At 38.6% G+C, this 57671-nt stretch carries 55 protein-coding genes, 1 tRNA gene and 1 pseudogene (2 of these 57 running past the window's edge); 41 read left to right on the top strand and 16 right to left on the bottom strand.

What is annotated here, in order from left to right; genetic code table 11:
* The 6 genes from BMX26_RS03085 to BMX26_RS03060 all read left to right on the top strand — a co-directional run.
* Positions 1 to 2007, top strand: the 3' portion of a protein-coding gene (locus BMX26_RS03085; protein WP_143454850.1) for a glycoside hydrolase family 2 TIM barrel-domain containing protein. 1002 nt of this gene lie to the left of the window's left edge; 2007 of the gene's 3009 nt are visible here — the last part of the coding sequence; its start codon lies beyond the left edge, outside the window; it ends in the stop codon at positions 2005 to 2007.
* 165 nt (positions 2008 to 2172) lie between these two features.
* Entirely contained in the window at positions 2173 to 2607 is a 435-nt protein-coding gene (locus tag BMX26_RS03080) for a PTS sugar transporter subunit IIA (protein WP_075529988.1), read from the top strand.
* Positions 2608 to 2624: 17 nt separating this feature from the next.
* The gene (locus BMX26_RS03075; RefSeq protein ID WP_075529987.1) at positions 2625 to 3122 is read left to right on the top strand and encodes a PTS system mannose/fructose/N-acetylgalactosamine-transporter subunit IIB; all 498 of its coding nucleotides are present in this window, start codon (positions 2625 to 2627) and stop codon (positions 3120 to 3122) included.
* A 25-nt stretch (positions 3123 to 3147) separates the two neighbouring features.
* Positions 3148 to 3999, top strand: a complete 852-nt coding sequence (locus BMX26_RS03070; RefSeq protein ID WP_075529986.1) for a PTS mannose/fructose/sorbose/N-acetylgalactosamine transporter subunit IIC — start codon at positions 3148 to 3150, stop codon at positions 3997 to 3999.
* The gene (locus BMX26_RS03065) at positions 3999 to 4844 is read left to right on the top strand and encodes a PTS system mannose/fructose/sorbose family transporter subunit IID (protein WP_075529985.1); all 846 of its coding nucleotides are present in this window, start codon (positions 3999 to 4001) and stop codon (positions 4842 to 4844) included. The genes BMX26_RS03070 and BMX26_RS03065 overlap by 1 nt, the downstream gene beginning before the upstream one ends.
* Complete coding sequence (locus BMX26_RS03060; protein WP_075529984.1) at positions 4844 to 5137, top strand: PTS fructose transporter subunit IA; 294 nt, start codon at positions 4844 to 4846, stop codon at positions 5135 to 5137. The genes BMX26_RS03065 and BMX26_RS03060 overlap by 1 nt, the downstream gene beginning before the upstream one ends.
* 77 nt (positions 5138 to 5214) lie before the next feature.
* Here the strand turns inward: BMX26_RS03060 and BMX26_RS03055 are convergent, their stop codons facing one another.
* The 4 genes from BMX26_RS03055 to BMX26_RS03040 are packed head-to-tail and all read right to left on the bottom strand — an operon-like array spanning position 5215 to position 9483.
* The gene (locus tag BMX26_RS03055; RefSeq protein ID WP_075530003.1) at positions 5215 to 6516 is read right to left on the bottom strand and encodes an extracellular solute-binding protein; all 1302 of its coding nucleotides are present in this window, start codon (positions 6514 to 6516) and stop codon (positions 5215 to 5217) included.
* The gene (locus BMX26_RS03050) at positions 6509 to 7189 is read right to left on the bottom strand and encodes a response regulator transcription factor (RefSeq protein WP_075529983.1); all 681 of its coding nucleotides are present in this window, start codon (positions 7187 to 7189) and stop codon (positions 6509 to 6511) included. Before BMX26_RS03050 ends, BMX26_RS03055 begins: the two co-directional genes overlap by 8 nt.
* A gap of 9 nt (positions 7190 to 7198) precedes the next feature.
* Positions 7199 to 8506, bottom strand: coding sequence for a sensor histidine kinase (locus tag BMX26_RS03045; RefSeq protein WP_075529982.1), 1308 nt, complete (start codon positions 8504 to 8506; stop codon positions 7199 to 7201).
* On the bottom strand, positions 8506 to 9483 hold the full coding sequence (locus tag BMX26_RS03040; RefSeq protein ID WP_075529981.1) for a substrate-binding domain-containing protein: 978 nt from the start codon (positions 9481 to 9483) through the stop codon (positions 8506 to 8508). Before BMX26_RS03040 ends, BMX26_RS03045 begins: the two co-directional genes overlap by 1 nt.
* Positions 9484 to 9716: 233 nt before the next feature.
* Here BMX26_RS03040 and BMX26_RS03035 point away from each other — a divergent pair, with 233 nt between their 5' ends.
* The 10 genes from BMX26_RS03035 (at position 9717) to efp (ending at position 18911) form a co-directional block, all read left to right on the top strand.
* The gene (locus BMX26_RS03035) at positions 9717 to 10166 is read left to right on the top strand and encodes a LytTR family DNA-binding domain-containing protein (protein WP_075529980.1); all 450 of its coding nucleotides are present in this window, start codon (positions 9717 to 9719) and stop codon (positions 10164 to 10166) included.
* Positions 10167 to 10889 carry a LiaF transmembrane domain-containing protein gene (locus BMX26_RS03030; protein WP_075529979.1) on the top strand — a complete coding sequence of 241 codons (723 nt, stop codon included), beginning with the start codon at positions 10167 to 10169 and terminating at the stop codon, positions 10887 to 10889.
* 71 nt (positions 10890 to 10960) lie between these two features.
* Positions 10961 to 13117: a Tex family protein gene (locus tag BMX26_RS03025; RefSeq protein ID WP_075529978.1), complete on the top strand. Its 2157-nt coding sequence runs from the start codon at positions 10961 to 10963 to the stop codon at positions 13115 to 13117.
* A gap of 755 nt (positions 13118 to 13872) precedes the next feature.
* Entirely contained in the window at positions 13873 to 14190 is a 318-nt protein-coding gene (locus BMX26_RS03020; RefSeq protein WP_082272457.1) for a hypothetical protein, read from the top strand.
* Positions 14187 to 14636 carry a hypothetical protein gene (locus tag BMX26_RS03015; RefSeq protein WP_075529976.1) on the top strand — a complete coding sequence of 150 codons (450 nt, stop codon included), beginning with the start codon at positions 14187 to 14189 and terminating at the stop codon, positions 14634 to 14636. The genes BMX26_RS03020 and BMX26_RS03015 overlap by 4 nt, the downstream gene beginning before the upstream one ends.
* Positions 14623 to 15840, top strand: a complete 1218-nt coding sequence (locus BMX26_RS03010) for an ABC transporter permease (protein WP_075529975.1) — start codon at positions 14623 to 14625, stop codon at positions 15838 to 15840. Before BMX26_RS03015 ends, BMX26_RS03010 begins: the two co-directional genes overlap by 14 nt.
* Entirely contained in the window at positions 15837 to 16493 is a 657-nt protein-coding gene (locus BMX26_RS03005) for an ABC transporter ATP-binding protein (RefSeq protein WP_075529974.1), read from the top strand. Before BMX26_RS03010 ends, BMX26_RS03005 begins: the two co-directional genes overlap by 4 nt.
* A gap of 4 nt (positions 16494 to 16497) precedes the next feature.
* Positions 16498 to 16644, top strand: a complete 147-nt coding sequence (locus BMX26_RS09590; RefSeq protein WP_173647577.1) for a hypothetical protein — start codon at positions 16498 to 16500, stop codon at positions 16642 to 16644.
* A gap of 111 nt (positions 16645 to 16755) precedes the next feature.
* A complete protein-coding gene (locus tag BMX26_RS03000) occupies positions 16756 to 18135 on the top strand; it encodes a class II fumarate hydratase (RefSeq protein WP_075529973.1) in 1380 nt (459 codons plus the stop codon).
* Positions 18136 to 18353: 218 nt separating this feature from the next.
* Positions 18354 to 18911, top strand: a complete 558-nt coding sequence (efp, locus tag BMX26_RS02995) for an elongation factor P (RefSeq protein WP_075529972.1) — start codon at positions 18354 to 18356, stop codon at positions 18909 to 18911.
* 36 nt (positions 18912 to 18947) lie between these two features.
* Here efp and BMX26_RS02990 read toward each other — a convergent pair whose 3' ends face one another.
* Positions 18948 to 19802 carry an SPFH domain-containing protein gene (locus BMX26_RS02990; protein WP_075529971.1) on the bottom strand — a complete coding sequence of 285 codons (855 nt, stop codon included), beginning with the start codon at positions 19800 to 19802 and terminating at the stop codon, positions 18948 to 18950.
* A 155-nt stretch (positions 19803 to 19957) separates the two neighbouring features.
* Between BMX26_RS02990 and BMX26_RS02985 the strand changes: the two are divergent.
* Positions 19958 to 20590, top strand: a pseudogene (locus tag BMX26_RS02985) (HAD hydrolase family protein).
* A 52-nt stretch (positions 20591 to 20642) separates the two neighbouring features.
* Here BMX26_RS02985 and BMX26_RS02980 read toward each other — a convergent pair.
* Positions 20643 to 20729: transfer RNA gene (locus BMX26_RS02980), tRNA-Ser, on the bottom strand.
* A 100-nt stretch (positions 20730 to 20829) separates the two neighbouring features.
* On the opposite strand from BMX26_RS02980, the gene BMX26_RS02975 reads away from it, so the two are divergent.
* The 3 genes from BMX26_RS02975 (at position 20830) to aspS (ending at position 25013) form a co-directional block, all read left to right on the top strand.
* The gene (locus BMX26_RS02975) at positions 20830 to 21657 is read left to right on the top strand and encodes an exodeoxyribonuclease III (RefSeq protein WP_075529970.1); all 828 of its coding nucleotides are present in this window, start codon (positions 20830 to 20832) and stop codon (positions 21655 to 21657) included.
* 291 nt (positions 21658 to 21948) lie between these two features.
* Positions 21949 to 23226 (top strand): histidine--tRNA ligase, encoded by a 1278-nt coding sequence (gene hisS / locus BMX26_RS02970; protein WP_075529969.1) that lies wholly within the window; start codon positions 21949 to 21951, stop codon positions 23224 to 23226.
* A 17-nt stretch (positions 23227 to 23243) separates the two neighbouring features.
* Positions 23244 to 25013, top strand: a complete 1770-nt coding sequence (gene aspS, locus BMX26_RS02965) for an aspartate--tRNA ligase (protein ID WP_075529968.1) — start codon at positions 23244 to 23246, stop codon at positions 25011 to 25013.
* A 26-nt stretch (positions 25014 to 25039) separates the two neighbouring features.
* On the opposite strand, the gene BMX26_RS02960 is transcribed toward aspS, so the two are convergent.
* Positions 25040 to 25777 carry a creatininase family protein gene (locus BMX26_RS02960; RefSeq protein ID WP_412771395.1) on the bottom strand — a complete coding sequence of 246 codons (738 nt, stop codon included), beginning with the start codon at positions 25775 to 25777 and terminating at the stop codon, positions 25040 to 25042.
* A 71-nt stretch (positions 25778 to 25848) separates the two neighbouring features.
* Complete coding sequence (locus BMX26_RS02955; RefSeq protein WP_075530002.1) at positions 25849 to 26658, bottom strand: N-acetylmuramoyl-L-alanine amidase; 810 nt, start codon at positions 26656 to 26658, stop codon at positions 25849 to 25851.
* Positions 26659 to 26968: 310 nt separating this feature from the next.
* On the opposite strand from BMX26_RS02955, the gene pyrH reads away from it, so the two are divergent.
* From pyrH to BMX26_RS02895, 12 genes are all read left to right on the top strand, one after another.
* Positions 26969 to 27688: a UMP kinase gene (pyrH, locus tag BMX26_RS02950; RefSeq protein WP_075529966.1), complete on the top strand. Its 720-nt coding sequence runs from the start codon at positions 26969 to 26971 to the stop codon at positions 27686 to 27688.
* Between the two features lie 158 nt (positions 27689 to 27846).
* On the top strand, positions 27847 to 28407 hold the full coding sequence (gene frr / locus BMX26_RS02945) for a ribosome recycling factor (RefSeq protein WP_075529965.1): 561 nt from the start codon (positions 27847 to 27849) through the stop codon (positions 28405 to 28407).
* Positions 28408 to 28480: 73 nt separating this feature from the next.
* Positions 28481 to 29266, top strand: a complete 786-nt coding sequence (locus tag BMX26_RS02940; protein ID WP_075529964.1) for an isoprenyl transferase — start codon at positions 28481 to 28483, stop codon at positions 29264 to 29266.
* Entirely contained in the window at positions 29266 to 30057 is a 792-nt protein-coding gene (locus tag BMX26_RS02935) for a phosphatidate cytidylyltransferase (protein ID WP_075529963.1), read from the top strand. Before BMX26_RS02940 ends, BMX26_RS02935 begins: the two co-directional genes overlap by 1 nt.
* Before the next feature lie 21 nt (positions 30058 to 30078).
* On the top strand, positions 30079 to 31350 hold the full coding sequence (rseP, locus tag BMX26_RS02930) for an RIP metalloprotease RseP (protein ID WP_173647587.1): 1272 nt from the start codon (positions 30079 to 30081) through the stop codon (positions 31348 to 31350).
* Between the two features lie 47 nt (positions 31351 to 31397).
* Positions 31398 to 33116, top strand: coding sequence for a proline--tRNA ligase (locus BMX26_RS02925; protein ID WP_075529961.1), 1719 nt, complete (start codon positions 31398 to 31400; stop codon positions 33114 to 33116).
* A gap of 54 nt (positions 33117 to 33170) precedes the next feature.
* Entirely contained in the window at positions 33171 to 33764 is a 594-nt protein-coding gene (locus tag BMX26_RS02920; RefSeq protein WP_075529960.1) for a GNAT family N-acetyltransferase, read from the top strand.
* A gap of 306 nt (positions 33765 to 34070) precedes the next feature.
* Positions 34071 to 35102, top strand: coding sequence for a heat-inducible transcriptional repressor HrcA (gene hrcA, locus BMX26_RS02915; RefSeq protein ID WP_075529959.1), 1032 nt, complete (start codon positions 34071 to 34073; stop codon positions 35100 to 35102).
* Positions 35103 to 35140: 38 nt separating this feature from the next.
* On the top strand, positions 35141 to 35707 hold the full coding sequence (gene grpE / locus BMX26_RS02910; RefSeq protein ID WP_075529958.1) for a nucleotide exchange factor GrpE: 567 nt from the start codon (positions 35141 to 35143) through the stop codon (positions 35705 to 35707).
* 28 nt (positions 35708 to 35735) lie between these two features.
* Positions 35736 to 37589, top strand: coding sequence for a molecular chaperone DnaK (gene dnaK / locus BMX26_RS02905; protein WP_075529957.1), 1854 nt, complete (start codon positions 35736 to 35738; stop codon positions 37587 to 37589).
* Between the two features lie 124 nt (positions 37590 to 37713).
* The gene (dnaJ, locus tag BMX26_RS02900) at positions 37714 to 38844 is read left to right on the top strand and encodes a molecular chaperone DnaJ (RefSeq protein ID WP_075529956.1); all 1131 of its coding nucleotides are present in this window, start codon (positions 37714 to 37716) and stop codon (positions 38842 to 38844) included.
* A 60-nt stretch (positions 38845 to 38904) separates the two neighbouring features.
* Positions 38905 to 40161, top strand: coding sequence for a tetratricopeptide repeat protein (locus tag BMX26_RS02895; RefSeq protein WP_075529955.1), 1257 nt, complete (start codon positions 38905 to 38907; stop codon positions 40159 to 40161).
* Between the two features lie 96 nt (positions 40162 to 40257).
* On the opposite strand, the gene BMX26_RS02890 is transcribed toward BMX26_RS02895, so the two are convergent.
* The 3 genes from BMX26_RS02890 to BMX26_RS02880 form a co-directional block, all read right to left on the bottom strand.
* On the bottom strand, positions 40258 to 41088 hold the full coding sequence (locus BMX26_RS02890) for a site-specific integrase (protein WP_075529954.1): 831 nt from the start codon (positions 41086 to 41088) through the stop codon (positions 40258 to 40260).
* A 108-nt stretch (positions 41089 to 41196) separates the two neighbouring features.
* Positions 41197 to 41994 (bottom strand): hypothetical protein, encoded by a 798-nt coding sequence (locus tag BMX26_RS02885; RefSeq protein WP_075529953.1) that lies wholly within the window; start codon positions 41992 to 41994, stop codon positions 41197 to 41199.
* A gap of 8 nt (positions 41995 to 42002) precedes the next feature.
* Positions 42003 to 43436, bottom strand: coding sequence for a C69 family dipeptidase (locus BMX26_RS02880; RefSeq protein WP_143454847.1), 1434 nt, complete (start codon positions 43434 to 43436; stop codon positions 42003 to 42005).
* A gap of 117 nt (positions 43437 to 43553) precedes the next feature.
* On the opposite strand from BMX26_RS02880, the gene BMX26_RS02875 reads away from it, so the two are divergent.
* Entirely contained in the window at positions 43554 to 43742 is a 189-nt protein-coding gene (locus BMX26_RS02875; protein ID WP_075529951.1) for a 2-hydroxymuconate tautomerase, read from the top strand.
* Between the two features lie 33 nt (positions 43743 to 43775).
* Here the strand turns inward: BMX26_RS02875 and BMX26_RS02870 are convergent, their stop codons facing one another.
* Positions 43776 to 44582, bottom strand: a complete 807-nt coding sequence (locus tag BMX26_RS02870; RefSeq protein ID WP_075529950.1) for a Cof-type HAD-IIB family hydrolase — start codon at positions 44580 to 44582, stop codon at positions 43776 to 43778.
* Positions 44583 to 44732: 150 nt separating this feature from the next.
* Here BMX26_RS02870 and BMX26_RS02865 point away from each other — a divergent pair, with 150 nt between their 5' ends.
* The 4 genes from BMX26_RS02865 to BMX26_RS02850 all read left to right on the top strand — a co-directional run bounded on the left by BMX26_RS02865 (position 44733) and on the right by BMX26_RS02850 (position 48271).
* Positions 44733 to 45497 (top strand): alpha/beta fold hydrolase, encoded by a 765-nt coding sequence (locus BMX26_RS02865; RefSeq protein ID WP_075529949.1) that lies wholly within the window; start codon positions 44733 to 44735, stop codon positions 45495 to 45497.
* 66 nt (positions 45498 to 45563) lie between these two features.
* Positions 45564 to 45884, top strand: coding sequence for a metal-sulfur cluster assembly factor (locus tag BMX26_RS02860; RefSeq protein WP_075529948.1), 321 nt, complete (start codon positions 45564 to 45566; stop codon positions 45882 to 45884).
* Positions 45885 to 45897: 13 nt separating this feature from the next.
* Positions 45898 to 46866 carry a hypothetical protein gene (locus BMX26_RS02855; protein ID WP_075529947.1) on the top strand — a complete coding sequence of 323 codons (969 nt, stop codon included), beginning with the start codon at positions 45898 to 45900 and terminating at the stop codon, positions 46864 to 46866.
* A 10-nt stretch (positions 46867 to 46876) separates the two neighbouring features.
* On the top strand, positions 46877 to 48271 hold the full coding sequence (locus tag BMX26_RS02850; RefSeq protein ID WP_075530001.1) for an RsmF rRNA methyltransferase first C-terminal domain-containing protein: 1395 nt from the start codon (positions 46877 to 46879) through the stop codon (positions 48269 to 48271).
* A 32-nt stretch (positions 48272 to 48303) separates the two neighbouring features.
* Here the strand turns inward: BMX26_RS02850 and fni are convergent, their stop codons facing one another.
* Genes fni through mvk form a run of 4 tightly spaced genes read right to left on the bottom strand, consistent with a single transcriptional unit; the run spans position 48304 to position 52342 of the window.
* Positions 48304 to 49332, bottom strand: coding sequence for a type 2 isopentenyl-diphosphate Delta-isomerase (fni, locus tag BMX26_RS02845; RefSeq protein ID WP_075529946.1), 1029 nt, complete (start codon positions 49330 to 49332; stop codon positions 48304 to 48306).
* A gap of 14 nt (positions 49333 to 49346) precedes the next feature.
* A complete protein-coding gene (locus BMX26_RS02840; protein ID WP_075529945.1) occupies positions 49347 to 50414 on the bottom strand; it encodes a phosphomevalonate kinase in 1068 nt (355 codons plus the stop codon).
* Positions 50411 to 51391 (bottom strand): diphosphomevalonate decarboxylase, encoded by a 981-nt coding sequence (mvaD, locus tag BMX26_RS02835; protein ID WP_075529944.1) that lies wholly within the window; start codon positions 51389 to 51391, stop codon positions 50411 to 50413. The genes BMX26_RS02840 and mvaD overlap by 4 nt, the downstream gene beginning before the upstream one ends.
* A 12-nt stretch (positions 51392 to 51403) precedes the next feature.
* Positions 51404 to 52342 carry a mevalonate kinase gene (gene mvk, locus BMX26_RS02830; RefSeq protein WP_075529943.1) on the bottom strand — a complete coding sequence of 313 codons (939 nt, stop codon included), beginning with the start codon at positions 52340 to 52342 and terminating at the stop codon, positions 51404 to 51406.
* Between the two features lie 108 nt (positions 52343 to 52450).
* Here mvk and BMX26_RS02825 point away from each other — a divergent pair, with 108 nt between their 5' ends.
* The 4 genes in view from BMX26_RS02825 to asnS are tightly spaced (at most 59 nt apart) and all read left to right on the top strand, a layout consistent with a single transcriptional unit that may run on beyond the window.
* Positions 52451 to 55285, top strand: coding sequence for a helicase C-terminal domain-containing protein (locus BMX26_RS02825; RefSeq protein WP_082272455.1), 2835 nt, complete (start codon positions 52451 to 52453; stop codon positions 55283 to 55285).
* Positions 55286 to 55344: 59 nt separating this feature from the next.
* Positions 55345 to 55839, top strand: coding sequence for a DUF5590 domain-containing protein (locus tag BMX26_RS02820; RefSeq protein ID WP_075529942.1), 495 nt, complete (start codon positions 55345 to 55347; stop codon positions 55837 to 55839).
* 13 nt (positions 55840 to 55852) lie between these two features.
* The gene (locus tag BMX26_RS02815) at positions 55853 to 57031 is read left to right on the top strand and encodes a pyridoxal phosphate-dependent aminotransferase (RefSeq protein WP_075529941.1); all 1179 of its coding nucleotides are present in this window, start codon (positions 55853 to 55855) and stop codon (positions 57029 to 57031) included.
* A gap of 11 nt (positions 57032 to 57042) precedes the next feature.
* On the top strand, positions 57043 to 57671 hold the 5' end (the start) of the coding sequence (asnS, locus tag BMX26_RS02810; protein ID WP_075529940.1) for an asparagine--tRNA ligase. The gene runs 673 nt beyond the window's last position; only the first 629 of its 1302 coding nucleotides appear in the window; its start codon is at positions 57043 to 57045; its stop codon lies off the right edge, out of view.

The raw sequence follows: 57671 nt of genomic DNA, 5'->3' as shown, positions 1-57671 counted from the left end.
ATCATTTTCAAAGGGGTTAACCGCCACGAATTCGATGCTAGAAGAGGGCATGCCGTTACCGAAGAAGACATGCTGTGGGATATCAAATTTATGAAGCAGCATAATATCAATGCGGTCCGGACTTCCCACTACCCTAATCAGACGCGCTGGTACGAATTATGCGATGAATACGGTTTGTACATGATTGATGAAACCAACCTGGAAAGTCACGGCTCCTGGCAAAAGTTGGGGCAACTCGAACCTTCCTGGAATGTTCCCGGAAGTCTTTTAGAATGGCAGGAAAACGTCTTGGACCGGGCCAACAGCATGTATCAAAGAGACAAGAATCACCCGGCTGTTTTAATCTGGTCATGCGGTAACGAATCTTATGCCGGCGAAGATATCCTGGCCATGGCCGACTTCTTCAGAGCAACCGATCCAAGCCGGATTGTTCACTACGAAGGGGTCTTTTGGAATAGAGACTTCGAACAAATCAGCGATATGGAAAGCCGGATGTACGCTAAGCCCGCTGAAATCGAAGAATACCTCAAGTCCAATCCCAAGAAGCCTTATATTTCCTGTGAATACATGCACGCCATGGGCAACTCTGTGGGCGGCATGCACCTGTACACGGAACTGGAAGACAAGTACGACCAATACCAGGGCGGCTTTATCTGGGACTTTGTCGACCAGGCTATCTATAAAAAGGATAATTACGGCAATGATGTCTTAGGTTATGGCGGCGATTTTGACGACCGGCAAAGCGACTACGAATTTTCCGGCGACGGGATTGTTTTTGCCAACCGCAAGGCATCGCCTAAGGCCCAAGAAGTCAAATTTTTGTACAGTAATATTAAGCTTTTAATCAAGGATGGCACGGTTACTGTCAGAAATCAAAACCTTTTTGTTTCAACTAAAAATACTTACTTTGTGGCTCATGTCAAACTTGACGGCAAAGAAATCTGGTCAAAGCGCTTCGACTGGGACGTTCCTGCCGGAAAAGAAGAAAGCTTTAAAGAAGTCTTTCCTGCGTTTACCAAAGCAGGCGAATATACCTATGAAGTGACCCAGCACTTGGGACAAAAGACTCTATGGGCAGATGCCGGCTATGAACTAACTTTCGGCCAAGAAGTCAAGCAAATCGAAGCAGAAGAAGTCCGCTTGGGCGGCAGTCTGACTGTAGTTCACGGTGATGTAAACATCGGGGTGAAGGGCGACAACTTCCAAATCCTCTTCTCGATTGCAGAAGGCGGGCTTTCATCATACAAGTATGAAGGTATCGAATACATCACCCGGACGCCTAAGACCAGCTTCTGGCGGGCAATGACCGATAATGACCGCGGGTCAAAGCACGGCTTTGAAAGAGGAATGTGGCTTTCGGCCGGTCTTTATCAGCAGCATGTTGATATGAAGTTGGAAGAAAACGAAGACTCTGTTACTGTAGCCTTCATCCACCAGCTGCCTTTGCCGGGCGATATCAAGCATACGGTATCTTACACCGTCTACCCTGACGGTACAGTAGAGGTACATTTAAGCTACCCAGGTTATGAAGGGTTGCCTTCACTTCCAGCCTACAGCTATGATATGAAGTTAAAGAAGCAATACAACAAGGTTAAATTCTACGGCATGGGACCGGAAGAAAACTACTGGGACAGAAAGCATGGCGCAAAGCTTGGCATTTACGAAACCACAGCACAAGACAACCTGACTCCATACTTGGTTCCGCAAGAAGCCGGCAACCGGACCGGAGTAAGGTGGATGGAAGTAACTGACCAAAGCGGTCATGGCTTAAAAGTTTCCGCTGTCAGCCGGGCTTTTGAAGCAAGTGTCCTGCCTTATAGCCAGTACCAATTGGAAGATGCCAAACACCAAGAAGAATTATCCAACCCGCAATATACTTGGCTTAGAGTCTTTGCCGGCCAAATGGGTGTCGGCGGCGATGACTCTTGGGGAGCGCCGGTTCATGAAGAATTCTGGTTAAAAGCAGACCAGCCTTTGGATCTGACCTTTGCAATTAAAGCCATTTAATAAATTAAAACCTGATTTCCTAAGTGAAATCAGTTTTTTTTGTTATATGTGATAGTTAACTGCTAAATCCTTACATTTGTCTAAATTAAGATGTGATAAATGTCACTTTTTGTCAAAACAGAAAACGATTACAATAAAGACGTAATTATGAAAGGAGGTGAGCAGATGAAATATTTGATTTTAGTTAGTCACGGCGGCTTTGCGGCTGGTCTTAAAACATCATTAGCTATGTTTGCCGGCGATAAGATAGAGCAAGTTATTGCTGTAGGCCTTAAAAATGATGAGACAGTCGCCCGCTTCAGTGACGATGTTCGTGAAGCTTTAAAATTTTTAAAGCCGGAAGATTCCGTTGTTGTTTTAGCGGATATTGTCGGTGGCAGTCCGCTGACAACTTTGTGCAGTGTACTTGATGAAATGGGCAAGCTCGATGATGCAATTATTCTTGGGGGGATGAATCTTCCAATGGCAATTACAACAGCCGTGATGAAAGATTCACTCGAAAAAGATGCACTAGTTCAAGCTGTTTTGCCTGAAGCTAAAGCTGCTGTACAACAATTTTCAGCTGCAGAAACTGAAGATGAAGACGATGATGAAATTTAAGTGAAGGGGTTTTTAACATGACAGTATCATTAGTAAGAATTGATGACCGCATGATTCATGGTTTAATTACAACACGTTGGGGCAAGGAACGCCCTTGTGACGGTATTATCGCTGTTAACGATAAAGCTGCTAAAAACAAGGTATTAAAGGAAGCTTATAAGGCAGCTGCTGAAGGTAAAAAGACTTTTGTTTGGACTATGGATCATTTTAAAGATGTTCAAGATAAAGTTTTAAAGTCTGACACACGGTATTTCTTGATTACAAAAAATCCATTGGATATGAAGACTATCTTAGTTGACTGGGGATTTAAGCCAAGCGATGTGAAAACAGTGATTGTCGGACCTGGTAATGATCGTGAGGGTGCGATTAAACTCGGCGATAACCAATCATTTACTAAAGAGGAAGCAGCTGCTTTTGAAGCCATGGATAAAGCAGGTTATACCGTTGATTTTGCTTTACTGCCAGATCAACGTATTGGTGAATGGTCAAAATTCAAAGCTAAGTTTGGTTATTAAATTATAAGGAAAAGGAGCGGAAATTATGACAATTAACCTTTTTCAAGCTGCTATTTTAGGCCTTTTTGCATGCTTATGCTCTAATTCATGTATGGCCGGTCAAGCAGTTGGTAATTATACAATTGGTCGTCCCTTAGTTGGGGGACTTGTTTGTGGACTTGTTTTAGGTGACCTTAAGTTAGGTATCGCTTGCGGGGTTGCGATGCAATTGGTTTACATTGCTTTAGTTACACCTGGTGGGACGGTTTCTGCTGATGTGCGGGCTATTTCTTATATTGGGATTCCTTTAGCTATGGTTGCAATTACCTCACAAGGCTTAGCGCCATTAGGAACATCAGCTGCTAACTTGGCAAAATCGGTTGGTACTTTGGTTGGTACCGTTGGGACAGTTATGTATTATGCTGTAGCAACATTAAATTTGGTCTGGCAATCATTTGGTTGGAAAGACGTGGAAAACGGTAAACTCGATAAATTATATGGAGTAAACTTCGGTTGGCCATGGATTTCACATATTTTATTTTCATTTTTGCCAACAATGTTGTTCACATACTTTGGTTCTACAGCCGTAACAGCTTTGCGTAATGCTTTGCCAATGAATGGTATTCCAATGAAGACCTTGTTTACTGTTGGTGGGATGCTTCCATGTGTCGGAATTGCGATTTTGCTGCGCCAGATTGTCAACAAGACAGCTGATTTTATCCCATTCTTAGTTGGTTTTACTTTATGCGCATCCTTAAGTTTGAACCTTGTGTCGGTTACAGTTGTTTCACTTTTGTTTGCAATTGTGATGTATGAAATCGAAATGTCTAAAGGGACAAAGACCGTTGCAGCTAGCGGAGAAGATGACTTTGATGATGATGAAGAGGAGGATATCTAATGGATAATACACAAACACCAAAAAAATTAGATAAGAAGACGTTGAGTAAGTCTTTTCATTTATGGTTCTGGGGCGCTTTAACCTGCTTTTCACAAGAACACATGCAGACTTTCGGTTACCTTTGTTCCATGCTGCCTGTTTTGAAAAAATTATATCCTGAGCACAAAGATCAAGAAAACGCTATTAAAGCTTATACAGCTTTTTTCAACACTAATCCAATGCTTGGTTCTGTGATTATCGGGATTACAACAAGTATGGAAGAAGCACGTGCTAATGGCAAGGGGATTGATGGTGAAACCATCAATGATATGCGTGCCGGGTTGATGGGGCCTGTTGCTGGTATTGGGGACTCTTTGATTGATGGGACTTTGATTCCTATTTTGTTAGGTATTTCCCTTGGTATGTCACAAAACGGTTCACCTGTAGGGGCAATTTTTTACATTATCGTTTGGACATTACTGGCATACTTTGGACAAAAATTCTTGTTCTTCCGGGGCTACGAATTAGGTGATAAAGCTGTTAGCTTCTTAGTCGGTAAGCAAGGTGCTGCTGTTCGCCGTGCCGTAGGTATTGTTGGCGGAATGGTTGTTGGTGGTGTGTTAGCTTCATGGGTTAATGTACAGACTTCTTTAAAATTATACAATTCTAATGGCAAAGCATTCTTAGACTTGCAAAAGCAATTAGACAGCATCTTCCCTGGGTTGTTGACTGTGGTTGTAACCTTGTTTTGCTGGTGGTTAATGTCAAAGAAGCACGTTTCTGCTATTTGGACAATGATTATTTTGGTAGTTATTTCCTTTATCGGTGTCCTTTGCGGCTTCTTTAACCCAGGTCTTTCCTACTAATGACAAAAGAAGAAATGGTTGCAGGCTATCAGCATGAAGTTGAATATCAAAAGCATATGCTGGCTAATTTGAAGCATTGGTACAATCTTTTTATGATTTTAACCGGCATCGGTATTGTCTTGATTTATTTTTTTCACAGGTCAAATACTATTATTTTTGGCTTAGGCATTTTTTTGACCATGCTTGGTTTTTTGGGCGTGCTTTTGTTCAGTTATGGTATCTACCGGGGACGCATCAATGTACAACGTGTGATTGATGATTTAGATAGCAAATTGAAAGCTTTGCAAAAATAGCATTTAAAACACATCTCAATTGGGATGTGTTTTTTATATTTGATGAATAAAAGCTCCTGTAAAGGAGCTTTTATCTGTTAGTTATTTAAGTCATTTTGAATTTGTATTTGTATATTGGATAGTTCCGTACCAATGGTATTTTTTTCAATGGCTTCTTCAATTAAGTAATCGGCTTTATGAATAACATTATTGTAGTTTTTAAATTCAGGAATATTTTTAGCGCGATACATAATGTTATTAAATTTATTTTCAGTTAAAGCATCATCACCCACGTTTTCTGCTTTGAGAATTTTTTGAACCTGATTGCTTTGCATGACGCTTTTCATAACTGAAGCCCCTTGGGAAGTTTCAAAGAGTTTTTGTTGAACTTTTTGATTCGCACACAGCATCTTGAGCAATTTCCAAGCTAAGATAGGATGTTTAGTATGGGCAGCCATTCCAAAGAGTGTCGTTTCAACACTGGTTGAAGCAATATTTTTATTGATTGCGGGCATACGGATACAAGTCCACAAAAAAGAGGAATAGCGGGCGATATGATAAGGGTAGGATTCATAGGTGCGATATTGGGCTAATGTCATCGGCAAAAAGGCGACTTTTCCCTTATCAAAATCATCGGAAGTAACATTATAGCTATTTTGTAGGTTATAAAGTTTTGACATCATAAAAAGTGCATTGCGTACTTTAGAGGTGTTGAAATAGCTTTCAGTTCCGCTAGGATTAAAAAGGTCTGTGCCATATGCCATAATGGCATCTTGCCAGTCATAATCGGCAAAACCAAATTGATCGATTGTTCCATCGTGATTGGTGTCTTGGTTCATTTTACGGCAAAGCTCATAAAAATGCGTGATGGTCCAATTGGAATTAGGGACTTTAAGACCATTTCTTTTCAATAAATCCGTATTAACACACATCAAAGTCGGATTACTTTCAAAAGGCAGGGCATATTGGGCACCTTTATATTTGCCAGCACTGTAATTGGCTGGATAGTATAGTTTGGAAAATGGTGTGTGGTCTAATTTGGTAAAGTAAGTCAGGTTGGCTAAAGCGCCGGTTGACGATAGTAAGCTGAAACGGTTAGCTGGTACGATAAAAACATCAGGTGTTTTATTTTTAAGAATTTTTTCGGCCAGCCAATCCATATAATCATCTTTACTAATACCTGTTTCATATCTGACTTTGACATGAGGGTTTTGTTTTTCAAATTTTCGGGTAACATAATCGATAAATTTATATTCATTGCTATTGGGAACTCCCCAACTGCTATCAGTATAAATACCAATGGTTAAAGTTTTGTCTTGCTGATTATAATAATTCCAGCCTAAAAGCATTAGACTAAGAATAAATAAGACAACTAGTAAATATTTTCCTATTTTAAGCATTGTTTTCACCAAAATCTTTCAAAGTAGCGCCGGTTTGTACGGCCCAAATAGCAAGTTGGGTGCGATCACGCAAGTTAAGTTTGGCTAAAATATGGGATAAGTGATTTCTGACAGTTCCTTCGGATAAGTATAATTTATTAGCGATTTCTTTGTTGGATAAACCATTCCCCACTTGTTGGATGACACGCCACTCAGCGTTAGTAATTTCATTGGAGCCTTTTTCATCAACATGGATAGCAAAATTTCCTTGGGCCATTTTAGAAAATAAGCTAACAACTTTGGTGGCAATATTGGGATTGATCATCGAGCCGCCTTGATTGACGGTTTTTATGGCTTTTTGTAATTCTTTGGTTGAAACTCCCTTCAAGATATAGCCGGAAGCACCATACTTCAAAGCACTAAAAATAAAATCATCGTCGTCGAATGTGGTTAGGATAATAACTTTAATATTGGGGTATTTGGCTTTGACTTCTTTTGTACAAAGTGTTCCATCCATTTTAGGCATTCTGATATCCATCAAAATAACATCGGGTTGGTTTTTGGCAATAGATTTTAAGACTTCAAAACCATCGGCGCAAATATCAGTAACTTTAATGTCGTCAGTAGCGTTTAAAACAATTTTAAGTGATTCACGGATAAGTTGTTGATCATCGGCAATCAGAACTTTTATCATACAATAACCTCATTTCTTAATAAATTTAACCTTAGTTAAAAAACCATCTTGACCCTCATACGTGACACACCCGCCGATAATAGCGAGTCTTTCTTGCATTTGGGTTAGTCCATAGCCGGCCTTGATTGAATTGCAGCCTTGACCATCATCTTGAATATCAATGTAGTAGAAGTTGTCATCTTGGTTAAATATAATATCAATTTGATTAGCATGACCATGACGGACGGAGTTGGTCACTGATTCTTCAACAAGACGGAAAATAACATTTTCAGTGGTTTTTTCTAAATCAGCATCTTGCCAGTTATAAGTAAAATTAACTTGAAGATGCGATACACTGGTGTAACGTTCTAGCATTTGCTTTAATGAATCTTTTAAAGAATTATGGTCCAAAGTACCGGGACGCATCTTGTTAAGTGAATTTCTAACATCAACAATGCCTTCTCTGACAACAACGGAGAGATTTTGAAGCTGCTTTTTGGCGCTGTCTTTATCAATGTCAATTAAGACATTAACCGCGTCAAGTCCAGCGGAAATACCAGTTAAAGCATGACCAAGTGTATCGTGAATTTCGCGGGAGATGCGAATGCGTTCTTTTTTTTCGGCATTGGCTTGTGCAATTTCAATATAACTATTCAAATTATCATTGGTTTTGGCCGCCATGCGCAGTTCTTCTTCGATATTACGTTGTTCATTAGTGACGTAGACTACATAAGTAAACAAGGATAAAATGAATAGTACAACGTTTAGTGCATAGATAAAGTAACGCCAAAAAAGTACGATAGCTCTAATTTTAAGCGGTAAAAAAGCAATATAAGTATCAATGGATGGAAGGTTAATTAGCAGAGTTAAAAAATCATAATTTGAACACATAAAGCAGATAAAAGCTACAGTTAAAAAGAAAAACCAATAACGTTTGCTTTTAATAGCATAAAAATTTTGGGTTGAAAAGAAAATATCAGCAAAGACTAAGAAGATAATGCCGCTGTAAGATGCTTTAAGGACCAGAAAAATAGCTATAATAACCAAAAGTTCACCCATCAAAATGATATCAGCCTTTTTTTGATCATGGATTTGCTGGCGATAGTAAATGATAAAAATCAAGAAGATAAATAAAAAAATCGCACTCCAAAAAGTTAAGACTGGGTTACAAGGAATATGACTGATAGCTTGCAAAAAAGCCAGACTATTTTGGGTTTGCAGGATATATTTGCTGATAAATAAAAAAAGAGCAGCGTGAAATAAGACAGCCACAAACGTCAACGTTATTAAGGCTAAAAAAGCATTTTGCGCCTGAATTTTACGATTCTTATTTTGCATTATTGCCACCCCGAGACATCATAATTTTGAATATTTTTTTGCGTTAGTAGATAAACAGGTACGATGATATTGCGCTTAACAGGTTTATTGAATGCCAATTGATAACAAGCATTAGCTGTTTTTTTACCTAAATTGATTGGTGATTGCGCTACAGTAGCTTGGGCATTAGGATTGGTTTCTAAAAGTCTTTTCATAGTAGCTGATCCGTCAATGCCATAAACATTAATGGGACGGTTTAGCTGAAGCGCATCTAAAGCAGCTAAAGCACCTACTGCACTTTGATCGTCTAAGGCTACAATGGTATTAGCTGTAGTTGCTAAGGCAAAATAGTGTTTAACTTTTGGCAAAGTTACTTCGGTTTGACCTAGGGTTTCAATTTTGGTTAAAATATGATAATTATTTTGGTAATTATTTTGGGATTTTAGAGTATCACTAAACCCTTGATAGCGTTCTTTGACTGAAAGCGCATTTCCGTGTTCCAGCAAGACAATATTTGCCCTAGGAGCTTTTTTTATCAGATTAGAAGCGATGAGTTTTCCAGCTTGATAGTTGTCTGAGACGATACTACAGTCAGCGATTTGCTTATTTTTTAATTGACTATCGACTTCAATAATTTTGATGCCGGCTTTTTTAGCTTTAAAAAGTGTTTTTGCCAGTTTATGATTTTCACCGTCTACAGGATTAATCACGATAACATCCACTTTTTTAGCGATAAAATCATCTATTTCTTGGCATTGCTTGGTGACATTTAAACCAGGATTGCGGGTATAGAGAATATCGCCTCTGATATTCACCTTTTTTTTGAGTTCTTCATTGATGACGCCATAAAAACTGTTATTTAAAGTCATATAAGTAGCACCAATTTTTATTTTTCTTGGTGTTAAAGGTAACCATAAATAACTAAGATAAACAAAAATGGTTAAGATAAAGGCAAAGATAATAAGTGATTTGAGGTTAAATTTCCATTTATTTTGCATAAAACTCCCCCTAAAATGCTTACATGTGCATTATATCATTTTTTGAACGTTTCAAAATATGATATTTGTCATGTTTCGGAGCCTAAAAGGACGAAAAAAATTTACATGATTGTATATTTATTCTTGATAAACAAAACTTTTACCACTTACGTTAAAAAAAACACCACTTAAGGAAAACTACTTGTCAAGTTAAGCAAAATTTGGTGTAATATCTCTCAAAGAGGGGATGAAATTTGAAGGTTATTGTTGATATCAATCCAAAATTAAGTGAGGCCGAAGTTCATCTTTATGTTCCCAAAGAAAATCAATCCACTAAAGAAATTATCCGGCAGCTCCACAGCCTTTTTGATACCTGGCAATTAGCTGCCTTTAAAAAAGATGAGCTGGTGTATTTAGCTTTAGATGAAATTTTATTTTTTGAGACTGAAGGCCGCAATGTATTGGTCCATACACGTAACGAAACTTTGCTGGTTAAACACAAATTATATGAATTAGAAAAGCTTAACTCTAATTTTATGCGGATCTCAAAGGCAAGTGTGCTGAATATTAGCCAAGTTGAAGGATTAAAGCGGAGTTTTTCAGGGTGTATGGCCAGCTTTTTTGAAAGCTACAAAAGTGTGTATGTTTCGCGTAAGTATTATCCAAATTTGCGCGATAAATTAGAGGAAATGAGGTTGAAGTAGATGGAAAAGAGAGTTAAACAAATATTAATCGGGCTTTTTTTATTAGTGGCGGCAGGCAGCCTGATTGCTAGTCAAATGCATTTATTGCCTTTTACTTTTTCAGTTGGTAAATGGATCTTAATTATTTTATTGGTCATAGCCTTAATCTATAGTTTTTTTCAAAAGAGTATCAGCGGAACCGTTTTTTCAATTGCTTTTTTACTAATGGTTTTTGCTAAAGAATTAAAGATAACCCAACTGGTACCTTGGACACTGTTAATTGCAGCCGTTTTGGTGACCATTGCCCTGAAGCTTATTTTAGGCAAGCATGAAAAGGTATTAACGGTTGAATTCAGCAGCAAAGATGATAATGATTTTTTAGATGAGGATGAATATCTTAGCGAAGAAGACAGTGATCAGGTCATTAATATCCAGGCTAATATGGCAGCTGCAACAAAATACGTCAGGTCGCACGATTTGCGTAATGTCAATATTTCCGCTACGATGGCCGGAGTAAAACTTTATTTAACCGAAGCTAGACTCAACGCTGGTTATGCGGTTATCGAAATTAATGCTAATATCAGTGACCTTGATATTTACCTGCCTAAGACTTGGCAAGTAATATTTAATCCTAATAATATTTTAAGTGAGATAACGACTAAGGGTTCTAGTCAAGGTAATGAGGTGCGGGTGGAGATTACCGGTACACTTAAATTGTGTGATTTGACAATTCATTATATCTAATCATGTTAAGACCTGTTTTTTATGCGCAGTATGGTAAAATTAAGAAGATCAAAAAAGAAGGGAATCTTAGCATGGAAGAATCACTGATTGCAAAAACAGCGCAAAGGGAAAAGTTAACTCCTAAACAGGTTAAAGTTGTTGTCGAATTTTTACAGGAAGGGGCAACCGTTCCTTTTATCGCCCGTTACCGCAAAGAAGCCACTGGCCGCTTAGATGAAGTGCAAATTAGGCAAATTCAAGATACCTACCAAAAAGAAGCACAGCTGGCGAAGAGAAAAGAAGCTGTCATTAATCTGATTGACGATGAAGGCAAGCTTACGGGAAAATTAAAGGAAGCTCTGTTAAAAGCTGCTAGTTTGCAAGAAGTCGAAGATTTGTATTTGCCTTATAAGAAAAAACGACAAACAAAGGCCCAAAAAGCAAAAGCAGCCGGGTTAAGTCCTTTAGCTACGGCAATTATGCAGCAGGCAGAGGATATTGAGTTTGGCCGAGTGCAAAGTGATTTAGCACAGAAAACGGGTTTAAAGCCAGCAGATATTTTGGATGGCGCTAAAGAGATCGTGGCCGAACAGGTTTCAGATAGTGCAGCTTTGCGGTCTTGGCTGCGCAAACATATTTGGCGGGTAGGCGTTTTATCAAGTAAAGTTAAAAAGGATGCACAAGATGAATTAGCTGTTTACCAAGGATATTATGATTTTAGTCAAAAAATTTCTCGTTTAGCTGGACACCAGATTTTAGCTTTAAACCGGGGCGAAAAGCAGGGAATTTTGCGGATATCTATTGATAATAATGATGATTTTGTGCTGCAATATTTGGGACATATTTTAAAAGTTCAAAATACTGGCAAATTAAGTAGCCAAGCTTTGGTTGAAGCTTATACGAAAGCTTATAAAAAAAGTGTTTTGCCTGCTGTGCAAAGAGAAGTGCGCGCTGAATTAACGCAACAAGCCAGCACAGAAGCTATTAATGTCTTTGGCGAAAATCTTTATCATTTGCTGATGCAAACCCCGCTCAAAGGAAAAGTGGTTTTGGGTTTTGATCCCGGACTTAGAACAGGCTGTAAACTGGCTGTAGTGGACAAAACCGGAAAATTCCTGGGAAAAGCCATTATTAATCCGCATGCTAAGGGAGATAAAGCACGTGCTGAAGCTAAAAAAGTGTTGGCATCCTTAGTTAAAGAATATAACGTTGATATTATCGCAATTGGCAACGGGACTGCCAGCCGTGAGTCCGAACAATTTGTTGCCGATTTAATTAAAGAAGCTAACCTTGCTTGCAGTTATGTGATTGTTAGTGAAGCAGGGGCTTCGGTTTATTCTGCCAGCGAAGAAGCCCGAAAAGAATTTGGCAATTTGCAGGTCGAAGAACGCTCAGCTATCAGCATTGCCCGCCGCTTGCAAGATCCTTTGGCTGAATTGATTAAGATTGATCCCCAATCAATCGGAGTGGGGCAATATCAGCATGATTTGCCGCAAAAACAGCTCACAGAAAAATTAGATGCGGTCATCGAAACGGGGGTTAACCAAGTTGGCGTTAATTTGAATACAGCTAGCACCGCTTTATTGACGCATATTTCAGGCTTAAATGCGACGATTGCGCAAAATATTGTGGCTTATCGAGATGAACATGGGTCATACCAAAAGCGCAGTCAGCTTAAAAAAGTACCTCGTCTAGGACCTAAAGCTTATGAACAAGCAGCTGGTTTTTTACGGATTGTCGATGGGGACGATATTTTTGATAATACCGATATTCACCCCGAAAGTTATGCTTTGGCCAAAAAAATCCTAGATTTTGTGGGACTTTCCAAAAAAGATTTGGGGACCATTAAGGTAAAAAAGACTTTTGATCAGTATTCAACTGCTGCGTTAGCGCAAAAATTTGCCAGCGGAGAGGAAACGGTGGCCGACATTATCAAATCTTTTGAAAAACCTGGGCGTGATTTACGGGATAACTTCCAAGCCCCGCTTCTTCGGACAGATGTTTTGAAAATGGAAGATTTAAAAGCAGGCATGAAACTGCAAGGAACGGTGCGCAACGTGGTGGCTTTTGGTGCTTTCGTTGATATTGGTGTTAAACATGATGGCTTGGTTCATCTTTCCAAAATGGCCCATAAATTTGTCAATAATCCCAGCGAGATCGTAGCTGTTGGTGATATTGTTGACGTTTGGGTTGAAAGTGTTGATCTTAAGCGGCAAAGAATTCAATTAACGATGCTCGATCCGAAATAAAGAAAAAGACTGCAACTTTTGCAGGCTTTTTATGTGAAAAACGTTATTTATAATTCTGGCAGGCTATTTGAATACTGCCGGCATCAGCCGGGATATTAAGGGAAATATTGCTAATGGGAATGTAAAAATTATTAGGAATGTGATTGAAAAAGTTGGAGACGAGCTTTTTTGAAATATTGGAAGTAAATATGGATGAAAAATGGAATGAACCTAATCATTCCATTTTTTTATTAGTAATTGTGCCATTGCCGGAAATTTTTTCTAAGAGTCAACCTACCTCGGGATAAATTCGGGCTTGTAAAAAGGCAAACCCACGACTTTTCCAACCACAATTTACATAGATACATTACTGCATAGTTACAAAGTAGGCATGACTTACATGGTAATTATCAATGCCTTTTAAATTCGCAAATTGTCGAACAGCTTGACTAGCTGGATGCTTATTTTTTCAAATACGGCCCTTCGATTTTGAAGGTTATTAAGCAAAAAGTATCATTAAAAAATAATTAGAAGAAAGACGCTGTTATAAGTTTGCTTGAGTTTGGAAAATAGGGGTATCTAAAATGAATTAGACCACTAAAAGTTAAAGGCAAGATATTTGAATTCAAAGATATACTCTTTATAGATTGATGTATAGACTTTTTTTGTGATGAACAAAATTAAATTCTTTGTTAAAAATATTGACACTACTAAGGGTGCATGCTAATATTTAACTGAAAGTTTTATAATCGTTTTTTTATTTTTGGGGGGATATTATGAAAAAATATAAATTGGCGATTATTTCGGCTGCTTTTTTGACATTAAGTTCCAGCGTAGCTTGTGCAGCTACCTTTGGCAATAAATATAGCGGCGCTTCAAGTGTTGAAACGATGCAAGTAAGATATACGGGATTTGCTTGGAATTATAAAAAATCACGATATAAGAGTACATACTTTAAATACGTTCGTGGTAGCAGAACATTACTTTATCGTTCTGTGTCAAATGGTAAAGTTACAGGATCTGTTTGGGATGATATGCGCTGGGGAAATAAATATACAACACGTTTTTACTGGGGTCATGGCGCTTTGAAATGAACAAAAAGACTTTATTTAATTTAAATGATGTCCTAGAATTGCTAGGCTTATATTCGCTGTGCTTTGGTACTAATTTGTTTTTGGATGGTATTCAAAAAGTTAAAATAAATTCGATTTTATTACAAGATTTATTAGACGATGTTATTAAATATCAAGTGGTGCTAAGTTTAAGTATGACATTGGTGGTGGTAGTTTTTCATTACCGCTTTTTATTAATGAAAAGACAAGAAATTTATCTTAAATTACTTGTGGGGGATACGGTTAAAAAGATACGGCAGCGTTATTTAGCCAATTGTTTTGGTATTTTAGGCAGCGCGGTCATACTTGTGAGCATGATTGGTTTTTCTTTAAGCTTGAACGTGTATCCGATAGCAGGTTTAACCTTGCTTTTTTCAGCTTATATTTTAATAAGTTCATTAGGGGAGATGTGGTATGAAGGTTTTTAATTTTTTTGCTTGGCGTCTTTTTAGCCGCCGCTGGCTTTTAAGCTTGCTGATGTTGGTGTTATTATTTGCCAGCAATTATTTAACTTTTACGATTGCACGGTCACTAATTTCCACAAACGAGGGGTATCGGCAAATTCAAAGTTTTAATCAAAAAGGTTTTTATATTGCTAATCTGGCACCTAACAGCACACCAAATATGGATAAGATAAGACTTAAAAAAACAAGGCAAGTATATGGTTACCTCAGACAGCATTTTAAATATGCGCTAACGACGGAGGGTTTTACGGTTAATGTAGCTCATATGAAGATGGATGCTTCGCTTAGCTATTTAAATGAAAATGCATATCGATTGAGAAATTTTAAATTGGCACAGGGAAAAAAGATTGATTTTGACCAGCGTTTTAAGTCTAAACAGATTCCGGTCTTAATTGGAGCAGGTTTAGCTAAAAAGTATCCTTTGGCATCAGTAATTAAAATTACAGATCCTGTCTTAAATAAGCCGGTTTCATTTAAAGTAGTTGGCATTCTTAAAAAAGATACCAGCCAGGCTAATTTTTATGCGCTAAACTCCAAAAATTATACCAACTTTACGATAGTAGTCCCTATCCAAAATACTTTTTTAAATCAGGCTAGTAAAGCTTTTTTACTTAATGGTTTGATGGATTTGACCTTAATGAACGCTAAGAAAGGACAGCTTAAAAATTTTCAGCAGATAATAGCGCAAAAATTGCATTTTAATCTTAATTTTTATAGTCAAAAACAAAATAATGCTTTTTTCAATAAATATTATTTAAGTAATATAAAATTGATTCTGCTGGTCACCTTAGTATTACTGCTGAGCGCCTTATTTTTTATACTTTGGAATAGTTATATCAGCGTTAATTTGATGCTTAAAGCGTTAACTTTGAATCTTTTGCTTGGACTTAGTTATCGAAAATTAAAAAGGATTTTTTACGGCTATTTTTGGATGCTTGAAAGTTTCACATTAATGATGGTAGCAGCAGTTGTTTGGCATACGCATTTTAATGCTTGGCAGCAGTTAGACCCGCTATTTGCTATTTATGGAACCTTAGGCTTTTTGCCTATGGAGTGGAAAGCGCTAGGATGGGTTTTAATAGTCGCTTTGGTGAGTTCAGTTTTCACAGTTGAAACGATGATGCACTTTGTGAAAAAAATGCCGATTTCTTTAGGGGTATTACAATGAAAAAAATGATTGATTTAAAGCTGAAAGAAAAGACGTTTGCTAAAAGCAGCATTTCAATTCTTAATGATTTTACATTAACCATTACGAGTGGTGAAAAAATCGCTATTGTAGGCGAATCGGGAGCTGGCAAGAGTAGTTTGCTTAATATAATTGGTCTAGTTGATCGCCACTATAGCGGACAATATCGTTTATTTGGGATGGATGCAGCTAAACTAAATGATGATCAAAGGGCAAAGTGGCGCAATGAAAGAATTGGGTTTATTTTGCAAAATCAAGCCCTGCTCAATTCCTTTTCACTCGAAGATAACATCAAATTACCACTGCTTTATGTTTCAAAAGAAACCAAGAAGGCCAAGGAAGTTTGGTTTAGACAGCTAGTTGAAACATTAGGAATTGAATCTTTGCTAAAAAAGAAGCCATTTAAGTGTTCAGGTGGTGAAAGGGCACGGGCAGCTTTAGCTAGAGGGTTAATTATGCAGCCGCAATTGGTTTTAGCTGACGAGCCGACAGCTTCCTTAGATGATAAAAACAAAGATATTATGATGGAGCTTTTGTTTAAGTTAAATCAGATAAATAATATGACGTTAATCACAGTCACGCACGATTTAGCGATTGCACAACGGCATGATTGTGTAATTACGATTGAAAGGTGATTAGATGGGACTTATTATCATGTTGCTATTGTTTATTTTAGGCGGGGGATTACTTTTTTTAGCTAGCCAAAAGAAACAATTTTACCAAGTTGAGCTTATTTTAGGCAGTATTTTGCTTATTAGCGGGATTATTTTAGCTTGGCCACATTAATAAAAGAATTGGACTTTGAAGTGAAGCAGGGCAGAGCTTTGCTTCTTTTTATTATATTATGAATTAATTATTTGTTATAATTGAGGTAAATATTTGCTTAGGAGTGGTTGAATGGATGACTATCGCATTGAATATGATACCTTGGGAGCAGTAAAGATCCCTGATCAAGTTTTGTGGGGGCCGCAGACTCAAAGAAGCCTGCAGAATTTTAAGGCTGGAAAAACCATGCCTTTAGCATTGATTAGAGTTTTGATTCAATTGAAAAAGGCTGCTGCTCAGGCAAATTATGAATTGTATAATTTAGATGCAACCAAGTCCAACTTGATTGTTCAAGCTTGCGACCAGCTTTTAGCTCTAGAAGACAATGAATTGCAAAAACATTTTCCTTTGAAGATTTACCAAACAGGTTCAGGAACGCAAACGAATATGAATGTCAATGAAGTGATTGCACATGTGGCGCAAAAACTTGATTCACAAAATGAAATTTTGCCTAACGATGACGTTAATCGCGGGCAAAGTTCCAATGACATTTTTCCTACGGCAATGAATATTGCGGCTAGGTTGGCGGTAGCTGAAACAATGCTAGCAGTTAAAGGACTAATTGCTGCTTTGAAGATTAAACAAAGCAAGTATTGGCAGACAGTTAAAATTGGCCGTACGCATTTGCAAGATGCAACACCGTTGACTTTTGGCCAAGAAATTTCAGGCTGGACAGCAATGTTGGAACACGATTTACTTTATTTAGAGAAACTGGCACCGACTTTAAATGAATTGGCTATTGGCGGAACTGCGGTAGGAACAGGACTGAATGCTGTGCCTGGCTTTGCTCAAAAAGTTGCTAAGCAAATGGCTGAAATTTATGGTGTTGCCTTTAGTGCTGATGGCAATAAGTTTTATGGCTTAGCAGCTCATTCAGGCTTAAATGTTGTGCATGGCGCTTTGAAGACGTTGGCAGCTGATCTTTTAAAAATTGCCAATGATATCCGCTTTTTAGCGTCAGGTCCGCGGGCCGGGTATGGCGAATTAAAAATTCCGGCTAATGAACCAGGTTCATCGATTATGCCTGGAAAAGTCAATCCTACTCAATGTGAAGCGCTCACGATGGCAAGTGTCAGGGTGATGGGCAATGATGTCGTCGTTAATATGGCTTCTTCCCAGGGAAATTTCGAAATGAATGTCTATAAGCCGGTTTTAATTGATGCTTTTTTAGAATCTGCTGATTTGTTGACGGAAACAATCCAGAGTTTTAATGAGCATTTAATTCAAGGCCTCGAAGTAAATGAAAAAAGGATGCAAAGCCTGGTTGATTATTCGTTAATGACCGTGACAGCATTGGCGCCACACATTGGCTATCATGAAAGTGCTAAAATTGCTCAATTAGCTGAAAAAGAAGGGCTGACTTTAAAAGAAGCTGCTCTTAAATCAGGAAAAGTCACAAAAGAGCAATACCGGCAATGGATGGATCCGTTAAAAATGACGAATATTGATTAAGAAAAGCACTGCCATTCGGCAGTGCTTTTTAAATTTGCTTTTAAGATCCAAAAAAATGTATAATTGAATGGTTATAGAGCGGAGGAATGTAAATGATATTTAGTGGATTCGCTCTACCACAGGCACCTCCTAAACTTTAGTGCAACAAATATGTCTTGTGACAATTAAAAAAAGCAAGGCAGCTAAGGTTGCTTTGCACTAAGGAAAGAGGAATTCTAATGGTAGAAGCAATTAATTTGAAAAAAGGTATGATTTTTGAACAAAACGGCAAGTTAATCAAGGTTTTAGAAACCAATCACCACAAGCCGGGCAAGGGTAATACTGTAATGCAAATGAAGTTAAACGATGTGCGTTCAGGTGCTATTATTCAAACAACAATGCGTCCAACGGAAAAAGTTGATTTAGCCATTGTCGATAAAAAAAGTGCCCAATATCTATATGATGAAGGCCAAACAAAGGTCTTTATGGATATGGATACTTACGAACAGTATGAACTGAGCCAAGAACAATTAAAAGAAGAAGAACAATTCCTCATGCCAAATATGGAAGTGCAGCTTGATTTTTGCAATGACGAATTAATTGGTATTGATTTACCCGGAACAGTAGCAATGAAAGTTGTTGACACACAGCCAACGATTAAAGGTGCGACTGCAGCTTCAGGTGGTAAACCAGCTACTATGGAAACAGGTTTGGTCGTAACCGTGCCAGATTTTATTAACGTCGGCGATACTTTAGTAATTAATACGGATAACGGCTCTTATAAAGCAAGAGCTTAATAAAAAAGCGTAAGTCATTTTGACTTACGCTTTTTTTTATTTAGTTTCATCCCAAACTTTTTTAATTGCCGGAATTTCAGCTAAATTAGTCATCTCTTTTTGACTGGTTACAATGAGGTTATTAGGCCCTTGGGCGAGCGTGCTAAAGGTCTTTAAACTTTCATCTTTGAAGTAATTTTCGCTAACGCTAGCTAAGGAAGCTTGGATAGTATTAATTTTATAGGCTTCAGCGTCCGCTTGGGTCTTAATAGCTTCAGCCTTGGCCTTGGCTGTGGCAATTAAGGCATCATTTTGTGCTTTAGTTGTCAGCTCAATGTTTTTGGCTTCACCTTCGGCTTTGGCAATAGTCGCGGTTTTTTCACGATCAGCGGTCAATTGTTTATCCATAGCTTTTTGAATTTCAGGACTAGGTAATAATTCATCGATATTAACACGGACAACCATCACTCCATAAATTTCGGTTAAGTCGCCAATCGCTTTATATAAAGATGCATTTATTTCGCTGGTAGAGCCTAAAGCTGTGTTTAAATCCATCCGCCCAATAATATCTCTTAAATGTCCGCGAATCAGTTGAATCATGGAAGTAACTGAATCAGTGTTATTATAAAAGAAATTATAGCTATTTGTGACTTGGTAATTTAGAGTTAAGCTAGTTGAAATTTCCGCATTATCTTTGGTGATAATAGAATATTTTTGAATTTCTAAAGGCTGTAAAGCCAAAGACACTACCCTTATTTTTTGGATACCCGGAATTACAAAATTAATGCCTGCGTTAACAGTCCGGCTGTATTTACCCAAGGTTTCAATTAATCCCTGGTAATTTTGTGGTACAATCTTAATCCCAAAGACACAAACTAAGATGAGTAAGATTAATAAAAATAATAATGGCATAAAAATTCCTCCCTATGTAAGATATTTAAATTATATATAAAGCGGTAATAAATAGCAATCTTTAAAAGTTTAAGACATGTTATCGTTTTACTAACTTATACCAATCATTTATACTTAGATAAAGTAAGGTTAACTGAAAGGGATTTTGATTTGATATGGCAAAAATTATCTTTCTTGATATTGATGGGACTATTGTTGATTATGACAATCTTATTCCGATTAGCGCTAAAAAAGCGATTCAGCTGGCACGTAGCAAAGGACATAAAATCTATCTGAATTCGTGACGTAGCAAGGCTGAGCTACCAAATGAATTATTTGAGATTGACTTTGACGGTATTATTGGGGGCAATGGCAATTATGTTGAAAATGAAGCAGAAGTCCTGTTGCATCAAGCTTTAGCGCCAGAAGCTGAGCGCATGATTGCTGAGTGGTTGTTAAATAATGATTTACCTTTTTATTTAGAAAGTAATGAGGGCCTTTTTGCCAGTCCCGGCTTTGAAAATAAGGCACAAGATGCTTTAAAAAAATATATTCAAGGTAAGAATCCTACTAAAGATGTTTCTAAGGCCCATGCGATTGACGTTTTGCTAAGTTATCTAAAAGCTAGTCCAAAACAAACCGTCGCTTTTGGTGATGCTAAGATTGATATTCCTATGTTTGAGTACTGTGCTACCAGTGTGGCAATGGAAAACGCCGGACAGGAAACTAAAACAGCTGCTGATTTGGTGACCACTGATGTTAACGACGATGGCTTATGGAATGGCTTTAAAATGATTGGTGTTATTTAAAAAAGTATATAAAAAAGTCCTGTAAAATTTATTTACAGGACTTAATCTCTTAAGGAGAGTACAGGATTTGAACCTGCGCGCCGATACTATCGGTTCGCCGGATTTCGAGTCCGGTGCATTACCACTCTGCCAACTCTCCGCAACAATTTCATTATATCAATTTTAATTATTAATGACAAGCATTATGGAAAAAAACTTGTTATAATAAGATAAGGCTATTACAGAAGGGCGGGGATAAAATGAGGTTAATTTCATGGAATATTGATTCACTCAACGCAGCTTTAACAGGAACTTCAGCACGGGCCGAAATGAGTCGCGCTGTTTTAGCGCAAATAGCCCAAAAAAAGCCTGATATTCTTGCTATACAAGAAACCAAATTGCGCCAAGAAGGTCCAACTAGAAAGCACTCGCAGATTTTAGAACAGTATTTTCCTGAGTATGAGTTTGCTTTTAGGTCATCAGAAGAACCAGCTAAAAAAGGCTATGCAGGGACGATGTTTTTATATCAAAAAAGCTTGCAGCCTAAGGTTTCTTATCCAACCATTGGAGCGCCGGAACCAATGGATTTTGAAGGCCGGATTTTAACATTGGAATTTAATGATTTTTATGTTACCCAAGTCTATACCCCTAATTCAGGAAGCCAGTTAAAACGTTTAGGTGATAGACAAATTTGGGATCAAAAATATTGTCAGTATTTAAAAGAACTTGATCAAAAGAAACCTGTTTTAATTAGTGGTGATTTTAATGTAGCTCATCAAGAAATTGATTTGGCTCATCCTAAGACCAACCACCATTCAGCCGGTTTTACCGATGAAGAACGTTTAGGTTTTACTAACTTATTGGCTGCTGGTTTTAGTGATACCTTCAGGAAATTAAACGGCTCAGTGCCTAATGTTTATACTTGGTGGGCTCAACGAGTTAAAACCAGCAAAGTCAATAATTCCGGCTGGCGGATTGATTATTGGCTGGCCAGCGACCGCCTGCTTCCCCAAGTCAAGGAGTCCAGTATGCTTGATACAGGGGATAGACAAGATCATACGCCAATTGAATTAGTGGTTGATTTATGAGATAAAAAGCTAAGTTTAACTTGACTTACAGCCTTAGTTTTTGTATTCTAGAATCATTGATATGAACCGGTGAGAAAGAAGAGTAGCAGGTAAAATTTTTACAGAGAGTGGACGGTAGCTGCGAGTCCATGAAAGTTTATTTGTGAAGACACTTTTGAGGTGTGCGAACAGCACCGCGAATGGCGCGTTATCCCGAAGTTATAAATTAAGGTGGTACCGTGCTTTGCGCCCTTGTTGACTTGCAGTTGACAAGGGCTTTTTCTTTGCCGGAAAATTAAAGGAGGATTTTTGATGAAATACCAACGTCCCAAAGGTACAGCGGACATTTTGCCGGGTGAATCAGAAAAATGGCAATTTGTTGAACAAAAAGCACGTGAATTATTCAAAAAATTCCGTTATCAAGAAATGAGAACCCCTATTTTTGAAAATTTTGAAGTCTTCTCGCGTACTTCGGGTGAAACATCCGATATTGTTACCAAAGAAATGTATGATTTCTTTGATAAGGGGGAACGGCATATTACTTTGCGACCAGAAGGAACTGCTGGAGTCGTTCGAAGTTATGTTGAAAACAAACTCTACGGACCAGAGATTGCCCGTCCTTTTAAGACTTACTATATTGGACCGATGTTTCGATATGAACGTCCCCAATCAGGACGTTTACGTGAATTTCACCAAATCGGAGTTGAAGCATTTGGTGTGGATAACCCGACCTTGGATGTTGAAGTTATCGCGATGGCAATTGAATTGCTCAAAGGTTTTGGCTTAAATAGTTTGAAACTGGCGTTGAACACTTTAGGCGATCAAGAAACAAGAGCGGCTTACCGGCAAGCTTTGGTTGATTATTTGGAACCATTTGAAGGTGAATTATCTGACGATTCTAAGGAACGTTTGCACAAAAATCCTTTGCGCGTGCTTGATTCTAAAGATGAAGGCGACCAAAAGATTGTGGCTAATGCGCCTTCTATTTTAGATTACCTAACTGATGAAGCCAAAGTTCACTTTGACACTGTTAAGTCATTGTTGGATGCTTTAGGCATTGAATATACCGTTGATAGCAATATGGTGCGGGGACTTGATTATTATAACCACACTATCTTTGAAATCATGAGTGATTCTAAAGCTTTCAATGGCAAATGGACCACTGTTTGTGCCGGTGGACGTTATAATGGCTTAGTAGAACAATTAGGCGGTCCCGAAACACCAGGGATTGGTTTTGGCTTAGGGGTTGAACGCCTGCTTTTAATTTTGGATGCTGAAAAAGAAGCTTGGAAATTAAACAATGATTTAGATGTTTATGTTGTTGGCATTGGCGAGGCTACGAATACAGAAAGCTTAAAATTAGTGATGTCTTTACGTCAACAAGGCTTAAGTGCCGAACGTGATTATTTGTCCAAGAAGCCAAAGTCACAATTTAAGCAGGCCAGCAAGTTACATGCCGCTTATACCTTAACTATTGGTGAAACTGAATTGGTAAATAAAAAGGCCAACCTAAAGAATATGGCTACAGGTGAAGAAGTCAGTGTAGCTTTAGCTGATATTTATCATGATTTTAAGCAATTGATTAAATAAGAAAAAGAGGTAATATAATGAAACGGACCACATATGCAGGCTTGGTTGATGAAAAATACCTTAACCAAGATGTTGTTTTAAAAGGTTGGGTGCAAAAGCGCCGCGACCTTGGTAATTTGATTTTTGTTGATTTACGTGATCGTGAAGGTATTGTTCAATTAGTTTTTAACCACGATATCTCCGAAGAAGCTTTTAAGCAGGCTGAACAAATCAAAAGCGAATATGTTATCGAGGTTCAAGGTAAAGTTGTCAGCCGGGCTGAGAATGCCATCAACCCTAACATGAAAACTGGTAAGGTGGAAGTTGAAGTATCTCAATTAACAGTTTTAAACGAAGCCAAGTTAACACCTTTCAACATTGAAGATAATACTACTGCGTCCGATGAAACGCGCCTTCGCTACCGCTATCTTGATTTGCGCCGTCCGGAAATGCAGCAAGCATTGATGATTAGAAACCGGATTACCCAAGCTGTTCACCGTTATTTAGATGAAAACAGCTTCATTAATGTGGAAACGCCATATTTGACACGGTCAACACCAGAAGGGGCACGGGATTATCTGGTGCCTTCCCGCGTTTACCCAGGTCACTTCTATGCTTTGCCACAATCACCACAATTATTTAAGCAACTTTTGATGGGAGCCGGCTTTGATCGTTACTATCAAATCGCCCGTTGCTTCCGTGATGAAGATTTACGTGGTGACCGTCAGCCTGAATTTACCCAAATTGATATGGAAATGTCCTTTATGACAGCTGATGAAATTCAAGAAATGACTGAAGGTTTATTAAAGGCCGTCATGAAAGAAACCCTGGGTATTGATCTGAAGACACCTATCCAAAAAATTACTTGGAATGAAGCGATGGATCGTTTTGGTTCTGACAAGCCTGATATTCGTTTTGGAATGGAACTTAAGAATATGGCTGACAGCGTTGAAGGTGCCGGTTTCAAAGTCTTTGATTCCACCCTTGAAAATGGTGGCCAAGTTAAGGCTATTGCTGTTCCTGGCGGAGCTGACAAGTATTCACGTAAGAAAATCGAAGAAAAACAAGACTACATTAAACGTTTTGGCGCTAAAGGTTTAGCTTGGATGAAAGTTACCGAAGAAGGATTTGCTGGTCCAATTGCCAAGTTCTTTAAGGGTAAAGAAGAAGCTATCTGTCAAGCTGCTCAAGCAAATGTGGGCGACTTATTGTTGTTTGTGGCTGATAAAGCTGATGTTGTGGCTGCATCTTTAGGTTATTTGCGGACATCAATTGCTAAAGAAATGGATATGATTGATGAATCACAATTTGCCTTTGTTTGGGTTGTTGATTGGCCACTCTTTGAATATAGCGAAGAATTTGAACGCTATATCGCAGCTCACCACCCATTTACCATGCCAAATGAAGAAGATTTGGATTTATTGGCTTCAGATCCGCATAAGTGTCATGCACAAAGTTATGACATTGTCTTGAATGGTTATGAACTTGGCGGTGGTTCAATCCGTATCCATAAACGCTCAATTCAAGAGAAAATGTTTAAGGCATTAGGCTTTACTAAGGAAAGTGCCGAGTCACAATTCGGCTGGTTCATGGAAGCTTTAGATTTTGGTTTCCCACCACACGGCGGGTTGGCACTTGGTTTAGACCGCTTCGCCATGCTTTTAGCTAAGAAAGACAATATTCGTGAAGTTATTGCCTTCCCTAAGAATTCCAAGGCTTCTGAACCATTGACTAATGCTCCAAGTGTAGTTGCACCAAAACAATTGGATGAGCTGTATTTGAAGACTGAAATGCCAAAAGAAGATTAAAAAAAGGCTGCTTAGCAGCCTTTTTTTTAGACCTCAAGGGGCCAATTTTTGATTTCTAAGAGGGCGGGTATTAAAGCTTTAGCTGATTGCGTCAAAATAATTTCACCTTTTTTAGCGGTAGCCCCTTGGGGATTGCCTCCAATACCAAGCGGTTGGTGGTCTTTTGTTTGCAGGTCTTTTCCCATCCAATTCAGGGCTGTTTCATTGGAAAAATTGATATGCCCGTTTTGGCGGTAGCCGCCCTTTTTATAGCCGGTTTGTGCTTCTTTTAAGTGGACGGTTTCGGGTTTAATAGCTAAAACCATCGATGTTTCCATTTCACCACCATGAAAATACCAAGTATTGTTAGGTGAAATTGTGGCTTGAACTTTAGGATCTAAAAAGGCGCATGAATTTAAAGCAAAGATTAAAACGCCTAATTCATAGCGTAATTGACGGGCTAAAATGTCTACTGCTGGCCGGTTGCCTCCATGACAGATTAACAGCGCAAATTTTTTGAAGCCGTACCGATTTAAGCTGGTGATAGTATCTTTTAAAACGTGATAGTAAGTTTCAGGTTGTAACGATAGCGAACCGGCAAAATCTAAGTGCTCCATGCTCAGTTCTAGCGGCAAAGTCGGCATGACCAGCATAGGAAAATCAGGATCTATTTTATCCATTTCACGTTTAAGATACTGTGGCAGGGTATTGCCCACCATAAAATCGGTTCCTAAAGGAGCTTGCGGACCATGTTGTTCAAGGGAACCCAAGGGAAGCATGATAATGGTTTCTTTTTGATAAATATTTTAAGACAAAAACGACCTTTTAAAAAATAAGCGCATCGCTTGTGATGCGCTTATTTTTGTTGTTTAAAGTATTTTTTCAAGCCTGAAACCACATCATTCATGGTATCGATTCGGTATTGAGATGAACTAATATGTTCAAAATCATTTCTAGTATTGATGTAACCCATTTCTAGCAAAATAGAAGGAACGGTGGTATCACGAATAACTAAAAAGTCGCCAAAAGCTACCCCACGGTTTTCCAAGCCAACAGCGCCAAAGCTTTGATTAACGCTTTTAGCTAAAGCCAGTGATTTTTCTTTATGGTAATAATAAGTTGTAAAGCCTGAAGCTGAATTGGCAATTTCATTTGAATCAAAGTGAATGCTGACAAAAGCGTCCGCATGCACCTGCTCAGCTAAGGTAGGGCGGGCAGAGAGTCCTACAAAAGTATCGTTTGATCGTGTCAAGTAGACTTTAGCACCTTGTTTACGCAACGCTTGAGCCAGTGTTTTGGCATATTTTAGGGTGTATTTTTTTTCCTGTTTGCCTGAAATAGACAAGGCACCTGAATCAGAACCGCCGTGACCGGCATCGACGACAATCGTTGCCTGATCCAAATTAGTTATTTTATTGCTGTAGTTATTTTTTAAAGTCCAATCACCAATCCAACCGCGTAAGCCCGTATCCGTTTCAACTTTTATCCAGTGGTATTCAGTGGCTAAAATGGTGATTCTTTGACCATAAGCGAGACTTTTTAACGCTGGGCCATCTTGATCAGGTTCTTTTCTTAAGACAGCCTCGTTAGTTTGAATGGTTACTTGGTTTAAATAAGCATAGGTCCGACGGTAAAGAATCAGTAATAAGCCTAAGATTAGAGCCATTAAAACCAGTTTATCGTAGGGTTTACGATTTTTTGGCGGAGATTTGCGCCTTTTTTTATTTTGGTTAATAGGACGCGTATTTTTATGATTAACAGGTCGTTGCATTGGCAAAATCCTCTCTATAAACAATCCAGTTGTTATTATAGCAATAAAACAATCGTATTTTTTTAAGATTCGTTAAATTTGAATGAAATATTTGAAAAGTAGCGCTAACTCGCAAGATTTTATGAATTTAAAGTGTCAAAATAGTTAGTTTTATGTTATCATTTATTCAAATGGTTTTGAAACCAAAATGCAGGAGGAATATTTAATGTCTGATGTTAAATATAAGCGCGTTGTCTTGAAATTAAGTGGTGAAGCTTTAGCAGGAGAAGCAGGTCATGGAATTAACCCGCCTGAAATTCGTAAAGTAGCTGAAGAAATCAAAGAAGTGCATGATTTGGGCGTCCAAATCGCGATTGTTGTCGGTGGCGGCAATATGTGGCGTGGTGAAGCTGGTGCTCAAATGGGTATGGAACGTGCTCAAGCTGATTATATTGGCATGCTTGGTACAGTAATGAATGCCTTAGCTTTGCAAGATAATCTTGAATCAGTGGGAGTTCCTACACGGGTTCAAACAGCGATTGAAATGCGTCAAGTAGCTGAACCATACATCAGAAGAAAAGCTATGCGCCATTTGGAAAAAGGACGCATCGTTATTTTTGCTGCTGGCACAGGTTCTCCATACTTCTCAACTGATACAACGGCTGCCTTGCGTGCTTCTGAAATTAATGCCAATGTTATCTTGATGGCTAAAAACGGTGTTGACGGTATTTATTCAGCTGATCCGCGCAAAGATGATAGTGCTGTTAAGTATGAAAAATTAACTCATTTGGATATCATCAATAAAGGTTTGAATGTCATGGATACTACGGCATCATCACTTTCCATGGATAACGATATTCCTTTGGTTGTCTTTAATATGAACCAAAGAGGCAATATTAAAAAAGTTGTTTTAGGCGAAAATATCGGGACAACCGTTACTAAATAAACAGCATCAAAGATGGGCAGTTTATCTGCCTATTTTTTTTATTAAAATTCCCGTTAAATAGCCCGCTTTACTTTGACAAAAAGCCTATTGTTAGATAACATAGTAATTGGTGAATAATGCGAATTATCCTTTAAATAAGGACAGGAAGGAAGAAAGATATGAGTGTAAATCCACGATTAGTTAAGTATCAAGAAAAAATGACTAAAGCTGAAGAAGCTTTACAACATGAATTTGGGGGCATTCGCGCTGGGGTAGCCAACGCCAGCCTGCTTAACCGCGTCAATGTTGAATATTATGGGGTTCCCACACCTTTAAACCAAATCGCCCAAATCAATGTGCCTGAAGCACGTGTTTTGATGGTGACACCTTATGATAAGAGCTCTTTAAAAGATATTGAACATGCTTTGTTGGCTTCAGACCTTGGCTTGACCCCAATGAACGACGGCAGTGCTATTCGGTTAGTTATTCCACAATTGACAGAAGAAAGACGTAAAGAATTAGCCAAGCAGGTTCGTTCCGTTTCTGAAAAGGGCAAAGTTGCAGTACGCAATGTTCGACGTGAAATGATGGATTCACTTAAAAAAGCTCAAAAGAGTGGTGAATTAAGTGAAGATGAGTTACATGCTTTAGAAGATGAAGCACAAAAACTGACCGATGCATCCATTAAGAATATTGATGCATTGACAGCTGCTAAGGAAAAGGAAATCTTAGCTGAATAAAGCCTTGAGGCGGGCTGAAGAACATTTTGTTCTTTGCCCGTTATTTGTTATTGGCTCCATTGAGGTGAAATGAATGTTCGAAAAATTCTTTAAAACAAATGCTAATCAACAAGAAGAAGTTGATTTAGACGAAAATAAAATTCCCACCCATATTGCAATCATTATGGATGGAAATGGGCGTTGGGCGCAAAAAAGGCATTTGCCACGGGTAGCTGGTCATAAGCAGGGTATGGAAACTGTCAAAGAAATTACCAAAGCTGCCAGTAAATTAGGTGTTAAAGTTTTGACGCTGTATGCTTTTTCCACAGAGAATTGGAAAAGACCAGCTGCGGAGGTTAATTTTTTAATGGATTTGCCCTCAAAATTTTTTGATACTTTTGTGCCGGAATTAGTTGAAAATAATGTCAAAGTAAATGTTATGGGGTACGTTGACCAATTGCCGCCTAAAACAAGACAAGCCGTTTTTGATGCCATTGAAGACACTAAAGAATGTGATGGCATGATTTTGAATTTTGCACTTAATTATGGCGGTCAAGCTGAAATTGTTTCTGCCATGCAAGCTATCGCTGAAAAAGTCAAAGCAGGAGCCTTGCAGCCAGAAGATATCGATGAACAAACAATCAGCCAGCATTTAATGACTAATACCTTGGCACCTTATGCCAATCCTGAATTGTTGATTAGAACAAGTGGTGAAGAAAGAATTTCGAATTTCTTATTATGGCAGATTGCTTATAGTGAGCTGGTTTTTACGGATGTTTTATGGCCTGACTATGCACCAGCTAACTTGGCTGAAGATATCTACCAATTTCAAAAGCGGAATCGGCGCTTTGGTGGCTTAAATAAGGAGGAAGAAAAATAATGAAAACACGTGTTATTACGGCAATTGTTGCTTTGACCGTTTTTATCCCGCTGTTAATTATTGGCGGGGTGCCTTTTAATCTGTTAGTTTTTGCGATGGGAATTGTGGGCATGGCAGAATTTTTAATTATGAAAAAAGAATTGCTGGTCTCAATGGAAGCTTTATTAAGCTGCCTTGCAGTGGCTGTTTTACTTGCTCCTGGACAAGTGCAAAAATTTATACCGGCATCAATCAGTGTTTTAGATGTTTTTTATATCATTGCGTTAGCAATGCTGGTTTTGACGGTTGTATCCAAAAATAAATTTTCATTTGATGATGCGGCTGTTTCTGTTTTAGGTGCTATTTATGCCGGCATGGGATTTCATTTAATGATGCAGGCTCGGGCAACAAGTTTATGGATGATTTTATATGCTTTGCTAATCGTATGGTTAACCGATTCAGGCGCTTATTTAATTGGACGCAAAATCGGCAAAAATAAACTTGCTCCTCATATCAGTCCTAACAAGACATGGGAAGGCTCTATTGGCGGAATGGTGGCAGCTGTTATCATTGTTGGCATTTACCTAGTTGTAGCACCAATTAAATTGGCTTATTCGCTGCCGATAATGTTAGGGTTGACCTTAGTATTTTCGATTGGCGGCCAATTCGGAGATTTGATTGAGTCTGCTTTCAAGCGTTACTACGGTGTTAAAGATTCGGGAAAAATTTTACCTGGTCACGGCGGCATCTTAGACCGCTTTGATTCATTACTCTTTGTTTTGCCTTTGATGCATTTAGTAGGTTTATTCTAAAAGAAAGGACTTGTGCCTTTGATTACAACAATTGTTACTTTTATCATTGTTTTTGGCATTTTAGTTTTTGTGCATGAATTTGGCCACTACTTTTTTGCTAAACGGTCAGGTATTTTAGTGCGAGAATTTTCAATCGGAATGGGGCCTAAAATTTATGCCTACCACAAAAATGGGACTACTTATACTTTGCGAATTTTGCCTCTAGGCGGATATGTCCGTATGGCAGGGTTGGAAGATGATGGTGATACTTTAGCTAAAGGCATGCCGGTAGGATTGGTTGTCAATGAGCAGGGTATCGTAGAAAAAATTAATTTATCCGATAAAATTAGTTTGTTAAATGCAATTCCGGTTGAAGTTTCTGATTGGGATTTTGATCAGGCTTTATTCATCAAAGGATATGAAAATGGTGATGAAAGCGAGGAAGTAACTTATCAAGTTGACCATGATGCGCTAATTGTTGAAAAAGATGGTACTGAGGTGCAAATTGCACCGCTTGATGTACAATTTCAATCGGCCAGTTTGCTTAACCGGATGATAACTAATTTTGCTGGAGCAATGAATAATTTCTTATTAGCAATTGTCGCTTTTTTTGTGGTTGCCTTGCTGCAAGGTGGGGTGGTTTCCAGCACGACGACGATTGGCCAAATTCAAGCAAATTCACCTGCGGCTAAAGCAGGTCTTAAAGTAGGCGACCAAGTGGTTAAAGTTAACCAAACAAAAGTTGCTACTTTTACAGAATTGAGCAGTAAGATTACTGCTAATCCCAATAAACAGCTGAAATTTACGGTTAAGCGGCACAATACGCTTAAGACAATCACGGTCACACCTAAAAAAGTGATTTCAAATGGAAAAGCGGCTGGACAAGTCGGTATTGTTGCCAAACAAAAAATTGATCATTCACTGGGAGCTATTTTAGGCTATGGTTTTAAAGAAACGTGGAGTGTGATGGTTCAAATCTTCCAAGTTTTGCGCAATATGTTTAGCGGCTTTAGTCTCAATGACTTAGGTGGTCCAGTGGCCATGTATTCCTTTACTTCACAGGCTGCTAAGTACGGCCCTGTGAGTGTTATTACGCTATTGGCCTTTTTGTCCATTAACTTGGGCATTGTTAACTTATTGCCGATTCCGGCTTTGGATGGCGGCAAATTACTGCTTAACTTTATCGAGGCTATTCGGCGCAAACCAATTGATCCTGAAAAGGAAATGCTTTTGACGCTGATTGGTTTTGCCTTTTTGATGATTTTAATGGTTTTAGTGACCTGGAATGATATTCAGCGTTATTTCTTCCGTTAATGTTGTATAATAAATGAGTATAATTTTGAGAGGGGCTTTTATTTTTTATGAAACAATCTAAGTTGCTAATCCCTACTTTAAAAGAAGTACCAAGCGATGCTGAAGCAGTCAGTCATCAATTGATGCTGCGCGGGGGATATATCAAACAAATCACAGCAGGCATGTATGCTTATTTGCCTTTGGCATACCGTGTTTTACGCAATGTTGAAGATATTGTGCGTGATGAAATGGAAAAAATTGGTGCAGCTGAAATGCTGGTACCAGCTGTTTTGCCAGCTGAATTATGGCAACAAACGGGCCGTTATGAAACCTATGGTGCCAATTTATTTAAGTTAAAAGATCGGCATGAACGCGACTTCATTTTGGGACCAACCCACGAAGAAACATTTACAACTATTGTACGTGATGCCATCAAGTCTTATAAGAAATTGCCAATCACATTGTACCAAATTCAAACTAAGTTTCGTGATGAAAACCGTCCCCGCTATGGTTTGCTTAGAGGCCGCGAATTTGTGATGCAAGATGCTTACTCCTTCCATGCTGAAGAAGGCAGTTTGGACCAAACTTTTCGTGATATGGATGTTGCTTATTCTAACATCTTTAAACGCGTAGGTCTTAACTTCCGTTCTATTATCGGTGATGCCGGTGCTATGGGTGGAAATAACTCTAAGGAATTTATGGCTATTGCTCCTATCGGGGAAGATACGGTTGTTTATTCTGACGAAAGTGACTACGCTGCTAACCTTGAGATGGCGCAAAACAAGCGGATTTTGCCCAAATCACATGAAACTTTGGGCGAATTAACCAAGGTTCATACACCAGGTGCAAAGACAATTGATGAAGTAGCTGCTTTCTTGGATTCTGCTCCTGAAAGAGAAATTAAGACTTTGCTCTTTATTGCCGATGACAAACCAGTGGTTGTTTTAATGCGCGGTAATGATGAAGTTAATGAAGTTAAACTTAAGAATTATTTGAAAGCTGATTTTTTGCGTCCAGCTGAAGAGGCTGAAGCTGTCAAATACTTGGGCGCTAATTTTGGTTCTTTAGGTCCAGTTGGGATTGCTGAAGATATCGAAATTTTAGCTGACCTTGATGTTGAAATGATGGCTAATGCCAGTGTTGGTGCTAATGAAGATGATTATCATTATGTCAACGCTAATTTGGATCGTGACTTTAAGGTTGATCATTTTGTCGATTTACGGACCGTTAAGGAAGGCGAATTATCACCTGATGGTCAAGGTAAGTTGAAATTTACCCGTGGGATTGAAATTGGCCATATTTTTAAATTGGGTACACGTTATTCTAAAGATTTAAATGCTGTTGTCTTAGATGAAAACGGCCGGCAAGTGCCAATGATTATGGGATGCTATGGTATTGGTGTATCACGTCTTTTGTCAGCAATCGTTGAACAGCATAGCGATGAAAATGGTATTGTTTGGCCACGCAGCATTGCGCCTTTTGATGTGCATGTCATTCCAGTCAACGTGAAGAATGATGCTCAAGCTAAGATGGCAGACAAGGTTAATGCGATTTTAGAAGAAGCGGGCTACAAGGTCTTGCTTGATGATCGCAAGGAACGTGCAGGGGTTAAATTTGCTGATGCCGATTTAATTGGTATTCCAGCCCGTATCACAGTTGGTAAAAAAGCCAGTGAAGGCATTGTTGAAATTAAATTGCGTCGTACCGGTGAAACACTTGAAGTGAAATTAGAAGAAATTTTGAATTCACTTGCTATCTTACTTAAAGAAGAAAGTTTAAATGCTTAATTGAATTGAAGGTTGTTTTTTAACAACCTTTTTTGTGTATATTTGGGGGTAAAGATGGAATTACGATTTGCAACGTCAGCTGATGCTGAAGCATTATTAAAGATTTATGCGCCATATGTTGAAAAAACAGCCATTACATTTGAATATGAAGTACCAAGTCTAGCTGAATTTAAACAACGCATTACGACTATTAGTCAGCGCTATCCTTATTTGGTCGCGGTTGAAGACGGCAAAATTATTGGCTATGCTTATGTGAGTGCTTTTAAAGAGCGTAAGGCCTATGATTGGGCGGTTGAAACCTCCATTTATCTCGATCAAACCCAGCGTCAAAAGGGTTTAGGAACACGGATGTATCAAGCTTTGGAAGAAATTTTGAAATTGCAGGAAATAACAAATGTCAATGCCTGCATTACCTATTGTAATCCAGAAGATGAATATGTTACATTAGCTAGTGTTAAATTTCACGAAAAAAGAGGTTTTCACCTTGTCGGTAAATTTAGCCAGTGCGGCTATAAATTCAACCGGTGGTATGATATGATTTGGATGGAAAAATTCATACAAGTACATCAAAAAATACAGCCAGCGTTTAAACCGATTGGAACTATTTTAACTATGGCAAAACCGATTTTAGCCAAATACTCAGATTAAAAAATTTTAATAACATAAAAGAGTGTCAATTTGAGACGCTCTTTTATTTTGGCCGTTATTTGCTATTTTAAAGGCAAGCTGACACTAATTTAAAGGCATTTATGTAGGTTTAAGCAAAAAAGATATTTTTAGAGAAGTTTAAAAAAGCTTGCTAAAACCTAGCACTCTAAGGGTTTGAGTGCTAAAAAAAGGATTAAATCCCCGTGATGGCGGCATTTAATACCTTGACAAGTGGGCATAACTTGTGTATATTAATAATTGTCTTAGCACTCATGTGTGCTAAGTGCTAAAAAAGAAGGTGATTGAATGTTAACTGAAAGACAGCTTTTTATCTTAGAGGCTATTATCAGATCCTATACGGAAGATGGCCAACCAATTGGCTCGAAACGTTTAGAACAGCAATTACCTATTCATGCAAGTTCAGCAACGATTAGAAACGAGATGGCTTACCTAGAAAAGCAAGGTTTAATTGCTAAGGAACACTCCAGTTCAGGGAGAATTCCAACCGAGCGTGGCTACCGCTATTATGTTGATCATATTATGAAGCCTAGCAAGCTTGATTTAACAGCGGTCCAAAATATTAGGCAGTCATTTAACAGTGAATTTCAAAAAGTTGATGAGATTGTAGCTACTTCAGCACAAATTTTATCGGACTTGACGCAGTATACAGCTATTTCTTTAAAACCTGAAGCTACTGATATCAGGTTGGAAGGTTTTCGGATGGTACCTTTAGGCGACCAGCAAATCATGGTTATTTTGGTTACTAGCGACGGCAGGGTTGAAAGCCAAATGTATGCCATTCCGAGTGGTATCAGAGGTGAAGAATTAGAGGCTGTTACGCGGGTAATTAATGATAAGGTCGTCGGCTTGTCACTGAATCAGGTAATCGCTAAGCTGCATGAAAGTCTACCGTTAATTTTAAGATATCTGCACCAGGCAGATGGCTTTATGGATGCTTTTGGACAAATTGTCAATAAAGCCGTTGAGCGTCAGGTATATGTGAGCGGAAAGACAAACTTATTAAGCTTTACACCTTGGGCTAGCCCTGAGCAGATTAAAGCTTTGTATACACTGATTGACCAATCAAATAATTTGAATAGTTTGCTTGATGCGGGTTCTAAGGGCATTTCCATCAAAATGGGCTCTGAGTTGCCTGATCGCTTGCTTTCACATTATAGTTTGGTTTCAGCGGCATATGATGATGGTAACAATGGTCAAGGGATTATTGCGATTTTAGGTCCGAACAACATGCCATATTCTAAAATGATTGGCTTGATTGATGTTTTCCGTGATGAAATGACTAAACGGATTTTTGATTACTATCGTCACTTGCATTAAATATTGAGTAAAGAATTAAATAGAAAAGGGGTGTTCATGTGGCTGATCAAGCAAAAGCTAGGGCAACTGAAACCGAAACTTCTCAAGTAAAGGAAGCTAACGAAAAAGTCTCAGAAGCTCAAGACACCAAAGAAAATCAAAAAGAAGCTCCAGCTGATGCATTAGCTGAATTGCAAAAAAAATATGATGAACTAGAAGATAAATATTTGCGTGCTGAAGCTGAAATGCAAAATATGACTAAGCGGTTCAAAAAAGAGCAACAACAACTTTTGAAATATGAAGGTCAAGATTTGATTAAAGGTATTTTGCCGGTTGTCGATAACTTGAACCGGGCTTTAACAATTGATGTGAGCGAAAAAGGTTCTGATCAATTGCTTAAAGGTATTGAAATGATTTCGCGTGATATGCAAAAAGCTTTGACTGATAACCATGTTACTAAGATTGAAGCTTTAGGCCAAACATTTGATCCAACCTTGCACCAAGCGGTTAAATCCGTGCCTGCAACCGCAGATCAAAAAGCTGATACCGTCGTGGAAGTCTATCAAGATGGTTATATGTTAAAAGATCGTGTTTTACGTCCAGCCATGGTCGTTGTAGCACAGTAAAATTTTTAAGGAAGAGGATGAAAAACTAATGGCAAAAATCATTGGTATTGATCTTGGGACAACAAACTCTGCAGTAGCTGTCCTTGAAGGCAAAGAAGCAAAGATTATTACAAACCCTGAAGGGAATCGAACAACTCCTTCAGTTGTTTCATTTAAGAACGGCGAAACACAAGTTGGTGAAGTCGCTAAGCGTCAAGCAATTACAAACCCTAACACTATTTCTTCAATCAAACGTCATATGGGTGAAGCTGATTATAAAGTTGATGTTGAAGGCAAAGCTTATACACCACAAGAAATTTCAGCTATGATTTTACAATACATCAAGGAATATGCTGAAAGCTATTTGGGTGAAAAGGTAACCCAAGCTGTTATCACAGTTCCTGCTTACTTCAATGACTCACAACGTCAAGCAACTAAGGATGCTGGTAAGATTGCTGGTTTGACTGTTGAACGTATTGTTAACGAACCAACTGCTGCCGCTTTAGCTTATGGCCTTGATAAGCAAGACAAAGATGAAAAAGTTCTCGTCTTTGACCTTGGTGGTGGTACTTTTGATGTTTCCATCCTTGAATTAGGCGATGGTGTCTTCCAAGTGCTTTCAACTAATGGTGATACTCATCTTGGTGGGGATGACTTTGATAACAAGATTATTGACTGGTTGGTAGCCGGCTTCAAGCAAGAACACGGTATTGATTTGTCAGCTGACAAGATGGCTATGCAACGCTTGAAGGATGCTGCTGAAAAGGCTAAGAAAGATTTGTCCGGTGTAACTTCAGCTCAAATCTCCTTACCATTTATCACAGCCGGTCAAGAAGGGCCTTTGCACCTTGAAACCACTTTGACACGGGCTAAGTTTAATGAATTGACGCAAGACTTGGTTGAACGTACTAAGATTCCAGTGCGCAATGCTTTAAGTGATGCCGGTTTGACCAACGCTGATATTGATGAAGTTATCTTGGTTGGTGGTTCAACTCGTATTCCTGCAGTTAAGGAAGCTGTTAAGGCTGAAACAGGTCACGTGCCAAATGAATCAGTTAACCCTGATGAAGCTGTTGCTTTGGGTGCTGCTATTCAAGGTGGGGTTATCACTGGTGATGTTAAAGATGTTGTCTTGCTTGATGTTACACCACTTTCCTTGGGTATTGAAACCATGGGCGGTGTCTTTACGAAGTTAATTGATCGCAACACAACCATCCCAACTTCTAAGTCACAAGTTTTCTCAACGGCTGCTGATAACCAACCAGCTGTTGATATTCACGTTTTGCAAGGTGAACGTCCAATGGCTGCTGATAACAAGACTTTGGGTCGCTTCCAACTGACAGATATCCCAGCTGCTCCACGTGGGGTTCCACAAATTCAAGTTACTTTCGATATCGATAAAAACGGTATTGTTAATGTTTCAGCTAAGGATCTTGGCACTAACAAGGAACAAAAAATTACCATCAAGTCTTCGTCCGGTTTGTCTGACGAAGAAATCGAACGCATGGTTAAGGAAGCTAAGGAAAACGAAGCTGCTGACAAGAAGCGTAAAGAAGAAGTTGACTTGCGCAATGAAGTTGACCAATTACTCTTCCAAACAGATAAGACTTTAGAAGAAGTCAAGGACAAGGTGTCAGCTGATGAAGTTAAGAAGATTGAAGATGCTCGTGATGCTTTGAAGAAGGCTCAAGAACAAAACAATCTTGAAGAAATGAAGACTAAGAAAGATGATTTGACTAAGGCTATTCAAGATGTGTCCGTCAAATTATATCAACAAGCACAACAAGCACAAGGTGCTAATGGTGCTCAAGCTGGCAACGCTTCAGCTAATAATTCATCAAATAACGACAGCAACACTGTTGATGGTGATTTTAAAGAAGTCGACCCAGATGACAAGAAATAAGACCTGTCAGTTTAACTAGGTTAAGCAAAAAAGGGGGGGCTTGGAAAAAATTCCAAAGCCCCCTTTTTATTTAAAATAACTTGTGTTACGCTAGTTAAAGACATAAGATATGGAGGGGCATATAATGGCAGAACAAAGAGATCCATATGACGTTTTAGGCGTTTCAAAAGATGCATCTGCTGATGAAATTAAAAAAGCATATCGGAAATTATCCAAGAAATATCACCCTGATTTAAACCATGAACCAGGGGCAGAAGCTAAATTTAAGGAAGTTAACGAAGCTTATGAAATTTTAAGCGATCCGCAAAAAAAGGCACAGTATGACCAATTTGGTTCCATGGGCGGTCAAGGGCAAGATTTTGGCGGGTTTGGCGGTCAAGGTTTTGGTGATTTTAGCGGATTTGGCGGTTTCAGTGACATTTTTGATTCCTTCTTTGGCGGAGGCGGTGCTAGCCGTAATCCCAATGCGCCACGGCAAGGAAGCGATTTGCAATATGAAATGAATCTGACTTTTGAAGAAGCTATTTTTGGCAAGACAACCGAGATTCAATACACACGTGATGAAACGTGTGATACTTGCCATGGAAACGGTGCTAGGCCAGGCACCAGTCCGCAAACATGTTCACGTTGTGGCGGGCGCGGTTTTATTCAAGTACAAAGACAAACACCTTTGGGCCGTGTAATGACACAACAAGAATGTGATGTTTGCCATGGTACAGGTAAAGAAATTAAAGAAAAATGTCAAACATGCCACGGTACTGGCCGTATGCGCAAGAAGCATGCTGTCCAAGTTAAAGTGCCGGCCGGTGTGGAAAATGGCAACCAAATGCGCCTGCAAGGCCAAGGTGAGGCCGGTACAAACGGTGGACCTTATGGCGATTTGTTCATCGTCTTTGCGGTTGCTGCAAGCAAAGACTTTAGACGTGATGGGGCTGAAATCTACTTCAATCAGGATATCAGCTTTGTTCAAGCTGCTTTGGGGGATGAGATTGAAGTTAAAACCGTTCATGGTCCCGTTAAGATGAAGATTCCAGCTGGGACTCAAACGGGTACGACCTTTAGACTTAAGGGCAAAGGTGCACCGCGCTTGCGAGGTGCAGGTAATGGCGATGAACAAGTTACGGTTAATATTGTCACACCAAAGAATCTTAATGAAAAGCAGCGTTTAGCTTTGAAGGCTTTTGCAGAAGCTTCAGGTAAAAAAATTTCAGGATCAAGTTTTTTTGAAAAATTAAAGAAGCAGTTTAAAGATTAATGTTAAAGCGGGCGGGAGCTGGTAAGTCCACGTCCGTTTTTTGATGAAAGGACGGATTAAATGGCATATTCGCAAAAAGTGTTGGATCTGTTGGAAAAAGGCCAGCTTGAAGAAGCTAAAAAAGCTTTTGGATGGGCTTTACGCAAAGATGATGATCAAATGCTGTATAGTTTAGCCGAAGAATTGTATTCATTGGGATTTACTAAGCAAGCTAAAAGAGCTTATCAAAAGCTCTTAGACCGCTATCCTGATGAAGATGGCCTCAAAGTAGCTTTGGCTGAAATTGAAATTAATGATGGGCATGATGATCAAGCTTTAGACTTGCTGGCGCAAGTGAGTGCAACTTCTGATGCTTATATTGAAAGTTTGATGGTCGAAGCTGATTTATATCAGACTCAAGGTATATTTGATGTTAGCGAACAAAAGCTTTTAGAGGCGTACCGTATGGCTCCAGATGAAAGTGTTATCCGCTTTGCTTTAGCAGAACTTTATTTCAATACTAAAGAATATCGTAAAGCCTCGCAATATTATCTTTCTTTGATTGAAGAAGGCATTTTAACTCTGTCGCAAGTTAATTTAGTCAGCCGTTTAGGCCTATCATATGCCGGGTTTGGCAAGTTGGAAACAGCTTTAGGGTATTTGCAGCAGATTCCAGCAGATAAATTAGATGATGATGCTTTATTCCAACTGGCTTTTATTCAATATCAGCAAAAAGACTTTGACAATGCCCAAAAGAATTTTGAAAAATTAAGCGACAAAACACCTGATTATGCGACAGTGTATCCTTATTTGACGGATATTTACAGCAATCAGGGGGATTTGACGAAAGCTTTGATTACAGCCCAAGAAGGCTTGAGTTTTGACGAATTTAATGAGGACTTATACCTTAAGGCAGCTGATTTATCACTGAAGACGGGTAATCCCAGCCAAGCTGAAGCTTATCTTAAAAAAGCTTTGACAATTAATCCGGATAGCATGCCTTGCGTACTAGCCTTAAGTAATCTCTTGGTTGATTTAAAACGATATGATGAAGTTATCGACTTAGTACAGGCTTATTTGCAGGCTGATGAAATTGATCCGCAGTTATATTGGAACCTTGGGCAAGCCTATGCAGCTAAAGAAGATTATGAGGCGGCTGAAAAGTATTATAATGCTGCTTCTAGTGAATTAAATGAATCGCTGGCATTTTTAAAGGATGCCGCGGTCTTTTACCGCAATGCTGGTCGAAGAGAGCGTGCTTTAGCCTATGCTAATAAATATCTCAAGCAAAATCCTAATGACTTAGATGTAGTTTATTTGTTAGATGAATTAGAATAAAAATAAAAAGCGTCTTTTAAAAGACGCTTTTTATTTTGAATTAAATTTTGGCTGGCTTGAGATGCAGATACTTATTATAAGCTTTAATTTGTGCTTTTAATCTAACTTTTGTTTGGCCAGTTCAAAGCGGTAGTAATTCAAAGACGCTGGTGTAAGCCGTAAACGAGCGCACAGGTCCTTATCAGGCAGAGTTTGGTGGTTTAACAAGTAATGGAATAAATTAGCCTGATAGAGCTTTTGAGGCTTCAGCGGCAAGGCAATTTTAGGCTGGTCCTTTTTGAAATATTTATGCAAAGCAGGCAAAGTCAGTCTAGGATCAGCTAAATTAATGCGCTGCTTTAAAAATAAATCATGGCAGTCCTGCAAATTTTGAAGGTGTTCCATTTGTGTGCGATAGTTGGTTAAAAAGTTTTGTTCGGCTATTGTAAAATCTTCTTTGGCTAAGACTTGATAAAAATCTTTTTGAATGATTTCGGTAATGGTATAAAAATGTGCTAAACAAAGTAGCGTCATCCTAGTATAAAAACTGATGCTATCATCAGCTAATAATGGTTCCAAATTAGCAGCCCAAGTGAGCGGCAAGAGTTCGTCCGGCTCTTTTTTTAAACCTTTAATTCCTGCAGTTGGCAGTGTTTGAGACAGTCTTCTGGTAAAAATAAATTCAAAATAAATATTTAAATGGGTCAAAACTTTATTATAGGTGGAATTTTTAATCTCGCGTTTAACCTGTAGCATATTTAGATAATCTAAGATATCGGCTTCCTCAATATTAGAGAGGGAAGGATTAGTGCGGTATGACAGATTAAAGCCACGTAGATGCTTGAATAAGCGGGCGACATCCTGGCAGATATCATTCATAGTGTTTTCAGCTAAAAAGCGCTGGTGTAAGAGGTAGGTTTTGAATTGTTTTTCATAGGGGAAGTCCATTTAAGCCACCATCCTTTCAAGATTAGTATAACATAAATGATAAAAAGTTACTTTAACAAAACATCTAAAAAAAGATTTGCCACTAGGGCAAACCTTTGGAAAATCATTTTAGATTGTGACAACTTTTTGTGGGTTAATGACAGTGATTAAGTCATTTACTTCAGCGGTAGTTACCGTTTGCGGCAAGCTTAAATCAGTCATAGATAAGTCAATTACTTCCGTTGCCAAACCAGATTGGTAATCTTTCCAGGGATTGAAAGCATGCATCAGGTTAGCCATTAGCTCAGGGTAATAAGCTTTAATAGCTAATTTTTGGCAGATATCATCCATTTTAAACAAGGTATCGAGGCTGAATGGATTGCCTTTGATGAGGAGGTCTTGCGGCTTATCTGCCATTAAAACCTGCTGATAATGGCTTAAATCAGGCAGCGCTTGACTAGCCGGCTGCGTAATTTTTGAACTTAAAATCAGCTGGGTTAACTGGGCGTCTTTAAAAGCCTTTTTCCATTTTTTGAGCCGCTTTTTATGCCAGCCTTGCGTGATAAAACGCGGCGCATAGCCAATTTTTTGCTGACCGTCGTCAAAAAGCAAAACATAAGATCCAAAAAAACCGTCATCATTGGATAAAGCTGTAACGCTTATGTCATCAAACATTTGCGCGAAGGTATAAGGAATAATTTTAACGGCGGTTAAGTTATAATCTGTTTTTAAAAAACGGTTTAACTTTTGCAAGAGCAGATACAATTCCTGACTAATGTAGATTTGGCTCCCGGCTAGTAAAGCCAATTTTTCTTTGAGCCGTGGTTGTAAAGAAGTCAAAAAAACAGTTTCTGATTCCACGGAATTTTGACATTGTTCAAGATTAGGGTCCAGCCAAAAAAGCTGATGATTAAATATTAATTGCATGTTGCCCCCTATAAGTTAGCATCGGTTTTAAAGTTTAACGGTGATAAATCAGTTGATGCTGTAATTAGATCTGCAGTTAAGTCTTTCACCTTGTCTAAAGCTAATTGCTGCATGTCCATGGAAGCCTTGGTTAAGGCTTCAGTCAAGGCTACGCCATTAAGGGTTTGAGCCAATTGATCAGTCGCAGCGATTTTTTGTGCAAATGCAATGGCGCATTCTTTTTGCAAGTCATGCAATTTTTGCCCGAATAAAGGATAGTGCGGATCAACTAAGATGCCTAATAATTTATAATCCCAATAAGCTGAATCAGTACTGTAAGTCTTTTGACCGTGCTTATAAGCTTCAATAACATCATTTGTGCCAGCGTAAACAGGGACATAGACACTTTGACAGGTTACACCTAAGGCTAAGTAGTGTAAACCTGCGACGTCAACGGGTAAATTAGACCGCATTTGTAAAAGATGTGATTCTTGAGTCTTAGCTAAACTAATTGGTCTAAATTTGTTTTTAAGCTCTTTTGGTCCGTTTCCCAAAGGATCATAAGGCGTATTTTGAAAATGCGAACCTAAGACATATTCCAAATCATCTAAGTAAAGCAGCCGATCAGCTTTTTGGATGAAGGGCAAATCTTCACTCATTGGTTCTTGAACGACACTGGGAGTGAGATATCTTTGACCATACCAAACACGCGGTGTGCTGTATATTTCATCAGATAAAGTATGGGTACCAAAGATATTTCTGAAGTTGAAGGTTTGCGGCTGGGGATTTAAATGATGGCCATTTACAAAAGCTAAAATGTCTTTTGAAAACATAAAGTTAGCAGGGTCATCAAAATCGATTTCTTGAATAGCCAATTGGTTAGCGCAAACAGCATAGCAGTCATCGGGAATTCTTTGAGCAACCCAATGGTGACCAGAACCGGTTTCCATGTACCATACTTCGTCTTGATCTGAGAACAAAATGCCGTTTGATTCACAGGTTCCATAGGTTGAAACGATTTCGCCCAGGCGTTCAACACCTTGGCGGGCAGATTTAACGTAAGGCAAGACACAAGTTACCATAGCTTCTTCGCCAATACCTTTTTCAACGAGGGGGTCAAAGCCTAAAACGCGTTCGTTGGCGTAGGCTGATTCAGTAGCACTCATGCAGACGCCATATTCATTGATACCGTCTTCTTCAAAAAGGCCGAATTCATCGGTCCATTCAGGCGTAGCTGTATATTTGAAGCGTTCATTTGGCAAAGGCATACTAAAGCCGTTATCTTTTGAAGTAAATGTTTGTGGTTCAGTAAAGTTTTCATGCGGATGAACCGTCATTTTTTTAGGCCAGGCGCTTTTAGCGTCTTCATTGCGGCCAATGACAGTCGAACCATCGGCCATAGCCTTTTTTCCAACTAAAATGCTGGTACAAGCTGAAAATTCAAAACTTTTTTGGAGCATGATATCACTTTCCTTTCAGATTTACTTTTATTATACTATACTTTTAGCGTTTATAAGCTTGCAATTCCTAAGAAGCAATGGCATAATGATTGAAGTTTAATACAGAAGGGAAGTTAGAAAATGCCACTGGTTCATATTGAATTAATTGAAGGTCGCAGTCAAGAACAATTGAAGCACTTAGTTGAAGACGTTACCAAAGCTGTAACAGCTAATACAGGCGCTCCTAAAGAACACGTACACGTTGTTTTAAGCGAAATGCGCAAAGACCGCTACGCTGTAGGCGGCGTACTTAAAAGCGACGAAAAATAAAAAAAGCTTGCAGCTTAAAGCTGCAAGCTTTTTTTATAAGTGTAATTTTTTTTCTAAGTAGTTAGCTAAACCGTCATGGTCATTATCTAATGCTGTAACGTCGTCGGCAATTTGTTTAATATGTTCCGTCCCATTTTGCATAGCGACCCCTAGACCGGCAAATTTGAGCATTTCTTCGTCATTATGCTCATCTCCAAAAGCAATAATATTTCGGCGGTCAATGTGATAGGTTTTTGCTAAAAAATCAACCCCGTAAGCTTTATTAATGTTTTTGGGTGCTAGTTCTAAGACCGGATTGGGCCCGCCCCACACGCCTACGGTAATTTTATGTCCGAAATGTTCATTTAGTTTTTGCACAATTGAAGCCTTGTTTTGATTGTCAACTAGCATGGTCATGGCAGTTGGGTCAGTCGTTAAATTTTGCTTGTTTAAGACATGTTCTTGGGTTAAATTAGCTAAGAAAAAGCCATCAACAGTATTATCCGCTACGTCTGACAATAAAAGATTTTTGCCTTCAGCAGCGATGACTTTGATGCCCCATTTTTCCTTATTAGCTAAGATGTCAAAGGTAATCTTTTTAGGAAAGGTAGCTTGATATTCATGTTCCCAATTTTTACCTGGAATGTAACCTAAAGCTCCGTTAAAATTAATCATAGGGCCCGTCAGCTTTAGCTCATGATAAAAGCTCGTAGCCATCCGGTTAGGGCGACCAGTGACAATTGAAACGATATGGCCGGCTTCTTTGGCTTTAGTCAAAACAGACTTGGTTTTGGCTGAGATTTGTGTTTTAGCATTTAAAGTTGTTCCATCAAGGTCGAGCGCAATCAGTTTTCGTTCCATTTTCATCCATCCTGTTAATAATTTTAAACACGATTATAGCATATTGCAGCACATTTTTACAGGTCATTTGTACTAAATTATTCAAGGATTTAATCGCTCATTTTAGCCGGATACTAGTGTATAATTAAGGGTAGAATGGAGGCAGAAAAAATGATTGAAATTTTAAATAAACATGCAGGCAAATATCCTGTTTTAGAAATTGTTGATGCTAAGCTAGCACAAGAAGAATTGCCCCTCGTCTTCTTTTATCACGGCTGGAAAGGATGCAAGGAAAAGGTTGTTTCCCAAGGGTATGAACTTGCTCGTCAGGGCTTTAGAGTTATTTTGCCTGATGCAAAATTCCATGGTGACAGACAAGTCGGCGGTCCTGCAAGTACCCATTATTTAGAATTTTGGCAAATCATCGCTGATTCTGTAGCTGAATTTCCTGAAATTGTTGATTATTATGCCAAAACAAGCGGTATTAAAGATAAATGGATTGGGGTTAGCGGCCTTTCAATGGGCGGAATTACAACCTGTGCTTTATTAAGATCGTATGATTGGATTAAGAGTGCTGTGTGTTTAATGGGGTCGCCTTGTCCGGTTGCCTTTGCCAAAAAGCTGATTGCCTCAATGCCGGAAGTAAAAAATGTCCCTCAGCAATACATTGATTCTCAATTGGAAGCATTGCAGGCGATTGACCTGTCATTTAAGCCTGAGACCTTAGCTGGCCGGCCTGTTCATTTTTGGCATGGAACCGCCGATCAAATCGTGCCTTATCAGCCAACCAAGGATTTTTATGATAGCATCAAGGAAAAAACATATGCAAACCGGATTACTTTTGAAAGTACGCAAGATGGAGTACATCGGGTGCCTTATGAAATTACAGTTTCAATGGCTGATAAATTTAAACAATTTTACCAAGAGGACTGCTAGACTAGCCGTAAAATAAATTTATGGTATACTAGGATTACTTAGTATAATCACGAAAGGTAATGAAAGATGACTGAAAGAAGCAAAGAAGCAATTAAAGAAGATATTTTAGATCGTTTAGAAATGGTAATTGACCCTGAATTAGGAGTTGATATTGTTAATTTGGGGTTGGTTTATGCGATTGATTTGCAAGATGATGGTACTTGTGTCGTTTCAATGACATTAACGACGATGGGATGTCCTTTGACCAATTTACTGTCTGATTTGGTGACAAATGCTTTAAGTGACGTTGCTGAAATTAAGCAAGTTGAGGTTAAATTTGTGTGGGAACCGGCTTGGTCAACTGACCGTATGACGAGCTATGCCAAGATGGCTTTAGGTATTCATTAATAGGGGGATAGCTTTGTTTAAGAAACGAATCTATGTCTTTGGCTATGTCTTTTTGCTGGCTTTTTTTGCAGTTTACCTGTGCTTTAAGATTCAAGAAAGAGATATGATTATCCAGTTAAATAACCATAACCTATCGCCAGATGCTTATGTGGTCAAATTTAAGCAGAATATAACGATGTATTCCTTAAACCAAAAGCTGGGCAGCTCAAACCTTAGTGATTTGCAAGTCCATTATCAAGATCAAAGCAATCAAAAAATCACCTATTTTTATGGTAAAGGTGATTATCTGGATTTACCGATGATTTCGGGCAAGACTTTCAATGAAAAAGCTTTTTCATCTACGGTTGAAACCTTAATTGCTGGTAAAGATTGGCAGGATAAGTTTTATAAGCCGAAAGACCAGAACTATTTAAAAATTAATCAGCATTACTTACCTGTTATTGGGGTAATGGGGGACAGCTATAAGTCTAAATTAGATAGTCAGCTTTTTATTGCGCCATCTATCTCTCAGCAGCAAGCTGCATCTGTAAAAGATTTTCGGGTTGTCATTGACGGCTCTAAGGCGTTGACAGCTGCTAAACTTAAGCAGACCCTAGGTCAAGTAACTGTCAAGAGAATGGTAAATAATAATTTCTTGGCTGTTCATGAGTCGTGGTTGGCCTCCCACTTAGCCCAAGCTTTAGGTCTGGGTTTGATTGTCATTTTGTTGATGGTTGAAGTTTATATTTGGCTTTTGACATCTACCAAGTATTATCACGAGTCGAATTTTTTGAAAATTGCCCCCAAGCAATTTTTGTTTGCAGAATGGCGGTCATTTAGCATCTGCCAGCTTCTAGGCTTGGGATTAGGCAGTTTAGCCGCAGCGTTTTATTATAATTTGATGTCATATGGACTAGTAGCTGTTGTGATTATTGGGCTGCTTTTGCTGTCTAGTGTTGGCTTTTATATCTTATTGAAGAAAAAAATGCAAAAGATTGAATGAGGAATTAATGTTGAATTTACCAGCTGATTTTATTGAAAAATATACCCAATTATTGGGGACCAAAGAGGCTAAGCAATTTTTTGAAAGCTTTGACGACGAAGCTCAAAAAGGGTTTAGATTAAATCCTTTAAAGGAAAATTATCAAACGGTTAACCTTGATTTAACCCAGCCGGTTGCATATACCCAGACTGGCTATGTCGGCAAAGTTAATGGCAATTCGCTTGAACATCAGACAGGTTATGTTTACAGTCAAGACTTAAGTGCGATGTATGTTGGTGAAGTGACTGCACCAAAGGCTGGCGAGCGTATTTTAGATTTATGTGCGGCTCCTGGCGGAAAGTCTAGTCAAATTGCTTCACTTATGCCCAATCAAGGCTTGTTGGTCTCAAACGAAATTAATAAAAAAAGAGCGCTGATTTTAGCGGAAAATATGGAACGTATTGGGGCTTTGAATGTTATGGTGACTAACGAAGATCCTGCCAGTTTAACAAAGGTTTTTACGGGCTACTTTGATAAAGTAGTTGTTGATGCTCCTTGTTCAGGTGAAGGAATGTTTCGAAAGAATCACCAAGCTGTCAAATATTGGCATAAGGACTATCCTAGTGAATGTGCGAGTCGTCAAAAATTAATTTTGCAAGATGCACTGAAGATGTTAAAACAAGGTGGAGAATTAATTTATTCGACTTGTACCTTTGCGCCTGAAGAAGATGAGCAGATTGTGGCTTGGCTGCTAGCTAATTACCCTTATTTAGAAATTGTGCCTTTGCAAAAATATCCTGGTATGGACGATGGCCGGCCTGAATTTGCCGACCAAAATCCAGCTTTAGCAGGCTGTGTCCGGTTAATGATGCACCATTTCCAAGGCGAGGGCCATTTTATCGCTAAATTAAGAGATACACGGCCCGTAGAAATCGTTAAGACAAAAAAAGCCAAGAAGAAAAAGAAAGCTAAAACCAATTGGAGCCTTGATGCCGAACAAAAGAATTTATGGCAGGCTTTTGCTCAAGAGTTCAATTTAACTTTCACTGTTAATGATTTGAAATGTTTAGGCGATCATTTGTATTATTATCCTGCTAGTTGGCCTGATATTTCACCGCTCAAGTTCATTCGACCTGGTGTGATGCTGGGAACATTCAAGAAAAAGCGCTTTGAACCGGCTTATAGCCTAGCTTTAGTGTTGAAACCAAGTACTTGTCCTAAAACAATTGCAGTCTCATTAGCAGATTGGGAAAAATATGTTGCTGGTAACCCGTTAACATTGGCCAAGCGCCCAGCTCAAAAGAACGGCTGGTACCTGTTAACCTGTCAAGGTAAAGCCTTTGCTTTTGGCAAGGTTGTTGACTTAACCGTCAAAAATTTCTTTCCCAAGGGATTACGATTTAATATCATTGATGATGAAGCTTAAAAAAAGAACCACTCTTAAGAGTGGTTCTTTTTTTAGATTTGTTCGACAAAATTGCGTAATTCAGTTGAAAGTAAGTATGGAACCTTTTTTAATTGGCTGATATTTTTACAGCCTAAAATGGCCATAATATTTCTGATTTCCCACTTTAGCGTTTCAATATAATTAACCAAAGCATCTTCACCATCTTGGACAAGCAGGTGCAAAAATAAACCGGAGATACCAACGTTATCGGCACCTAAAACCAAACATTTGACCACATCCAAAGACGTTCTAATACCACCAGAAGCCGTTAAAGACAAGTTAATATCAGCAGCATATTTTTTGGCAGCCAGCAGACTTTCGGCGGTTGATAAGCCTAAATCATTTAAAATTGTGAGTTTGTTTTCCTTGCGCCGTTCATTTTCGATTCGTTGAAAATTTGTGCCGCCTTTGCCGGCTAAATCAACATATTTAACGCCTAAATCTGTTAAAATTTTTAACGTTTGAGGAGTCATACCAAAGCCGACTTCTTTCACCAAGATTGGTTTTTTGACCTGTGCAAGCAGCTGGCGCAAATTATCCTGCCAATAAAAGATACGATCACCTTCAGGCATGACTAACTCCTGGGCAACGTTTAAATGCAGTTCAATGGCTGATGCATCCAGCATATCTAACGCTTGGTTGACATTATTAAGCGGATGATTAACACCAAGGTTAGCTAAAAACATTCCTTTTGGATTAACAGTCCTTAAGGCTTTAAAACCAGCTTGCCGCTGGGGTTCTTTTAAAGCAATGCTTTGTGAGCCGACTGCCATCGGCAGGTTCGTTTTTTGGGCTACCCGTGCTAAGGTTAGGTTGACTTTATCAGTTTGCTTGCTTCCCCCCGTTAATGCATTGATAAAAAAAGGGGCGGCAATCTTTTGACCGACTAAAGTTGTTTGTAAATCAATTTCATCAAGGGCTAATTCAGGCAGGTTAGTGCCAACTAAGCGGATTTGGTCTAAGCCGTTTTGGGCTTTTTTTTGATATAGCTTTTCAGCAATAAAAAAGTGTTCATCTTTACGATGGGCTTGCTGACTCATATTTTTAATCCTTTCTAAACATCAAAGCTGACTTTTAAATCTAGTGGCAGAATATGGTGGTTTTGCCACAATTCAAGTAATGTAGCGATTGGCTTTTTTTTATCAATAATGACAATACCACAATCACCACCACCGGCTCCCGACGTTTTAGCTGCTCCGCCAAATTTTTCAGCACTTTCGATGAGATATTTTAAAGCTGAGGTTTCAATTTCAACGCCGGTAATCTGGTGAAGATCAGCTAGAAGCTGCCGGTTTTTCCGTAACCCTTGCTGAATTTCAGCTAAGTTCTTAGTTTTAAAAGCCTGGATTATTTTTTCGACGCATTGTGTGCTTTCATGAATAAAAGCCCGATATTTTTGGTGACGTTCTTCTTTAGATGGATTAACTTTATCTATGAGTTTGGACGTTGAAGCCGGCGATCCGGTCCAACCAATCAACAGTTTTAGGTTATTTGGGATTGGTAAAGGTGTAATTTTTAACCCCGGCCAGTCTTTTTGAAGTAGTTCAGTTAAAGAAAAGTGCTGGGAAGCTTCCAGCAGCCACTGCCGGTCAAACGAATAATAGCTAATCCAGCCCCCAAAAACGCTGGCTGCTACATCACCTAAAGAACCATTGCCTTGAACCGCAAAATGGGCTAAAGCAGCTAATTTGAAGATGTCATTTTGAGTGACAGCTAAATGATAATAGTTGCATAAAGCCTTGACGGTGACAACTGTAACAGCAGCCGAAGAGCCGAGTCCGTATTTTTTGCCATCAGAACTGTCTAGTTCGCTATCAATGCTTAAATGATACAATTTAAGCTTAGTGCCTGATTCATGGGCATATTGTTCCACAATACGGATGGCGGACAGAATATATTCAAATGGCTTAATGTCTTGTTTTAAGCTCAGTTCAGTTCCGTTACGCATCCAGTTAAGCACCTGATTATATTGTTTGGAAGCAATGGTACCTTGCTCTAAGCTGTCTTCAATTGTAGCATATACATAACGGTTTAAGCCTACTAAAATGGCAGGACAGCCGGGCTCAACGACTGCATATTCGCCGGCAATATAAAGTTTTCCGGGTGCTTTGACGGTAATCACTTTGCTTCAATCCCTTCATTTGTAATAAGTTTAGCTCCTTCGCCAGGGTGGGCCACTAGTAATTGGTCTTTGCCGAAAACTTTGGATAAATGATCTATGATGGCGGCAATATTTTCTTCTTCACAGATAACTTTAACGTTGGGACCCGCATCCATGGTGTAATAACAAGGAATACCCATGGTACGAAGTTCTTCGACTTTTTGCATGGCAATGATGCTTTCAGGCATAAAATAAGAAAAATGCGGCTTAGAACTGAGATTTAAAGCGTGCATTTTAAGGGCTGAACTTTCGGCTACGGTTCCTAAAAGTTCAAAATCGCGGGTTTCAATCGCTTGACGCATGGATTTGAGATCGTCATTTGCTGTTTTGACCCATGCTGGGTAATAGGGTGATGTTTGGGCTGTTTGCATACCGGCACGTGAACTAATCTTTTTTTGGGCGCTATTCAATACAATGGCAATCATCGCAATTTTCCAAGATGTGTGCTCTTCTAAAGGAACAGCGTAAGATGTTAAATCATCCTCGCCGGCTATCCATTCAACAAAGCCGCCATAAATTGATCTAGTAGCTGAACCAGATCCTTTGCGGGCTAGACGCGATAAATCTTTAGCCGTTAAATTAAGTCCAGCAGCTGAACTGGCGGCTAAAGCTAAAGCAGCGTAGGCCGACGAAGAAGAGGCCAGCCCAGCAGCTGTAGGCACGTGGTTAGTTGAATTAATATGAGCAAATGTTTTGATATTAGCTAACTTGCGCACGTGATTCATAAAATGAACCAGCTTTTGATCTTGTTTTGCCTGACCATCTAAAATAAACGAATCAGCAGTTAAGCTAGGGTCAAATTCAACTGTAGTATCGGTATAAAAATGGTCTAACGTTAACGAAATAGAACCATTCATAGGGATAATCAAATCAGTATCTTTTTTGCCCCAATATTTGACTAAAGCAATATTGGTATGGGCACGGGCTGTTTTTTTCATTATTTTTTCTCCTCAATTTAAAGGTTCAATCCAAGTTTTTTTAACGCCGGCCTGAGTAAGCTTTTGGGCTAGTTCATGAGCTTGGGTTATATTTTGAACTAGGCAGATAAAACAGCCACCACGACCGCCGCCAGTCAACTTAGCCCCTAAAACATGATTTTTTTGTGCCAGTTCCAAGTAATAATCTAATTCTTTTGAACTGACATCTAAAGCTCTGAGCAATTTTTGAGCTTCGTTGAATGTTTGGCCTAAGCCTTTGGGATCATTTTCAGCCAGTTGCTTTTTAGCTTGGATTGTCAGCTGACCTAAAGCAGCAATTTGTTTGTTAGTAACCTTGGGCTCCTTAGCTAATTTTTCTTTAACCGCTTTGATGGCTAAAGATGTTTGCCCTTGAATACCGGTGTCACAGATTAAAAGGCAGGCAGCTAAATTAATCGGGATGGGCTTGATTTCTTTTCCTTTAATTAGCCAAATTGGAATATTAGAAGCGCAAGTAGCAGCATCAAGTCCGCTTGGATTCTTATGAGTATCAATTTCTTCAATATTGGCTTCTGATAACAGGATTTTTTGACTTAAGGCAAGTCCAAAAAAACTATATAAGGCTCTGACCAAAGCAATGGCCACACTGGCAGATGAGCCCATTCCGCGGGCAATAGGCACTTGGCTTTTAATGTTGATGTCTAGACCTAGTTGATAGTTTTGTCTTTTTAAAATGGCAACAATCAAGTGCTTGATACCATACATTTCTTTAGGAACAGCGGCTAGTTCGCCTGAAAAATAGTCACTTTTAAGATAGCATTTGTTATCCGAGCGCGCTTTAAGCGTAACGGTTGTTTTAATTGTTTTAAGCGGTATGGCAATCGCTGGTTGTCCGTAGACAACAGCGTGCTCGCCGATTAAAATTACCTTGGCGTGACTTTCACCAAAGCCGGTACTTAATCTTGTTTCCAATCAAGTGCTTCCTTTCCAATCTTTTTTTGCAATCATGCTAATTATACCTGTCTTTTAGTACAAGGACAAGCTACTAAGATATTTTTGCCAAGGCAGATATGTGGTAAGATGGAAGTATATTATGAAAATGAAATTGGTGAAATGATGACAAATGCAAAAACATATGCGGTCGTTGATTTAGAAATGACAGGGACTAACCCTGATGGCAGTGAACGCTTGATTCAATTTTCATGTGTTTTTATTGAAAACGGCAAAATTGTCAATGAATTTTCGACTTTAATCAACCCGTTGAAACCAATCCCCGAAGAAGTTCAAGCGTTAACCAACATTACGAATCAAGATGTAAAAAAAGCGCCAACTTTTGATGATGTCGCACCAACCATTTATGCTTTGTTGCAGCAGACGGTTTTTGTAGCGCACAATATTGAATTAGATTATCGCTTTTTAAATGCTGAGTTTGAGCGCATCGGTTTTCCAAGCCTTAATTTGGAAGGAATTGACACAGTCCAGCTGGCTCAAGTGGTTTTACCAACTTTGGCTTCATATAAGCTCAGTGATTTAACCAAATACTTGGGATTATCGCATAATCATCCGCACCGAGCTGATAGTGATGCTTTGGCTACAGCCAACCTTTTTTTATTTTTAATTAAAAAAATTAAAACTTTTCCCAAGTCTTTATTAAAAAGCCTGCTAAAGCTGGCAGATAGTATGCTATTTGAGACTAGTGATGTCTTTAAAGCAGCTCTAGAGCAAGATGAAAAAGATATTTTTGATGGCTATTATGAAATTAAAGGCCTTGTTTTAAAAAAACAAGTGTTGGCAACCAGTCACAAGCAGAAGGTACTTTTTCCGCAAACCAAGGCAGCACAGGAACAATTATTCGGCGCCTTTTTAGAGTGGCGTCAAGATCAGGTTCAAATGATGTTAGACATCAATCAGCAGCTGACGGATGAAGATAAGACCTTAGTTATCCAAGCCCCAACTGGTATGGGTAAAACGTTAGGTTACTTGTTGCCTGGAATCTATTGGGCTAAAAACGGCCACCAGCTGGTGGTAGCAACCAAAACGACGGCACTATTAGATCAGCTAACCAAAGATTCGCTTCAGCTTTTAAAGCAGATAGTGCCTTTTTCGTTTACTGTCGAAGTTTTAAAAGGTTCAGGGCATTACATTGATTTGGACAAATTTTATCACAGTCTCAGCATGCCTTTAAATGATCAAACCCGTTTGTTACAGATGAGGATTTTAGTTTGGCTCTTTGAAAGTAAAACAGGAGATTTGGATGAATTAAAATTAACAACGTATAATCACCAGTTGTTTAAATTGATTAAACATCAAGGCGTGACCAGTTTAAATCCAAATAGTCCTTTTTTTGCAGCTGATTTTTTGCGTCAACGTGAACAACGAGTTAAATATGCCGATTTAATTTTGACTAACCAGGCTTATCTACTAAGTCACGCTGCCGAATTAGCTCAAACGGCAGAAGGCTTAATTGTGGATGAAGCGCAGCATTTAAGCACAGCCGTTTTGCAGCAAAGTCAGGCTCAAATTGATTTAGATTTGATTAAAATTATGGCTGATACTTTGCTGGTAGAAATGGAATCACGTATTTCGTACTCTTTTGCTCAATTAGTTGAACAGGGATTTTTAACTAAACATGAATACCGCGTCTTATTGCGTAATTTGCAAACCATTGATTACGGTGTACCTTACCTTAGAGAAAAGTTGTGGGAAAAATTTTGCAAGCATAAACGTGCTAAGGACGATTTTGTTGAAATTGAATTGGACGGTGGTAAATTATTAGGCTTTTTGAAAAGCAATTTTGCTATCTTTTTAAAAATTTCCAAAGCGTATCAAGAATTTTTAGGACAAGTAAACCATTATAAGCAGCGATTTGAAGCAGCTTTAGAGCAAAAAACATTGGGCTATGAAGCAACCAGCTTATTAACGTCTTGGTTTAATAACTGCTTGAAATTGATAGGAGCATTGGATAATTGGAAATTATTGGAATTTAGCCAATTAGAAAATACTGATGAAACATTGATTTGGTTAAAATATGCAGCTGATAATCCTAAAACTCATTTGCGGATTTGTTTTTCACAACTTTCTTCAGGTAGCATGCTAAAAGACATTTTGTATAGCAAGTTCGACCATATTGTGATGTGTGGTGCAGGTTTTTATACGCCCAAAACAGCCCAGTATGTCAAAGCTAATCTCGGCTTAAGTGATGATTGTGTTTTCACTAGCTACCATGGAACATTTGATTACCAAAAGCAGGCTTTAGCCGTTTTAGCGACGGATGGTCCTGATTTGTCTAATTTAAAAGATAAAAAAATATATCATGACTACCTGATTGCAGCTTTAACGGACATTTTGACAGTCAATCAGTGTCAAACCTTGATTTTATTCAATTCGCTGGAAGATATTAAGGCTGTATACAGTGGTTTAGAACAAAAAGGCGTTACCAAAAAACGTGAAATTTTAGCGCAAGGAGTTAACGGCAGTCCTGGCAAATTAAAAAAGCGCTTTATGCTAAGCTCCAACCCAAGTGTTTTGCTCGGAGCGGATAGTTTTTGGGAAGGAATCGATTTGCCAAAAGATAAGCTGGAACTGCTAATCATTACGAGACTGCCTTTTCAGCCGCCAGACCGCCTGTTAAATAAAATTCAGGCTAAAAGGTTACAAAAAGCAGGACACAACTCATTTGCTATGTTGACGTTGCCTAAGGCCGTGCTGCAATTTAGTCAAGGTTTTGGTCGTTTGATACGTAGTCAGCATGATTTTGGGGTAATGGCTGTTTTAGATACACGGCTTATCAATAAACGCTATGCTAGTGAATTTATTAAAGCTTTACCCAACGATTTGCCTTTAGTTGAGCTTCCAACGGGTAACATGGCTAATGAAATTAAACATAAATTGCAGGAATTTGAAACTTTTAAGTAACATTTAGGCTTAAGACTGATATAATTAATATCTAGATTACTGTGAATGGAGCTAAGTGAATGAAACGAACATTAGCAGCTAAAAGAAGAACAAGAATGTGGACTATCAGTATTATCCTATTAGCAATTCTTTTAGTTTTAGGCGGATATTTCAAGGCTCAAGCGCCTAGAAGGGTGGCTTATCATAAAACGGTCAGTTTAGCTGAGAAATATGCTAATTTGAAAAAGGTTACTTCTTTTTACCACTATAACCGCAAACAAACCTTTTATATGGTGTCAGGCACCAATAACAAAAAAGAAAAGGTCTATGTCATTGTTTACCATAATGGTAAAAAGATTATTATTTATAATCAAACAGATGGTATCAACGCAGCTCAGGCCAAAAATATTGTCAAAAAGCATGTCACAGTTAAAAGATTTTTAAATATCGGGATGGGCATGCAGAAAAAAACGCCGGTTTGGGAAATTTCTTATCTGAACCAAAATGGCAATCTTTGCTACGATACTATTGCTTTCAAGAGTGGTCAAGTTTTAAAATCAATTCAAAATATTTAACGGAGGTTTTTATATGAAGTTATCACAACGTTCTCAAAATATTACACCGTCAGCAACTTTAGCCTTATCAGCTAAAGCTAAGCAGATGAAAAAGGCAGGGGTTGATGTTATTAATTTAACCGCTGGCGAACCTAATTTTAATACTCCATATCATATCAAAAAAGCCGCTATTGCAGCTATTGAAAGTGGTAAATCAGATTTTTATACGCCGGCTTTAGGTATTGATGAGCTGCGCGCAGCGATTGCTAATTTTGTCAATTGGGATCATAAAACGAATTTTGATAAAGATAATGTTGCGGTAACAGTTGGAGGAAAATTCTCTTTATATGCGGTAGCACAGGTCGTCTTAGATCCCGGCGATGAAGTTTTAATTCCTTTGCCATATTGGGTAAGTTATGGTGAACAAGTTAAATTAGCCGGTGCCGTGCCTGTTTTTGTCAAACCCCAAGCATATAAAGTTACGGTAGAAGAATTAGAAGCATGTAGAACTCCTAAAACGACTGCTATTATTATCAATTCACCGCAAAATCCTTCAGGGTTGATTTATACACGTGAAGAGTTGGAAAGTATTGGTAATTGGGCGGTTGAACATGATATTTGCTTAATAGCTGATGACATGTACAGCAAGTTAGTTTATAATGATAATGAGTTCGTTTCTTTGATGGATCTTTCACCAGCAATTAGACGACAGACAATTCTTGTCAATGGCTTTTCGAAAGCATATGCGATGACTGGTTGGCGGGTAGGCTATACCGTAGCTGATAAGCAGATTATTAAGTTGATTAATGCTGTTGTTGGACATGAAACCAGCAATATTGCAGCTGTTAGTCAATATGCGGCTTTAGCTGCAATTACCGGTGATCAAAGCTATACCAAAAAGATGCGTGATGCTTATGAAGAACGGCTTAATACTTTATTCCCTATGTTAAATGCTATCCCTGGTTTTAATTTAGAGCGTAAGCCAGAAGGAGCCTTTTATTTGTTCCCTAAGGTTGAAGAAGCTGTTTTGATGTGTCATTTTGCTTCGACGGAAGCGTTTGTGCAGGCTTTATTGGATGAAGCTCATGTAGCAGTTGTTCCAGGTAGTGCTTTTGGTATGGACGAATATATTCGTTTAAGTTATGCCGCCAGCATGGAAGATTTAGTGGCAGCAGCAGGCCGAATGAAAGAATTTGTTGAAAAACATATGTAGGAGGAATTGATTTGGAAACTATCAACATTATCAACTCCAAGGATTACGTTGATAAAAAAGTAAAAATTGGTGTTTGGTTGACAAACAAACGCTCAAGCGGTAAGATTGCTTTCTTGCAATTACGCGATGGTACAGCCTATTTTCAAGGGGTTGTCGTTAAAAACAATGTTTCTGAAGAAGTATTTAAGCTCGCTAAAGAACTTAAACAAGAAACAAGCATGTACATTACAGGAACAATTCACGAAGATAAACGTTCCCATTTTGGCTATGAAATCGAAGTTGAAGACATCGAAGTTGTAGGCGAAAGTGAAAATTATCCAATTACGCCTAAGGAACACGGTACTGACTTCTTAATGGATCACCGTCACTTATGGTTGCGTTCTAAACGTCAATTTGCTGTGATGAAAATTAGAAATGAAGTCATTCGGGCTACTTATGAATTCTTCAACCAAGAAGGTTTCACTAAACTTGACGCGCCAATTTTAACGGGTAGTGCTCCAGAAGGTACGACTGAATTATTCCATACTGAATACTTCGATAAAGATGCTTACCTTTCTCAATCAGGTCAGTTATATGAAGAAGCTGGCGCGATGGCTTATGGCAAGGTATTTTCATTCGGACCAACTTTTAGAGCGGAAAA

The organism is Ligilactobacillus sp. WC1T17, from assembly GCA_900110005.1.
Classification (GTDB): domain Bacteria; phylum Bacillota; class Bacilli; order Lactobacillales; family Lactobacillaceae; genus Ligilactobacillus; species Ligilactobacillus ruminis_A.
Note: the sequence above shows the minus strand (reverse complement) of the source record. Positions and strands in the feature narration are given on the sequence as shown.

Bases quoted from the DNA above. Each gene is read 5' to 3' on its own strand.
- BMX26_RS03010 (WP_075529975.1), top strand. From the start codon at position 14,623: ATGAAGGTTTTTAATTTTTTTGCTTGGCGTCTTTTTAGCCGCCGCTGG.
- BMX26_RS02875 (WP_075529951.1), top strand. From the start codon at position 43,554: ATGCCACTGGTTCATATTGAATTAATTGAAGGTCGCAGTCAAGAACAA.
- BMX26_RS02885 (WP_075529953.1), bottom strand. From the start codon at position 41,994: ATGCAATTAATATTTAATCATCAGCTTTTTTGGCTGGACCCTAATCTT.
- BMX26_RS03015 (WP_075529976.1), top strand. From the start codon at position 14,187: ATGAACAAAAAGACTTTATTTAATTTAAATGATGTCCTAGAATTGCTA.
- BMX26_RS02820 (WP_075529942.1), top strand. From the start codon at position 55,345: ATGAAACGAACATTAGCAGCTAAAAGAAGAACAAGAATGTGGACTATC.
- BMX26_RS03060 (WP_075529984.1), top strand. From the start codon at position 4,844: ATGACAAAAGAAGAAATGGTTGCAGGCTATCAGCATGAAGTTGAATAT.
- dnaJ (WP_075529956.1), top strand. From the start codon at position 37,714: ATGGCAGAACAAAGAGATCCATATGACGTTTTAGGCGTTTCAAAAGAT.
- hrcA (WP_075529959.1), top strand. From the start codon at position 34,071: ATGTTAACTGAAAGACAGCTTTTTATCTTAGAGGCTATTATCAGATCC.
- BMX26_RS02940 (WP_075529964.1), top strand. From the start codon at position 28,481: ATGTTCGAAAAATTCTTTAAAACAAATGCTAATCAACAAGAAGAAGTT.
- BMX26_RS03050 (WP_075529983.1), bottom strand. From the start codon at position 7,189: ATGATAAAAGTTCTGATTGCCGATGATCAACAACTTATCCGTGAATCA.
- BMX26_RS03055 (WP_075530003.1), bottom strand. From the start codon at position 6,516: ATGCTTAAAATAGGAAAATATTTACTAGTTGTCTTATTTATTCTTAGT.
- BMX26_RS02825 (WP_082272455.1), top strand. From the start codon at position 52,451: ATGGAAGTATATTATGAAAATGAAATTGGTGAAATGATGACAAATGCA.
- efp (WP_075529972.1), top strand. From the start codon at position 18,354: ATGGTAGAAGCAATTAATTTGAAAAAAGGTATGATTTTTGAACAAAAC.
- BMX26_RS03045 (WP_075529982.1), bottom strand. From the start codon at position 8,506: ATGCAAAATAAGAATCGTAAAATTCAGGCGCAAAATGCTTTTTTAGCC.
- BMX26_RS02990 (WP_075529971.1), bottom strand. From the start codon at position 19,802: ATGCCATTATTATTTTTATTAATCTTACTCATCTTAGTTTGTGTCTTT.
- BMX26_RS03000 (WP_075529973.1), top strand. From the start codon at position 16,756: ATGGATGACTATCGCATTGAATATGATACCTTGGGAGCAGTAAAGATC.
- aspS (WP_075529968.1), top strand. From the start codon at position 23,244: ATGAAACGGACCACATATGCAGGCTTGGTTGATGAAAAATACCTTAAC.
- BMX26_RS02865 (WP_075529949.1), top strand. From the start codon at position 44,733: ATGATTGAAATTTTAAATAAACATGCAGGCAAATATCCTGTTTTAGAA.
- BMX26_RS03040 (WP_075529981.1), bottom strand. From the start codon at position 9,483: ATGCAAAATAAATGGAAATTTAACCTCAAATCACTTATTATCTTTGCC.
- BMX26_RS03030 (WP_075529979.1), top strand. From the start codon at position 10,167: ATGGAAAAGAGAGTTAAACAAATATTAATCGGGCTTTTTTTATTAGTG.
- BMX26_RS09590 (WP_173647577.1), top strand. From the start codon at position 16,498: ATGGGACTTATTATCATGTTGCTATTGTTTATTTTAGGCGGGGGATTA.
- dnaK (WP_075529957.1), top strand. From the start codon at position 35,736: ATGGCAAAAATCATTGGTATTGATCTTGGGACAACAAACTCTGCAGTA.
- BMX26_RS02870 (WP_075529950.1), bottom strand. From the start codon at position 44,582: ATGGAACGAAAACTGATTGCGCTCGACCTTGATGGAACAACTTTAAAT.
- frr (WP_075529965.1), top strand. From the start codon at position 27,847: ATGAGTGTAAATCCACGATTAGTTAAGTATCAAGAAAAAATGACTAAA.
- BMX26_RS02925 (WP_075529961.1), top strand. From the start codon at position 31,398: ATGAAACAATCTAAGTTGCTAATCCCTACTTTAAAAGAAGTACCAAGC.
- fni (WP_075529946.1), bottom strand. From the start codon at position 49,332: ATGAGTCAGCAAGCCCATCGTAAAGATGAACACTTTTTTATTGCTGAA.
- BMX26_RS02955 (WP_075530002.1), bottom strand. From the start codon at position 26,658: ATGGCTCTAATCTTAGGCTTATTACTGATTCTTTACCGTCGGACCTAT.
- mvaD (WP_075529944.1), bottom strand. From the start codon at position 51,391: ATGAAAAAAACAGCCCGTGCCCATACCAATATTGCTTTAGTCAAATAT.
- BMX26_RS03070 (WP_075529986.1), top strand. From the start codon at position 3,148: ATGACAATTAACCTTTTTCAAGCTGCTATTTTAGGCCTTTTTGCATGC.
- BMX26_RS03005 (WP_075529974.1), top strand. From the start codon at position 15,837: ATGAAAAAAATGATTGATTTAAAGCTGAAAGAAAAGACGTTTGCTAAA.
- BMX26_RS03075 (WP_075529987.1), top strand. From the start codon at position 2,625: ATGACAGTATCATTAGTAAGAATTGATGACCGCATGATTCATGGTTTA.
- BMX26_RS02860 (WP_075529948.1), top strand. From the start codon at position 45,564: ATGACTGAAAGAAGCAAAGAAGCAATTAAAGAAGATATTTTAGATCGT.
- pyrH (WP_075529966.1), top strand. From the start codon at position 26,969: ATGTCTGATGTTAAATATAAGCGCGTTGTCTTGAAATTAAGTGGTGAA.
- hisS (WP_075529969.1), top strand. From the start codon at position 21,949: ATGAAATACCAACGTCCCAAAGGTACAGCGGACATTTTGCCGGGTGAA.
- BMX26_RS02890 (WP_075529954.1), bottom strand. From the start codon at position 41,088: ATGGACTTCCCCTATGAAAAACAATTCAAAACCTACCTCTTACACCAG.
- BMX26_RS02895 (WP_075529955.1), top strand. From the start codon at position 38,905: ATGGCATATTCGCAAAAAGTGTTGGATCTGTTGGAAAAAGGCCAGCTT.
- BMX26_RS02920 (WP_075529960.1), top strand. From the start codon at position 33,171: ATGGAATTACGATTTGCAACGTCAGCTGATGCTGAAGCATTATTAAAG.
- BMX26_RS02935 (WP_075529963.1), top strand. From the start codon at position 29,266: ATGAAAACACGTGTTATTACGGCAATTGTTGCTTTGACCGTTTTTATC.
- BMX26_RS02815 (WP_075529941.1), top strand. From the start codon at position 55,853: ATGAAGTTATCACAACGTTCTCAAAATATTACACCGTCAGCAACTTTA.
- BMX26_RS02975 (WP_075529970.1), top strand. From the start codon at position 20,830: ATGAGGTTAATTTCATGGAATATTGATTCACTCAACGCAGCTTTAACA.
- BMX26_RS03065 (WP_075529985.1), top strand. From the start codon at position 3,999: ATGGATAATACACAAACACCAAAAAAATTAGATAAGAAGACGTTGAGT.
- BMX26_RS03080 (WP_075529988.1), top strand. From the start codon at position 2,173: ATGAAATATTTGATTTTAGTTAGTCACGGCGGCTTTGCGGCTGGTCTT.
- BMX26_RS03025 (WP_075529978.1), top strand. From the start codon at position 10,961: ATGGAAGAATCACTGATTGCAAAAACAGCGCAAAGGGAAAAGTTAACT.
- BMX26_RS03020 (WP_082272457.1), top strand. From the start codon at position 13,873: ATGAAAAAATATAAATTGGCGATTATTTCGGCTGCTTTTTTGACATTA.